The sequence below is a fragment of the Gemmatimonadota bacterium genome (assembly GCA_021295815.1).
Lineage (GTDB): Bacteria > Gemmatimonadota > Gemmatimonadetes > Longimicrobiales > Gaopeijiaceae > JAGWBQ01.
Genome location: JAGWBQ010000005.1, coordinates 1 through 57,671 on the forward strand (window position 1 = coordinate 1; position 57,671 = coordinate 57,671).

The 57,671-nt window shown below is 66.8% G+C and carries 42 protein-coding genes (1 of these 42 running past the window's edge); 35 read left to right on the plus strand and 7 right to left on the minus strand.

Annotated elements, in window-relative coordinates; genetic code table 11:
* The 4 genes from J4G12_02750 to J4G12_02765 all read left to right on the plus strand — a co-directional run.
* On the plus strand, nt 1–1,561 hold a 1,561-nt coding region (locus tag J4G12_02750), incomplete at its 5' end, for a hypothetical protein (protein ID MCE2454725.1).
* Between the two features lie 518 nt (nt 1,562–2,079).
* A complete protein-coding gene (locus tag J4G12_02755; protein ID MCE2454726.1) occupies nt 2,080–2,472 on the plus strand; it encodes a hypothetical protein in 393 nt (130 codons plus the stop codon).
* A gap of 460 nt (nt 2,473–2,932) precedes the next feature.
* Nucleotides 2,933–6,172 carry a SusC/RagA family TonB-linked outer membrane protein gene (locus J4G12_02760; protein ID MCE2454727.1) on the plus strand — a complete coding sequence of 1,080 codons (3,240 nt, stop codon included), beginning with the start codon at nt 2,933–2,935 and terminating at the stop codon, nt 6,170–6,172.
* Between the two features lie 15 nt (nt 6,173–6,187).
* On the plus strand, nt 6,188–7,834 hold the full coding sequence (locus J4G12_02765) for a hypothetical protein (protein ID MCE2454728.1): 1,647 nt from the start codon (nt 6,188–6,190) through the stop codon (nt 7,832–7,834).
* Between the two features lie 217 nt (nt 7,835–8,051).
* Here J4G12_02765 and J4G12_02770 read toward each other — a convergent pair whose 3' ends face one another.
* Entirely contained in the window at nt 8,052–9,425 is a 1,374-nt protein-coding gene (locus J4G12_02770) for an MATE family efflux transporter (GenBank protein MCE2454729.1), read from the minus strand.
* Between the two features lie 256 nt (nt 9,426–9,681).
* Between J4G12_02770 and secD the strand changes: the two genes are divergently transcribed.
* The 7 genes from secD to J4G12_02805 are packed head-to-tail and all read left to right on the plus strand — an operon-like array spanning nt 9,682 to nt 17,852.
* Nucleotides 9,682–11,328: a protein translocase subunit SecD gene (secD, locus tag J4G12_02775; protein ID MCE2454730.1), complete on the plus strand. Its 1,647-nt coding sequence runs from the start codon at nt 9,682–9,684 to the stop codon at nt 11,326–11,328.
* 4 nt (nt 11,329–11,332) lie between these two features.
* Entirely contained in the window at nt 11,333–12,310 is a 978-nt protein-coding gene (gene secF, locus J4G12_02780; protein ID MCE2454731.1) for a protein translocase subunit SecF, read from the plus strand.
* 4 nt (nt 12,311–12,314) lie between these two features.
* On the plus strand, nt 12,315–13,130 hold the full coding sequence (locus J4G12_02785) for a TatD family hydrolase (protein MCE2454732.1): 816 nt from the start codon (nt 12,315–12,317) through the stop codon (nt 13,128–13,130).
* Nucleotides 13,120–14,958, plus strand: coding sequence for a DNA mismatch repair endonuclease MutL (gene mutL / locus J4G12_02790; protein MCE2454733.1), 1,839 nt, complete (start codon nt 13,120–13,122; stop codon nt 14,956–14,958). Before J4G12_02785 ends, mutL begins: the two co-directional genes overlap by 11 nt.
* 19 nt (nt 14,959–14,977) lie before the next feature.
* Nucleotides 14,978–15,898: a tRNA (adenosine(37)-N6)-dimethylallyltransferase MiaA gene (gene miaA / locus J4G12_02795; GenBank protein ID MCE2454734.1), complete on the plus strand. Its 921-nt coding sequence runs from the start codon at nt 14,978–14,980 to the stop codon at nt 15,896–15,898.
* Nucleotides 15,895–17,046 carry an N-acetyl-alpha-D-glucosaminyl L-malate synthase BshA gene (gene bshA / locus J4G12_02800; protein ID MCE2454735.1) on the plus strand — a complete coding sequence of 384 codons (1,152 nt, stop codon included), beginning with the start codon at nt 15,895–15,897 and terminating at the stop codon, nt 17,044–17,046. The genes miaA and bshA overlap by 4 nt, the downstream gene beginning before the upstream one ends.
* A complete protein-coding gene (locus J4G12_02805) occupies nt 17,043–17,852 on the plus strand; it encodes an undecaprenyl-diphosphate phosphatase (GenBank protein ID MCE2454736.1) in 810 nt (269 codons plus the stop codon). Before bshA ends, J4G12_02805 begins: the two co-directional genes overlap by 4 nt.
* A 15-nt stretch (nt 17,853–17,867) precedes the next feature.
* On the opposite strand, the gene J4G12_02810 is transcribed toward J4G12_02805, so the two are convergent.
* From J4G12_02810 to J4G12_02835, 6 genes are all read right to left on the minus strand, one after another.
* Nucleotides 17,868–19,568, minus strand: a complete 1,701-nt coding sequence (locus J4G12_02810; protein ID MCE2454737.1) for a SulP family inorganic anion transporter — start codon at nt 19,566–19,568, stop codon at nt 17,868–17,870.
* 228 nt (nt 19,569–19,796) lie between these two features.
* A complete protein-coding gene (gene groL / locus J4G12_02815; protein MCE2454738.1) occupies nt 19,797–21,434 on the minus strand; it encodes a chaperonin GroEL in 1,638 nt (545 codons plus the stop codon).
* A 28-nt stretch (nt 21,435–21,462) separates the two neighbouring features.
* Nucleotides 21,463–21,753 carry a co-chaperone GroES gene (groES, locus tag J4G12_02820; protein ID MCE2454739.1) on the minus strand — a complete coding sequence of 97 codons (291 nt, stop codon included), beginning with the start codon at nt 21,751–21,753 and terminating at the stop codon, nt 21,463–21,465.
* Nucleotides 21,754–21,932: 179 nt separating this feature from the next.
* Nucleotides 21,933–22,715, minus strand: coding sequence for a type III pantothenate kinase (locus J4G12_02825; protein ID MCE2454740.1), 783 nt, complete (start codon nt 22,713–22,715; stop codon nt 21,933–21,935).
* The gene (locus tag J4G12_02830; protein MCE2454741.1) at nt 22,712–23,566 is read right to left on the minus strand and encodes a biotin--[acetyl-CoA-carboxylase] ligase; all 855 of its coding nucleotides are present in this window, start codon (nt 23,564–23,566) and stop codon (nt 22,712–22,714) included. The genes J4G12_02825 and J4G12_02830 overlap by 4 nt, the downstream gene beginning before the upstream one ends.
* A 2-nt stretch (nt 23,567–23,568) precedes the next feature.
* Nucleotides 23,569–24,102: an adenine phosphoribosyltransferase gene (locus J4G12_02835; protein MCE2454742.1), complete on the minus strand. Its 534-nt coding sequence runs from the start codon at nt 24,100–24,102 to the stop codon at nt 23,569–23,571.
* A gap of 196 nt (nt 24,103–24,298) precedes the next feature.
* On the opposite strand from J4G12_02835, the gene J4G12_02840 reads away from it, so the two are divergent.
* The 24 genes from J4G12_02840 to J4G12_02955 form a co-directional block, all read left to right on the plus strand.
* Nucleotides 24,299–27,499 carry a TonB-dependent receptor gene (locus J4G12_02840; GenBank protein MCE2454743.1) on the plus strand — a complete coding sequence of 1,067 codons (3,201 nt, stop codon included), beginning with the start codon at nt 24,299–24,301 and terminating at the stop codon, nt 27,497–27,499.
* A gap of 54 nt (nt 27,500–27,553) precedes the next feature.
* Nucleotides 27,554–30,154, plus strand: a complete 2,601-nt coding sequence (locus tag J4G12_02845; GenBank protein ID MCE2454744.1) for a DUF1592 domain-containing protein — start codon at nt 27,554–27,556, stop codon at nt 30,152–30,154.
* Nucleotides 30,142–31,533 carry a DUF1552 domain-containing protein gene (locus J4G12_02850; protein MCE2454745.1) on the plus strand — a complete coding sequence of 464 codons (1,392 nt, stop codon included), beginning with the start codon at nt 30,142–30,144 and terminating at the stop codon, nt 31,531–31,533. The genes J4G12_02845 and J4G12_02850 overlap by 13 nt, the downstream gene beginning before the upstream one ends.
* A complete protein-coding gene (locus J4G12_02855) occupies nt 31,530–33,395 on the plus strand; it encodes an ankyrin repeat domain-containing protein (GenBank protein MCE2454746.1) in 1,866 nt (621 codons plus the stop codon). The genes J4G12_02850 and J4G12_02855 overlap by 4 nt, the downstream gene beginning before the upstream one ends.
* A gap of 13 nt (nt 33,396–33,408) precedes the next feature.
* Nucleotides 33,409–36,594, plus strand: coding sequence for a glycosyl hydrolase (locus J4G12_02860; GenBank protein ID MCE2454747.1), 3,186 nt, complete (start codon nt 33,409–33,411; stop codon nt 36,592–36,594).
* Nucleotides 36,595–36,596: 2 nt separating this feature from the next.
* Nucleotides 36,597–36,797, plus strand: coding sequence for a hypothetical protein (locus J4G12_02865; protein ID MCE2454748.1), 201 nt, complete (start codon nt 36,597–36,599; stop codon nt 36,795–36,797).
* A 41-nt stretch (nt 36,798–36,838) separates the two neighbouring features.
* Nucleotides 36,839–38,755, plus strand: coding sequence for a threonine--tRNA ligase (thrS, locus tag J4G12_02870; GenBank protein ID MCE2454749.1), 1,917 nt, complete (start codon nt 36,839–36,841; stop codon nt 38,753–38,755).
* Between the two features lie 102 nt (nt 38,756–38,857).
* Nucleotides 38,858–39,442 (plus strand): translation initiation factor IF-3, encoded by a 585-nt coding sequence (infC, locus tag J4G12_02875; protein MCE2454750.1) that lies wholly within the window; start codon nt 38,858–38,860, stop codon nt 39,440–39,442.
* Between the two features lie 2 nt (nt 39,443–39,444).
* A complete protein-coding gene (gene rpmI, locus J4G12_02880) occupies nt 39,445–39,645 on the plus strand; it encodes a 50S ribosomal protein L35 (GenBank protein MCE2454751.1) in 201 nt (66 codons plus the stop codon).
* Between the two features lie 9 nt (nt 39,646–39,654).
* A complete protein-coding gene (gene rplT, locus J4G12_02885; protein MCE2454752.1) occupies nt 39,655–40,023 on the plus strand; it encodes a 50S ribosomal protein L20 in 369 nt (122 codons plus the stop codon).
* Between the two features lie 85 nt (nt 40,024–40,108).
* Nucleotides 40,109–41,200, plus strand: a complete 1,092-nt coding sequence (gene pheS / locus J4G12_02890) for a phenylalanine--tRNA ligase subunit alpha (protein MCE2454753.1) — start codon at nt 40,109–40,111, stop codon at nt 41,198–41,200.
* The gene (locus tag J4G12_02895) at nt 41,197–43,695 is read left to right on the plus strand and encodes a phenylalanine--tRNA ligase subunit beta (protein MCE2454754.1); all 2,499 of its coding nucleotides are present in this window, start codon (nt 41,197–41,199) and stop codon (nt 43,693–43,695) included. The genes pheS and J4G12_02895 overlap by 4 nt, the downstream gene beginning before the upstream one ends.
* Complete coding sequence (locus tag J4G12_02900; GenBank protein MCE2454755.1) at nt 43,679–43,990, plus strand: hypothetical protein; 312 nt, start codon at nt 43,679–43,681, stop codon at nt 43,988–43,990. The genes J4G12_02895 and J4G12_02900 overlap by 17 nt, the downstream gene beginning before the upstream one ends.
* Nucleotides 43,990–44,292: a cell division protein ZapA gene (locus J4G12_02905; GenBank protein MCE2454756.1), complete on the plus strand. Its 303-nt coding sequence runs from the start codon at nt 43,990–43,992 to the stop codon at nt 44,290–44,292. The genes J4G12_02900 and J4G12_02905 overlap by 1 nt, the downstream gene beginning before the upstream one ends.
* A gap of 75 nt (nt 44,293–44,367) precedes the next feature.
* Entirely contained in the window at nt 44,368–46,038 is a 1,671-nt protein-coding gene (rny, locus tag J4G12_02910) for a ribonuclease Y (GenBank protein ID MCE2454757.1), read from the plus strand.
* A 43-nt stretch (nt 46,039–46,081) separates the two neighbouring features.
* Nucleotides 46,082–46,984: a bifunctional 5,10-methylenetetrahydrofolate dehydrogenase/5,10-methenyltetrahydrofolate cyclohydrolase gene (locus tag J4G12_02915; protein ID MCE2454758.1), complete on the plus strand. Its 903-nt coding sequence runs from the start codon at nt 46,082–46,084 to the stop codon at nt 46,982–46,984.
* Complete coding sequence (gene xseA, locus J4G12_02920) at nt 46,974–48,185, plus strand: exodeoxyribonuclease VII large subunit (protein MCE2454759.1); 1,212 nt, start codon at nt 46,974–46,976, stop codon at nt 48,183–48,185. Before J4G12_02915 ends, xseA begins: the two co-directional genes overlap by 11 nt.
* Before the next feature lie 110 nt (nt 48,186–48,295).
* Nucleotides 48,296–48,481: an exodeoxyribonuclease VII small subunit gene (xseB, locus tag J4G12_02925; GenBank protein ID MCE2454760.1), complete on the plus strand. Its 186-nt coding sequence runs from the start codon at nt 48,296–48,298 to the stop codon at nt 48,479–48,481.
* 7 nt (nt 48,482–48,488) lie between these two features.
* The gene (locus J4G12_02930) at nt 48,489–49,424 is read left to right on the plus strand and encodes a polyprenyl synthetase family protein (protein ID MCE2454761.1); all 936 of its coding nucleotides are present in this window, start codon (nt 48,489–48,491) and stop codon (nt 49,422–49,424) included.
* Between the two features lie 53 nt (nt 49,425–49,477).
* Nucleotides 49,478–51,394 carry a 1-deoxy-D-xylulose-5-phosphate synthase gene (gene dxs / locus J4G12_02935; GenBank protein MCE2454762.1) on the plus strand — a complete coding sequence of 639 codons (1,917 nt, stop codon included), beginning with the start codon at nt 49,478–49,480 and terminating at the stop codon, nt 51,392–51,394.
* A 36-nt stretch (nt 51,395–51,430) separates the two neighbouring features.
* Nucleotides 51,431–52,345, plus strand: a complete 915-nt coding sequence (locus tag J4G12_02940) for an NAD(+)/NADH kinase (protein ID MCE2454763.1) — start codon at nt 51,431–51,433, stop codon at nt 52,343–52,345.
* Between the two features lies 1 nt (nt 52,346).
* A complete protein-coding gene (gene recN, locus J4G12_02945) occupies nt 52,347–54,026 on the plus strand; it encodes a DNA repair protein RecN (GenBank protein MCE2454764.1) in 1,680 nt (559 codons plus the stop codon).
* Nucleotides 54,027–54,304: 278 nt separating this feature from the next.
* On the plus strand, nt 54,305–57,421 hold the full coding sequence (locus J4G12_02950) for a hypothetical protein (protein ID MCE2454765.1): 3,117 nt from the start codon (nt 54,305–54,307) through the stop codon (nt 57,419–57,421).
* Nucleotides 57,421–57,671, plus strand: the 5' portion of a protein-coding gene (locus J4G12_02955; GenBank protein MCE2454766.1) for a proline dehydrogenase family protein. The gene runs 691 nt beyond the window's last position; only the first 251 of its 942 coding nucleotides appear in the window; it begins with the start codon at nt 57,421–57,423; its stop codon lies beyond the right edge, outside the window. The genes J4G12_02950 and J4G12_02955 overlap by 1 nt, the downstream gene beginning before the upstream one ends.

Here is a 57,671-nt window from a genome sequence, read left to right on the forward strand (position 1 = left end):
CGCTCAAGTGTCGTACACGACGGTCGACCTGATCATCCCGGCTCACCGCGAGCTCGACGAAACGGACGGATATTCCTCCGCGGACGTCGCAGCCAACAGCAGCGATATTACGATCACGGCAACCGATACAGCAGGCGGCAACCTTACGGTGGCGTTCAACGCAGGCGCCACTCCCGCCACCGGTCAAGGGCAGTGGAGAATCGACAACGCTCCCTCCGGCGGTGTCGTCATCAAGGCGGCGGGCACCGACGCGACCGAGGTGGTTTCGGCGGACTCGATCGCGCTAGACTACGGGCCGACAATACCTTGGACGACCGTGGACGGCGTTTCCGTAGCCTCAGCAAATACCTCGGCCAGCGCGTTCGCGTTCAAGAGGAGTGACGGGACAATCGAGGGCACGGTGGGAACCCGGGTTGACAGCCTGTACGTGAACTCCATCGAAGTTGTCCTCATGGACGGGGCTGGAACGGTGATCGCTGACACTACGGCCGACGACGGCAGCGACAATGGTCTGTACAAGTTCGAGGATCTGCTGGACGGCACCTACCCGATTGCGCTTCAGGTGGGAGCAGTCGGTGGTGTGAATTCCGTAACGGATGCAGACACGACGGGTGTTTGGATGGCTGTCGATGAGATCGTCTGCAACTCCGGGATGGACGACCACGAGGCCGGCACAACGTGGGAATACGGTGATGGTGGATGGGCTTCGGTTGACGCCTGCAACTCCAACGCCTATATGGCTACCCGGACGCTCGCGAATACAGCCCAGGCGGGGGGCGAGGCGGAAGCCAACTTCCGCATGCAGCGCATGAACACCCAGATCCACGGTGTCGTGGCCAACGATCGGACTCCTAAGCAAACGGATGATTTCGGTACGCCGCTGTCACAGGTGTTCGAAGGCTTGACCGTCAACCTCTACACCAGGGCCGATTCCGCGGCGGTTCCGGTGTCGGTGACCCAGACCGTCACTGATGCGGACGGCAGGTACTCCTTCGAGGGCCTGCCTGAAAGCGGTAACTATTGGGTGGGAGCCAACGCCGGCGGATACGATATCGTGCCGAGGTTCGCGCACGTGCCTACCGACGCTACGGCCGACGGCCACATGAACGGTGATCCGACATCCACGGACCTGCCGGCCTGGGACTACGCTACTAGTCAGATCGGTGGAGCTAACCTCGCGGACGGCGACTTGGCATTCCTTTCCAACGGTAACAGTTTGAGGGTGAGGACAGCTGAAAACGACACCAGCTTCATCTATGGTGCGGAAGTCCGACTGGTCAAGTGCACGATGTCCAACAGCAATCTCACTGCCGACCAGGCGACGGGTATCATTACGGGTGACAATCCCTGCACCGAATATGAGATGATGGGTACGCCCGCTGAGACCAGGGTCTGGATCCCTGTTGTTTCGGCAGACCAACGCACGAGCACCTTCTCCAATCTGACAGAGGGCGTTTACCAGGTCCGCACCTATCACCGAAACCACAGTTTCGACAATATTCAGATTATGATCAAGGGTCGCAACGCGCAGACGGTTTCGGTGATCCAGACTGAGAGTTAGGGGAGGTAGCGGTATAGCCTGAACCTTTCAACTCTCCTCAAAGAGGGGACGGTGAACGGAGGCCCTCGCCGGTATTGGCTAAAGGTGGGTGTGCTCGGCTGTCCGGCGGAGGGTTCGGGCGGGAGGGTCGTCTTGCCCACCACATTCCGCGAGGAGGTTGTCGTACTCGCTCCTGGTCCTTTCGGCGATCTTTTTTCATCGCCTTGATCACTTCGACCGAAACTTGGCGGAGCGTCCCGAAATCGATCGGGACGGCCACCCCGTCTCTCGCCCGAGGCAGACGTATCGGGCGCCGATGGAACAAGAGGTTGCCAACGTGCGGGTCCACGGGACGCTCGGGGAACGCATCGGCGACCGCTTCGTGCGAGAACGGCCGCTGTTCGGCCCCTTGGCCCCGCATCCATACCGGCCGGTCGTGCCGAAGAGGCCTGGGCTTTCGGAGGCGCCGGCCCCGTCGCGGACCGCCTGCGCGGCCCCGAGGGTCGAAGTCGAGCATCGCCCACTGGGGAACTACGCACTTGTCGCGGAGAGGTCACCGTGAAAAGGCCCCGTCGCGAAGGCGGCGCATCGTCGCCCAGCTGGCCGACCTGAAGATGCCGGGTGCGCTGGAGAGCCTCGACGAAGCGCTGGCCGGGGTGGACGGCGGCGAGTTCATGGCGGCCGCTCTCCTCGACCGGCTGCTCCACCGGTGCCATATCCGTCAACATCCGGGGCAACAGCTTCCGGATGCGGAGGCGCATGGAGCTGTCGAAGACCATCCACCCGACGGCGTCCGGGGCGGCGGACGCCGAGAGAGCCCGGGAGAGGGGCGAGTCGTGAACCGTCACCACCCGCAACCGGCCCCCGCTTCGGTCGCTACGCTCCCTCCGCAGGGGCCGGTCCGGAATGTGCCATTTTCGATGCCCATTTGACAGGGTGACCTGGTAGCGGTCGAGAAGCTGAAACGAACGACTTCTCCACAAGGAGATCCGGATCAAATTGGGGTTACGGCCGGCCGACGAGCGGATCGAGCGCGTGGAGATCGGCGGGAGATCTTGGTCGCGCTGGAGACCGGGATCGAGTCGGTTCGAACGAGTGCGACGGGACCGGCGGTGGCCGGTTCGTAACTCCGCCCTTGCGCTCTCCCGCTCTTCGCGTAATGTTTCGTGGGGACAGACGTACAGGACCCGTATCACCGTCAAGAGAGGTTGGATGCAGCCGATGCCGCGGAGGGTTGCCCCGGTTTCCCGGACATGCCGCCCTTGCGTTATTCGGCTCGTCTCTCCAAATTTGATCGATGCGAACCTCGCGGGGCGCGGCCTACCCCGGCCCGCCGCCGCACCGTGGCGTCGCGGATCCCCCGTGCGCCATCACTTCCCACCAGGAGGTAGTATGCAGAATTGGGGTAAGAACCTTGCGCCGCTCGCTACGAGTTTGGCGCTGCTCGCAGCGACGGCGGCGGGCGTCCAGGCCCAGACCGGAACGGTTACCGGAACGGTCATGGACGCGGTCAGCGAACAGACCCTCGAATCGGTCCACCTCTCGATTCCGGCCCTCCAGGACGACGGCTGGCTTTCGAACAACGACGGTCGGTTCGTCCTCGTCAACATCCCGGCGGGCACGCATGAGTTGCATGTGCGGCTCATCGGCTACCGGGATCACACTCAGGAGATCACCGTCATCGCCGGTGAGACGAACAACGTCGAGGTGCGGTTGGAGGAGGGAGTCCTGACTCTCCAGGAGATCATCGCCACAGGAGTGGCGGGCGAGACCCCCCGCATCAAGCTCTCGTTCACCGTCGAGAAGGTGGACTTCGAGGAAGCTCCGGTGCCGGCTCCGTCGGCGGACGGACTTCTTCAGGGCCGCGTGGCCGGAGTCAAGGTGCAGAGTTCGTCCGGCAGGCCCGGAGAGCAGTCATCCACCTTGTTACGTGCGCCCACCGGCCTCGCCACGACCAACGCTCCGCTCATGATCATCGACGGCGTGGTCTCGGACAACACCATGGCCGACATCGACGCTCTCGACGTCGAGTCGATCGAGCTCGTCAAGGGTGCGGCGGCGGCCTCGCTCTACGGATCGCGCGCCGCCAATGGCGTCATCGAAATCAGGACCCGCAGAGGCGCCGGTCTGACCATCGACCAGGCCCGGGTCTCGGTTCGCAACGAGTACGGCCAGAACCAGCTCGAGGGCAGCATCGAACTGACCTCGTACCATCCGTACAAGGTCGACGGGAACGGCTTGTTCGTCAACAACGACGGCACTCCCGTCGACTTCTTCGACCTCACCACCGGCAACCCGGTTCTCGACAACGAGTTCAATCCCGGCGAGGCAGGTACGCCGTTCACCTCGTTCCAGGACAACCCTTACCCGGGGACGCTTTACGACCAGGTGGATCGCTTCTTCGATCCCGGTAACACTTATACCCAGTATGTCGCCGCTGAGGGACGAACCGGCTCGACCAACTATCGGGTGTCCTTTTCCAACTCGCGTGACGGCGGCATCCTGCCGGGCAACGAGCTCTTCTACGGAAACGACGGCTTCGGACGTCGCACCTTCCGGGTCAACCTCGACTCTCAGCTCAGGGACAACCTGGACCTCTCGATCAGCACCTACTATGCGAGGTCGATTCAAGACGACGCCGAAGGCTCGTTCTTCAACCTCACCTTCATGGGGCCGAACGTGGATCTGGCAGCGCGCAACGCCGAAGACATGGAGTGCCGCTACGCCGAGGAATTCGGCGGTTGCCTTTACCTGAACCCCGACCCGCGGGCCGGACAGAACAACCCGCTCTATCCGCTCGAGAACCTGGAGTACGACGAGCGCAGGCAGCGCTTCATGGCCTCGGCCAACGCGCGACTCTCACTGACGGACTGGTTCGAGCTCGAGGGAAGCCTCGCCATCGAACGCAACGACTTCCACGCTTTCGATCGGACTCCTCAGGGGTATGTGAATTCGCATTCCTACCCCACGGCTTCCGACTACAATCGGAGCGTCGGGTCCCTCTACCGCTACAACTCGAAGGACGACGACGTCAACGCCTATCTGACGGCGTCCTTCAACCGCGCCTTCGGTGACCTCACCACGCGCACGAAGCTCCGGTACGTCCTCGAGGACGGCCATTTCGAGCAGTTCAGCGCCACGGGGTCGAACTTCACCGTAGCGGGTATTCCACAGTTCAACAACACCGATCCCGAGCAGCGCAGCGCCGCCTCGTTTATCTCCGACATCGTCGCCGAAGGCTACTTCTTCATCACCAACCTCGACTTCCAGGGCAAGTACCTGGGAGACTTCCTGGTGCGCCGCGACGGCTCTTCGCTCTTCGGGCCCGATGCCCGCTGGGCGACCTACTACCGGGCGTCCGGTGGTTGGAGGATGGCTGAGGAGGAGTGGTGGCCGATCGAGCAGCTCGACGAATTCAAGCTACGCTATTCCATCGGATCCGCCGGTGGCAGGCCCCGCTTCGCCTGGCAGTACGAGACCTACAGCGTCAGTGCCGTCAACGGAGCTATCCAGCCCGTGCAGCTGGGCAACAAGGCCTTGAAGCCGCAGCTCTCGGTCGAGCAGGAGATCGGACTCGAGATGCTCGTCATGGGCAAGGCTTTCGTACAGCTCGTCTACGCCGACAACTCCATCACCGACCAGCTCTTGAACGTGCCCCTGCCGGGGTACGCGGGCTTCACCGGTCAGTACCAGAACGCCGGCGCCCTGGAGAGCACCACCTACGAGGCGTCGATCGACTTCCCGATCATCGACCGCCCGGACATGACCTGGACGACCGCGCTCAACTACGATCGCTCGCGTCAGACCATCACCGAGCTCAACCGTCCGCCGTGGCGGAGCGGCCCGCGGTACATCCGAGAGGGCGAGTCCATCGGCACTTTCTACGGTGATCGCTGGGCCACGAGCTGCGCCGATCTTCCCACGGGGACCGACTGCTCGCAGTTCGCGACCAACTCCGACGGTTATTTCGTATATGTCGGTACCGGAAACTCGGCCACCGACGGAATCGCGAAGCAGCTCTGGGGCACGGCGTCGGACGACATGCCCGCCTGCGGAGGCGAGGGGGCGACCACGAGCTACGGCTGGGGTCGTCCGATCAAGGGGCTCGACGCCGAGAACAACTGTTCGCCCTTCCTGCGCATGGGCTACGGTCTTCCCGAATACAACCTGAACTGGAACAACTCGTTCAGGTGGAACAACCTCACGTTAAACGTCCTCCTCGACGGGGAGTTCGGCACCGAGCGGTACAACGGAACCAGGCAGTGGGCGATGCGCGAGTGGCGCGGCGGCGAAGCGGACCAGTCCGGTCTGGCCGACGGCGACAAGAAGCCCGTCGGCTACTACTCCGACGTCTACAACGTCAACTCCGACAACTCGCACTACGTCGAGGACGCGACCTTCGTCAAGGTCCGCGAGCTCGGTCTGCGCTATTCGCTGGATAGCGACATGCTCAGCAACCTTGCGGGTCTGGGCCTGGAATCGGCCGCCGTCTCCCTCACCGGGCGCAACCTCTTCACGTTCACCAACTACCGAGGCTACGACCCCGAGGTGGGCGGGATTCTGAGCGGCGAGGACAACTACGAGTACCCGAACTTCAGGTCGCTGACGGCGGTCCTGGAAGTGGTCTTTTAGAGGAGGAACACACACATGAAGAACTACATCAAGACGCTCGCGCTGGCGCTCGGCCTCGGCATGGCGGCGGCGTGCGGCGACCTTGCGGTCGAGAACCTCAACGCTCCCGACCGCACCAAGGCCATCACCACTCCCAACGACGTGGAGGCTCTCATTTCCGGCGGATTCGCCAACTGGCACCGGGCGGGCAACTACAGCGTCGTCGCACTCACGATGACGTGCCTGGCCGACGGGATGACCTCCTCGTGGGGCAACTTCGGCTGGCGGCACGCCTGCTCGGAGCCCCGCGTTGCCTGGAACAACGAGCCCTCCTGGGGCTACGCCTACCTCACCGACAACACCTGGACCTACTCGTACCGTGCTCTCGCGGGAATGCGCGACGGGCTGGTCGCTATCGAAGGCGGAGTAACGCTCGACGAACAGCACCGCGCCCAGACCTATGCGGCGTTCACGCAAGGTCTCGTGCTGACCCGTCTGGCCAACACCTTCGATCAGGCGTTCATCATCACCGAGGAGACCGACCTCTCCGACCCGAACAACCTGCCGACCCTGGCTTCGTACATGGAGGTCCACCAGGCGGGAATGGCCAGGCTCGATCAGGCCATCTCCATGGCGGGTCAGGGAAGCTTCTCGATCCCCCAGGCCTGGGTGGGATTCGAGGGCGACTGGGACAACGCTCGCTTGATGGGTCTGGCGAACGGATACAAGGCGCGCAACATGATTTCGGTCGCGCGCGACGAGGCGTCCAGAACCGCCACCGACTGGAACGCGGTGCTGGCGGCGGTGGCAGCCGCTCACACCGACGATTACGACCCCTACTACGACGGCGACAACTGGGTTTGGAGCCGGCTCAAGCACCGCTCCGGAGGAGGCGGGTATCCGGGCTGGAACCGTCTCGACATGAACTTCGTCGGCGTGACGGATCAGTCCGGCAACTACCAAGCCTGGCTCAATACTCCGCTAGAGCAGAGGCAGGCGTTCCAGATCGACACGGACGACCGCCGCATCACCGACGGGACTCCGACCGGGGAGGGCCTGTACGCGCGTTACTGGGCGTCGATTCCATTCCGTCCCGAACGCGGCACCTACCACTTCTCCCACTACGGAGACAACCGGTGGAGGCCGCTCTGGGAGAACGACTGGATCGGCAACTACACCGAGTTCCCGGTCAAGGAGCTCGACTTCATCAAGGCCGAGGCCCTTTACCGGACCGGCGACATGCAGGGAGCGCTGGAAATCGTCAACAAGTACCGGACCATGAACGGGCAACTCCCGCCGGCCACTCTCGACGGCGTTTCCGGCCCCCGATGCACGCCGCGACGGCAGTATTCGACCGGTGGCGAGTGCGCGGACTTCTGGGAGGTGCTCAAGTACGAAAAGGCTATGGAGATCTACAACTACGGCGCGGGTACGGCATTCTACGACGACCGCGGCTGGGGCGATCTCATCACGGGCAGCCCCATTCACTTCCCGGTACCCGGTAGCGAGCTCGACCTCCTGCTTCTCGACATATATACCTTCGGCGGAGGAGGACCGGGCTCCGCGCCCAGGATCTTCAACAATTCGACGGACGATGCCACCATCCGTTGGAAGAGGGAGGCGCTCGAGGCCTTCGACCAGGCCATGGCCGAGGAGCGACTGCACCCCGGCGCCATCCGCTAGCGAGGATCGGTACACCGGCATGAAGCCTTTCCAGGCTTCGTGATCGGAGGGGCCGTCGCGTCGAAAGGGCGCGGCGGCCCCGAATCGTATCGGGCAGTCTGCGGACGAAGCCTCCCGCAACCTTCGAGCGACTGACAGGGGCTGCGCAGCTCGAACAACTGATTTCATATCGGCAAGCTGCGAGGTCGCGGCGAACTGGCTCGAGGATCCCGGGGGACTAGCCCGCCTCGTCGATCACCAGCCTGCGCGGCGTCCGGGCGAACCGAAGCCGCATGCGGACCAGCAGGAGCAGCGCCACCACGGCTATCCCGACCGCGAGGCCCCACCAGATGCCCTCCGGACCGTGACCCCAGGTGAAGCCGAGCAGCCAGGAGACCGGGAGTCCGATAGCCCAGAAGGCCACAAGCGAGATCAGCATCGGGACCCGCGTGTCGGCTATCCCGCGCAAGGCTCCGGCAGCGACCACCTGAATCCCGTCGAATACCTGGAAGACTCCGGCGATGGGAATGAGCAGCGCGGTGATCGCCACGACCTCGGGGTCATTGGTGAAAATCTCGGAGACGGTCCGGGGGAAGACGATGAACAGCGCGGCCGTCAAGGTCATGAACCCGGCTCCGGCCAGAAGTCCGGCCCCTGCGGCGCGGCGCGTTCCCCGCGGATTCCGGGCGCCCACGGCCCTGCCCACCAGCACGACGGTAGCCTGCGCGATGCCCACAGGGACCATGAAGGTCTGAGCGGCGAGCATGAGCGCCACCTGATGCGCGGAGACGGTGACCGCTCCCAGACTGCCCATCATGAAGAGGGCGGCTGCGAAGACGCCGAACTCGAGCCCCTGGTGGACTCCGATGGGTGCACCGACCTCGACGATCCGACGTAGGGGCTTCAATCTCGAGACCTCCGGACGATATGCGGCGAGGAAGGGCCGAAGCTGTTTCCAGGCCAGAACCGTCAGGGTGACGAGCATGAACCAGCGCGATATGCTGGTTCCCCACGACGATCCGACGGCGCCGAGCGCGGGTGAGCCCAGGTTGCCGAACACGAGTATCCAGTTGAGGAAGACGTTCACGGCGTTGCCGAGGACGATGGTGATCACCACCGGGCGCACCAGGCCCATTCCCTGAAGGGACTGCCGCAAGACGATGAAGCCGTAGAATGCAAACATCCCCGGGATGAGCGCGCGGGCGTAGGCGCCGGCCAGGGGCACCACTTCAGGATCCTGACGAAGCAGGGGAATGCCGAGCAGGGCGTCGGCGGGGAAGAGCGCCAGCGAAGCCAGTATCGCAAGGGCGAGCGCGAGCACGATTCCTCTCTGGATGGCCCTGGCGATGCCCTCAGGGTCCCGGGCCCCGACAGCCTGGGATACGATGGGGTCGAGCGCGAAGAGCAACCCCATCCCAAAGACGGCGATGGTGAAAAAGTAGCCGTTCCCGAGCGCCACCGCGCCCAGATCGACCGCCGACACCCGCCCCACCATGGCGGTATCGACCAAACCCATCGCCATTATCCCGACCTGAATGAAAGCCACGGGCAGAGCGAGCCCGAGGAGCTCCTTCATTACCTCCCGAGTCGGGAAAAACGTGACGAGACTCATCGGCACCCGAACCCCCGCCGAACCCAGGAGTGCCGACGGCGCCGAGGCCGCCGGTAGGAGCGTTCGGTCCGCACTTCGGTCCCTAACCGGAAAGGAGACGCGGCGAGACCAGGGCTGTCCGACCCGGCCGGCGTCTTGCACCCGCCTCCTCGCACCGGCCGCTCACACCTTGACGATTCGGGGCGCTTGAAAGAGTTTTGGCCTTCCGCACCGGGTACGCACCCCGCGCAACAGGTGCGCACTTCAGCATCATTCCATGTTCAAGACACTGATCGGCCGTTCCATCTTCCTGGCCTTCGTGACCGGCCTGGCCGCGTGGACCCTATACGACAACGGCCTCAAGCTGGGCCTCGACCTCCAGGGCGGCATGCATATCGCGTTGGAGGTGGACGACCCCGAAGGCAACATGTCCGCGGAAGACAAGGCGGACGCCATCGACCAGGTGGACCGGGTGCTGCGCACGCGGATCGACGAATTCGGGGTGGAGGAGCCGCTGATCCAGCAGGTCGGTCCCGAGCGCCTCATCGTCGAGCTCGCCGGCATCGACGACGAGGACCGCGCCAAGTCCATCGTTCAGCGCAACGCCTACCTCGAGTTCAAGCTCGTACAGCCCGTGACCGAGATCGCTTCCGCCTTTCCGCGCATCGACCGCGCCATCGTGGCCGAACTCGGTGTGGACTCGATCCGAGCCTTGGGTCGAGGCGTGACCACGGTCGAGGAGACCACGTCCAGCCTGGAGGATCTTCTGACCACTGCACCCGCCGAGCCCGACTCGGGCGCCGGAGCGACCGAGGAAGATCAGGAGGGAGCGGAAGCCGACGACGAGGGTGACGAGGACGAGGGAACCGCGCCGCTCAACCCGTTCCAGGTTCTTCTTAACCAGGGTGACACGGAAGGCGCCTTCCTCGTCGCCGAAGCCGACGTGGCGACGGTCGACGCCTACCTCGCCATCGACGACGTGCGCCGAGCCGTTCCCCGCAACCTCGCGCTCCACTGGGGCGACGAGCCGGTGGTGCTGGCCGCTCAGACCTATCGCAGGCTCTACGTCCTCGACGAAGACCCGTTCCTCACCGGCGAAGGCCTCGAAAGCGCGGTGGCCGGGCGCGACCCCCAGACCAACCAGCCCGAGGTCCAGTTCAAACTGACCCGTGCCGGAGGGCGTTCCTTCGGCGCCGCCACGGGGGCCAACGTCGGCAGACTCCTGGCCGTGGTGCTCGACGACGAGGTCATGAGCGCGCCGATCATCCAAGACCGGATCAGCCGGAACGGGCGAATCGAGATGGGCGGCGGCGGGATGGCGGAGGCCGCGGACCTCGCCCTGGTGCTGCGCGCAGGTGCGCTTCCGGCCCGGATCAACATCGTGGAGGAGCGCACCGTCGGTCCCTCGCTGGGCCAGGACTCGGTGGATCAGGGGCGCGTCGCGGGCATCGTAGGCATCGCCTTCGTGATCGTCATCATGCTGGCCTACTACCGGGTGGCGGGGGCGCTGGCGATACTGGCGCTCGGCATCTACGTCCTACTTGTGCTAGGCGGACTCGCCGGATTCGAGGCCACCCTGACACTGCCGGGCATCGCCGGCCTCATCCTCTCCATCGGCATGGCGGTAGACGCCAACGTACTCATCTTCGAACGAATTCGCGAGGAGCTGGGGTCGGGCAGACCCGTTCACAAAGCGGTAGGCGAGGGATTCCGACAGGCCCTCTCCGCGATCGTCGACGCCAACATCACCACCCTGATCACCGCGCTCATTCTCTATCAGTTCGGTACAGGTCCGGTGCGAGGGTTCGCAGTCACGCTCTCGATCGGCATCATCGCCTCCTTCTTCTCGGCAATCTTCGTGAGCCGCACCTTCTTCATAGCCTACCTGAAGTATCGCAGGGCCGGCTCCTCGCTCGCGATCTGACACCATGAGAATATTCTCCAACGCCAGCTTCCGCTTCATCGAAGGGCGGCGCATCGCCTACGTCGTCTCCGGCGTCATTCTCACCGCCGGCATCACGGCCATGGTGGTGAACGCATTTTCCATCGGGAGTTGGCAGAACTACGGCGTCGACTTCACCGGCGGATCGCTGGTCCAGGTGGCTTTCGACGAGGCCGGCGAAGGCAGGGACGCGGGCGGCCTTAGGGCCGCGCTCGGCGGAGCCGGCGCACCGGACATCACCCGCTTCGGAAGCGAGCTCGAGTTCGTGATTCGCACCCCGGTGCCCGAAGGCGCTTCCATCGCCGATGTCGCGAACGAACTGGAGGCGGAGCTCGCGGCCACCTACGGGGAAGGCGCGCCCGAGGTGGTGCGAACGGAGGCGGTCACCGCCAAGGTGGGCAGCGAACTTCAGACCAAGGCCCTCTCCGCCATCCTCTTCTCCTTCCTCCTCACGCTCGTCTATCTCGCCTTTCGTTTCGAGGTGCGCTTCGGACTCGCCGCAGTCATCGCCACCGCGCACGACATCCTTATCACCCTCGGCTTCCTGGCCATCTTCCGGGTCGAGATCGCTCTGGCGACCGTGGCCGCGATCCTAACCATCGTCGGCTACTCGCTCAACGACACCATCGTCGTCTTCGACCGCGTCCGCGAAAATCTGAACAAGAAGGGGGGTGCGCGGCGCGATCCCGTCGAGCTGGTGAACGCCTCCATAAACGAGACCCTTCCAAGAACGGTGCTCACCTCGGGAACGACGCTGGTGGTGCTCCTCTCTCTCCTCCTTCTCGGCGGCAGCGTGATCCGCGACTTCACCCTCGTGCTCATTCTGGGTGTGATCGTAGGAACCTACTCTTCCATATTCGTCGCCTCTCCGGCTCTCATCGAGATCCGCAGACGTTTCGGGGCGGGCAGGACCGCAGGCGCGAATCCCCGAATCGAGCCGAGGACGGCGAGGGCGAGAGCGTAGCGCCGTGACCGACCGGCTGCCGGAGCTCTTCGACAGCCACTGTCACCTCACGGCTCCGGCATTCGCCCACGATCTCGAACACGTTCTGGAGCGGGCCCAGGCCGCAGGCGTCGGCCGCTGGGTGACGATCGGTTCGGATGTGGAGGACTCTCGGGCGGCGCTCGCCCTTGCGAGAAGGGCGGGCGGCTGGGCGACCGCCGGCTGCCATCCGCACGAGGCTGATAACTCCGACGCCTCCACCGTCGGCCGGATAAGGAAGTTGGCGACCGAGCCCGAGGTCGTGGCCGTCGGCGAGACCGGTCTCGACTATCATTACGGCCGTTCGTCCGGGAAAACGCAGCGCGAGCTCTTCACCAGGCATCTCGCGCTCGGCGCCGAACTCGGCCTTCCCGTCGTGGTACACGCGCGCGACGCGGACGCCGACGTCGCGGACGCCATTTCGAAGGCGCCGGTCCGGACGCTCGGCGTGCTGCACTGCTTCACCGGGGGAGCGCGCGCCTTCGAAGCGGCCATGGCGCGCGACTGGTATCTCTCGCTCTCGGGGATCGCCTCCTTCAAGAACTTCGCCGCCGCGGACCTGGTGCGAAAGGTCTCCCACGACCGTCTCCTGATCGAGACCGATTCGCCCTACCTGAGCCCGGTGCCGTTCAGGGGAAGGCGAAACGAGCCCGCGCATCTGCTCCATGTGGCCGAGGCGGTCGGCCGGCTGCTCGGGATGACGGTCGTCGAGGTCGCGCGCATGACGACCGGGAACGCTCTTCGTTTCTACGGTTTGAACGGCGATGCGGCCGGCGGAGGGATGGGGCCGTATGGCGGCTAGCGTCCGCCCGGGTGCGGTCCGGGTGCTCCCAGACTCGGTGGCGAACCAGATCGCCGCCGGAGAGGTGGTGGAAAGGCCGGCCTCGGTGGTTAAGGAACTGGTGGAAAACGCACTCGACGCCGGAGCCTCCAGGATCGATATCGATATCGAGGCGGGCGGTCGACGCCTGATCCGGGTCGCCGACGACGGATGCGGCATGGTGCGTAGAGACGCCATCCTGGCGCTGGAGCGCCACGCCACCAGCAAGATCGAACACGCCTCCGACCTGGCAGGGGTGGCCACGCTCGGCTTTCGGGGCGAGGCGCTGCCCTCGGTGGTCGCGGTCTCCCGGACGGTCATCGACACCCGAGCCGAGGACGAAGCTGTCGGCACCCGGGTCAAGGCGTCCGGCGGCGTGATAGCTTCGGTGGCGGACCACGCGCGCACCTGCGGCACCACGGTCGAGGTCCGTTCTCTCTTCTTCAACGCGCCTGCGCGGGCGAAGTTCATGAAGTCCGCAGCCGCCGAGGCGCGGGTGACGGCGGAGGTCGTGACCGGGCTGGCCGTGGCCAATCCCCCGATCGGCTTCGCGTTGCGCTCGGGCCGACGAGCGCTGCTCGACCTTGCTCCCGCCGAAAGCGCGCTCGAACGTGTGAAGGACCTCTGGGGCGAGAAGGCCGAGACCCTGATCGAGCTGGCGGCGGAGGCTGACGGCTACACCCTGCGCGGACTTGCGCAGCGCCCCGACGCCGCGCGTCCCGGCGGCAGACGCGCTTACCTGGTTGTGGGGGCGCGCCCGGTGCGCGAGCCCCGCCTGCTGCGCGCCGCCGAACGCGGATATCTCACGACCATCCCTGAAGGAGCCGTCCCCTGGGTCTTCCTCTACTTGGAGGCTCCTGCGGGATACGTGGATGTGAACGTGCATCCCGCGAAGGCCGAGGTTCGCTTCCGGGAGCTCCGACGAGTGGAGGAGCTTGTGGAGAGCGCGGTGCGCGATGCGATGAGGGGCGTGGCGAGCGGGGCCAGCTTCGCGGACGGCCGCACCGACGCCTACACCCCGGACGGCCGCCCGCGGACCGATCCGGGCGGCGTCGCCGAGGGCGGTGGACGGGGCTACCGCGGCGGCTTCGCGGAAGGCGGTCACGGGCGCCACCCGGACCCCGGAACCGGTGACCAGGCTGCGGCCGGGGAGCGGCGTCGGACGGACGCCGACCTCTTCGGCCCAGGTCGTCCGACCCACCTTACCGGCTCGCACCCGCCCGAGGCCGGACGCTCTCCTTCGCCGCGCATGTGGCAGGCGCTCAACACCTACATACTCGCCGAGGTCACCGAAGGGCTCCTGGTCGTGGATCAGCACTCCGCCCACGAAAGGGTCCTCTTCCACCGTCTTATGGCCCGGTTCCGGAGGGGTGGGGCCGAGTCGCAGCGTCTCCTCTTCCCGGTGACAGCGCGACTGAGCAGAGCCGAGTTCGCGCAGGTGCTCGAACTGTCCTCGGTCCTCGCCGCCGCCGGGTTCGAAACCGACGTCTTCGGCGTCGACACCGTGATTCTGCGCGGCGCTCCCAACCCGCATCCCTACTTCGACGCCGAGCGCGCCTTCCTCGAAATGGTCGGAGAGCTCGCCGCCGGGTCGGAGCTCGTCCGTTCAGCGCGGAACCAGTACGAGAAGATCGCCATGACCTTCGCCTGCAAGGGGGCGATCAAGGCCGGGCAACCTCTCGCCGAGGCCGAGATGCGGGAGCTCTTCGACCAGCTCTTCGCCACCGACCTTCCGTACCACGACGTGCACGGCCGGCCGACCATCGTGCGGCTTCAGGCGAGCGAGATCGCGCGGCGCTTCGGCAGGTGACCGAGGCTCTGGTCGGCAGGTGACCGAGGCTCTGGCCATAGTCGGAGCCACCGCGACCGGCAAGACGGCCCTGTCGCTGGCGCTCGCTGAAACGATTCCGGCCGAGGTGATCTCGATGGATTCGCGCCAGATCTATCGCGGCATGGACATCGGAACCGGAAAGGTCGAGCCGGCGGAGGCGACCGGCGTTCCCCACTGGGGCATCGACCTGGTCGAACCGACGGAGAGCTTTTCCGCCGGGGAGTTCGCCAGAGCGGCGCGCGGCTGGATCGGCGACATACGCGATCGCGGCCGGCTGCCGCTCCTCGTGGGCGGTACAGGGTTCTACCTGAGGGCGCTCGTTCATCCCGTCTTCCGAGAACCCGAGCTCGACCGCGAGAGGACCGCCCGACTGCGCAGCTATCTCGCGCAGGTGCCGCTCGAGCGGCTCGAAGACCTGGTGGGCGCGCTCGACCCGGTCCGCGCGGAGATGGCTGTCGCCGGCGGGCGGCAGAGAATGAGCCGCACGGTCGAGCTGGCGCTTCTGACCGGACGGCCGCTCTCCTGGTGGCACGCCTCCGCTCCGCCTGAAGCTCCGCCCGTCGCGGCTCGCACCGTCCACCTCATCCTGGATCGCGACGAGCTCCATCGGCGGATAGACGCCCGCGTGCGCTCCATGGTTGGGAAAGGCCTGGCCGACGAGGTGCGCGGGCTGCTCGACGCGGGCTGCTCGACCGAGTCGCCCGGGATGTCCGCAATGGGGTATCGGGAAATGGCCGAACACCTCGCCGGCAGGATTTCCCTGGAGGAGGCGATTGACCTGATGACCAGATCGACCCGACACTACGCCCGGCGCCAACTGACCTGGTTCCGAAATCAGTTGCCCGCCGACACGGTCCAGGTGAGCGCCGCCCTCGCCCTCGACGCGCAGGTGGGCGCGGCCCTGGAGGCGATCCGGTGAAGATCGGGATCACCTGCTATCCCACCTACGGCGGCTCGGGGGCCGTGGCGACCGAGCTCGGCATAGTCCTCGCGGAGCGGGGACACGACGTGCACTTCATCTCGTACGATCAGCCCTTCCGGCTCGATCGCTTCCGCGAGCGGGTCTACTTCCACGCCGTCGAGATGGAAGACTATCCGCTCTTCGAGCATCCTCCCTATGCGCTGGCGCTCGCTGTCGCACTCCACGACGTGGCGCTCAAGGCGGAGCTCGACCTGGTGCACGTGCACTACGCAATCCCACATGCCACTTCGGCGTGGATCGCCGCCGAGATGCTCGGTGAGACGCACGGCCTTCCCGTGGTTACCACGCTCCACGGCACCGACGTGACCCTGGTCGGCCTCCACCCCTCGTTCCACGCCATCACGCGTTTTTCCATCGTCCGCTCCGCAGGTATCACGGCGGTTTCCGATTTCCTGAAGCGACAGACGGTTTCCGACTTCGCGGTACCCGGCGAGCGCATCACCGTCGTCCCCAATTTCGTGGACACCGAGGTCTACCGACCCGACCGCGGCCGCCACCACCGCCAGGCCCTCGCGGAGGCCGACGAAAAGGTCGTCCTGCACGTCTCCAATTTCCGGCCGGTGAAGAGGGTGGTCGACGTGGTCGAGATCTTCGCGAATCTGCGGCGGGAGGTGGAGGCGAGGCTGGTTTTCGTCGGTGACGGTCCCGAGCGGGCGCGGGCGATCCTGCGGGCCGAGGAGCTGGGGGTGGGCGAACGGGTGATCTTTCTTGGAAAACACATGGCGGTCCACGAAATCCTGCCCAGCGCCGATCTCTTTCTGCTCCCCTCGGAGAGCGAGTCGTTCGGGCTGGCCGCGCTTGAGGCGATGGCCTGCGGCGTACCGGTCGTGGCGAGCGACGCGGGCGGCATTCCGGAGGTCGTCGAGCACGGAGAGACCGGCTACCTCTTCCCGCCCGGCGCGGTGGAGGCCATGACCGCAGGCGCGGTGGAGATCCTGGGGAAGCCCGGACGACGGGAGGAGTTCGGGCAGGCGGCGCGAGCGCTCGCGGCCGAGCGTTTTTCGAAGGAGAAGATCGCTCCGCGCTACGAAGCCTATTACCGTACCGTCATGAACGGCGAGGTTCCGTCCGGTCGGGAGCCGTGAGCCTCTGGGAAGCGGCGCTGCTGGGGCTCGTCCAGGGGGCGACCGAGTTTCTGCCCGTGTCGAGTTCCGGCCATCTCGTACTGACGCAGAGCGCACTCGGACTCGCTCTTCCGGGTGTGGTCTTCGAGGTCGCGCTCCACGTCGCCACCCTCATCTCGGTGGTCTGGGCCTACAACCGTCGGATCGCCTGGCTGATCCGCGGGATGTTTGCACTCGATGGCGCTGCGGTCCGGTACCTGGGCGCCCTCGTCCTGGCAACCCTGCCCGCCGCCCTCCTGGGCCTGCTCGCCGGCGACCGGCTGGCCGCGCTCTTCGAAGACGCCCAGGTCGCTGCCGGCTCCCTTCTCGTTACCGGCCTGGTACTCTGGTCGACCAGGCGAGCGAGGCGAGGCGAGGCCGACGGCGCGGACGTGCCCGGCTGGCGACAAGCCCTCCTGATCGGTCTGGCCCAGGCGCTCGCGCTCGTGCCCGGCATATCGCGCGCCGGGATGACGGTCGCGGCCGGACTCTTCCTGGGTTTGCGCGGCAGGGATTCGGCGCGCTTCTCCTTCCTGATGGCGATTCCGGCCATCGCGGGAGCCGCGGTCCTCAGTCTGCCGGAGGCGATCCGCGGGACGAGAGCGGCCGGCGGTGACATGGCGCTACCGCTCGCCGTCGGATTCCTCGTTGCGGCGGTTACCGGCGTCGTCGCCATTCGCGCGCTTGTCGGCGCGCTGACCCGCGGCGGTCTGCACTGGTTCGCGCCTTACTGCTGGCTCGTCGGCGGCATCGGGCTGCTATGGCTTGTCGCCGGCGGCTGGGGCTAGGCCGCGCCAGGGCCGCTACTCTCCCGAAAGCTCCATTGATCTGCCGCGTGCGTCCGCGAGCGCGCTTTCCGGGTCGGGATAGAAGCGGATGCCCTCCTTCTGAAGGATGCCCATCCGGGCCATCTCCTCGGCCACCTCGGGCTGCACGCCCCAGAAGTAACAGTGGGTGTCGGAGGCGAGAAGGTTCCTGGTCAGGTCCGCGAGCGCGATGCACGCGGTCGGATCGATATAGTAGACGTGCCTCATGCCGAAGACGCATCCCGCCAAACGCCTGTCTTTCAGCGACACGAGATCGGACACCGCGTTCACCGTCCCGTAGAAGAGGGCTCCCCGGAAACTGACGACCTCTACGTTGGGAGGGGGCTCCGACGGAAGCGGGCCGATCGGGACCAGAGGCTGGTAGTCGAGCATCGCCCGGTCTCCGCGCGTCACCTGGACGAAGTCGCGTATGCGCCGGACGAGAAGGAGCGCCGAGACCCCGATCCCAAGCGGCAATACCCAGCGTATGTCCCAGAAGAGAGTCGCACCGAGCGTCAGAAGCAGTACGAACCGCTCTCCCCAAGATGCCAGCCAGAACCGGCGGATGCGACCCACCTCGATCATCTGGAACGACACGAGCAGCAGCACGGCGGCCAGCGAGGTCAGCGGAACGTAGGAGAGCGCTCCCGCCAATGTGAGCACGAAAACGGCTACGATCACCGCATGGAAGATGCCGGCGAGCGACGAACGAGCGCCGCTGCCGAGGCAGACCGCGGTTCTGGCCACGCAACCTCCAACCGGCAATCCGCCCCAGATGGCGGTCGCGACGTTGCCGGCGCCTAGAGCCAGGAACTCGCGGTCCACGTTGACCGGGGTGCCGCGCTGCCTGCAAGCCATCAGAGACGAGAAGATCGACTCGGAGCTGGCGAGGAATGCGATGGCCACGGCGAAGAGCGAAAGGTCGCTCGCATGTTCCCAGCTCGGGAGCTCGGGGAAGGGCAGGGAGTTCGGGATGGCGCCGAATACGGTTCCGACGGTGGACACTTGCAGATCTAGAGCCCGGACGAGCACCGCCCCGACCAGGAGCGCAAGCGGATAGGCGGTCGCTTTCGGCAGAAAACGCCTGGCGAGGAAGATCGTGGCGAGCGTGGCGAGACCTACCGCGAAGGTGGTGGCATGGAAGCCGTCGAACCGATCCCACAGGCCTTCCATGATGAAGACGAAGTTGTGGGAGTGGGACGCCTCGCCGGGGCCGTGCTCATGGGCGCTGGCTCCGAGCCCCAGAAAGGGTACGATCTGGCCGGCGGCGATCACAAGCCCCATGCCGCTCACGAAACCGGTCACCACCGACTGCGGCATCGACTCCACCAGGAATCCGATGCGCATCGCGGCCACGATCAGCAGCAGCAGCCCGGCGGACAGGGTCGCCGTGAAAAGACCGCCAAGACCGAAGCCTTCGATCACGACAACCGAGATCAGTATGCAGGACTCGGTGGGACCACCGATCTGGAATCGCGAAGGGCTGAGAAGCGATATCACCGCGCCCCCGACGATGATGCCGACGAGCCCGGTCTGCGGCGGGGCTCCTGCCGCGATAGCCACGACCAGCCCGAGGGGGACCGCGATGACCGCGACCGCGAGTCCCGAGGAGAGGTCGGCGCCCAGATCCTTGCCGGAGTAGCCGCGCGGGACGACGCGACCGTACTCGGAGGCGAGCAAGGACATGAATCTTGGCATGGGGCCGAACCTACCCGGTCGGATCGACGCTTGTTCCTGACTCGCCGACGGCGCTCAAGACCGCGGCCTTCCGCCGAAGATCGGCTTCTCTACCGGTTAAGCGAGGGGCCGACCACCCCTGCAGGATGATCGGCCCCGGGCCGCCGCACGACTCGAAAATCCTACGCGGCCCGCCCCGTTCCGAGGCTCGCGCGGCTCGGCCGGGAACGGCCGTCCGCTTGTGGGCCCCTAGTACATCCCGCCCATGTCGCCGGCCCCCGGAGGACCGCCCGCAGAAGCCTTCTCCTCCTCGGGAATCTCCACGACCACCGCTTCGGTGGTGAGAAGCAGGCCGGCGATGGACGAGGCGTTTTGAAGCGCCGTGCGCACGACCTTGGTCGGGTCGATCACGCCGGCGGAGGTCAGGTTCTCGTACTCGCCGGTGAGGGCGTTGTAGCCGTAGGCTCCCTCGCCGCCGCGAATCCGGTCCACCACGATGCTCCCGTCGACGCCGGCGTTCTCGGCGATCTGCCTGACGGGATGCTCGAGCGCCCGAGAGAGGATGTTGACCCCGACCACCTCGTCCTCACTTTCGGGAGTGACGGAATCGAGCACGGACTGCACCCGGAGCAGCGCGACGCCGCCGCCGGGAACGATGCCCTCTTCGACGGCGGCACGGGTCGCGTGGAGCGCGTCCTCGACCAAAGCCTTCTTCTCCTTCATCTCGGTCTCGGTGGCCGCACCCACGTTGATCACCGCGACGCCGCCGGCGAGCTTCGCCAGACGTTCCTGAAGCTTCTCGCGGTCGTAGTCGGAGGTGGACTTGTCGATGGCGACGCGGATCTCGTCGATGCGACCCTTGATCCTGTCGCCGTCACCGCCACCGTCGATGATGGTGGTGTCGTCCTTGTCGATCACCACCCTCTTGGCGTGGCCCAGATCGGAGGCCACGGCGTTTTCGAGCTTGAAGCCGACCTCCTCGGAGATCACCTGACCGCCGGTCAGGATCGCGATGTCCTGGAGCATGGCCTTGCGCCGGTCGCCGAATCCGGGGGCCTTGACCGCCGCGACCTTCAACGTGCCGCGCAGCTTGTTCACGACGAGGGTCGCCAGCGCCTCGCCCTCGACGTCCTCCGCGACGATGAGCAGCGGACGCCCGGACTGCGCCACCTTCTCGAGGATGGGCAGCAGGTCCTTCATCGCACTGATCTTCTTGTCGTGGATGAGGATCATGGGCTCGTCGAGCACCGACTCCATCCGCTCCGGATCGGTGACGAAGTAGGGGGAGAGGTAGCCTCGGTCGAACTGCATGCCCTCGACGGTGTCGAGAGTGGTGTCGAGGCCGCGCGCCTCCTCCACTGTGATCACGCCGTCCTTGCCCACCTTCTCCATGGCGTCGGAGATGAGCTCGCCGATCTCGGCGTTGTTGTTGGCGGAGATGGCGCCTACCTGCGCGATCTCCCGCCTGCCCTTGGTCTCGACCGAGAGGCCCTGGAGCTCGGCCACCGCCCGCTCCACCGCCCTGTCGATGCCGCGCCGGATCCCCATGGGGTTGGTGCCGGCGGTGACGTTCTTGAGGCCCTCGCCGAATATGGCCTGCGCGAGGACGGTCGCGGTGGTGGTGCCGTCGCCGGCCACGTCCGAGGTCTTGGTGGCGACCTCCTTCACCATCTGGGCTCCCATGTTCTCGACGGGGTGCTCGAGCTCGACCTCCTTGGCCACGGACACGCCGTCCTTGGTGACGGTCGGGGAGCCGAACTTGCGATCCAGAACGACGTTACGACCCTTGGGGCCGAGCGTCACGCGGACCGCCTTCGCGAGCTTGTCGACGCCGGTCTTCAGGCGTGACCGCGCCTCGACATCAAACACCAGCTCTTTGGCTGCCATGCTTGTTTCTCCTTGTTTCTGTTGGGGGCTACGAGACGATGGCGAGGATGTCCGACTCGCGAAGAATCAGATAGTCCTGGCCGTCGAGGGTGACTTCGGTGCCGCTGTACTTGCCGTACAGGACGCGATCGCCTTCGGACACGTCCATGTCGAGGCGGGTACCGTCGTCGGAGAGTCGGCCGGGGCCGACCGCGGTGACTTCGCCCTGCGAGGGCTTCTCCTTGGCGGTGTCGGGGATGTAGAGGCCTCCCCGCATCTGCTCGGCCTCGTCGAGCGGCTTCACGACCACTCGGTCGGCCAAGGGCCTGACGTTGCTCATGCGCGTTCCTCCCGTTATGGGACAGTTGTTGGTGGGTGCGTACGCCGCGAGCGAGCGTGCGTCGCGGGTTGTTGGCACTCGCAGGCATCGAGTGCTAACAGGGGGAAGATAACCAAGAACTCGAGGACGGGTCAAGTCCCCACCGGCCGTCGCGGATGACGACGACCGGCGTCGAGAGGTCAACCGGTCAGCATCCCCCCCGCCGCCGCCAGGCCGTGGAGAGTGAGGTCGGGTTCGACCTGATCGACGCAGGTCAGGCTCGGGGCCACCACTCCCGCGAGACCGCCGGTGGCCACCACGAACGGATCCCGCCGCCACTCGTCCTTGATCTGTCGCACGATCGTCTCCACCCCGGCGATCGCCGTCCAGAAGACGCCGCTCCGCATGCACTCCTCGGTGCGGGTCCCAATGATCTTCTTCGGCAGGCTCATCTCGATCACCGGCAGCTTGGCGGTCCTTTCGGCCAGCCACTCGAGTCCGGCGTTGAGGCCGGGTGCGATCACTCCGCCCACGAAGGTGCCGTCGCCCTCGATGCAGTCGAAGGTGGTCGCCGTCCCCAGGTCCACCACGATAGTGTCCTTGCGGTAGAGGACCTTGGCCGCCACGGTGTTCGCGACCCGGTCGGCTCCAACGGAGAGAGGCTCGTCCACCGCCAGCCTGATGGGCAGGGCGGATGCGGGACCGACCGCCAGCACCTCGCCCGCCACGAGCGACCTCAGAGTGTGCATCCAGACCTGATTCGCGGACGGCACCACGGAGCCGACGACTCCGAGCTCGACCCGACCTCTTCCCACGCCGGCGCGGTCCAGGAAGGTGCCCACCAGCGCGGTCATCTCGTCGGCCGTCCTGCGGACAGAGGAGCTCACCCTCCAAGAAGCGGCGATCTTCCCCGGGCCGGTGGCCCATCCCACCACGGTCTCGGTATTGCCGACGTCGACAACCAGGCTCTCACGGAATTTCATCGGTCGCCTCCCGACACTGCGTGCACGCTTCCGCCCGCCACCAGTCTTCGCTGGCCGTCGGCCAGTTCGACTTCCAGCGAGCCTTGCTTGGAGATGCCCACGGCCCAACAGCCGCCCAGCGCCTCCGTCTCGACCTCGCAACCCCTTAAGATATCGATTCCCGCGATCTCGCGGTGGAGAGCCTCGGGCAGTTCGGTGCCCGCGAAGCCGACCAGCGTGCGCAGTTCGGAGACCAGAGCCTCCACCACGACCGGTTCGTCCACCCGTACCCGCCCCATTCCGCCCCGCACCTCCTCCACGGTGGTCGCCGTCGTCTCGATCTCGCTGGGGAAACCTGCGGTCGGTCTGCGTAAATTGATGCCGACACCTACCGCGACTAGTGCGGGGTCGAAGGCTCCGGGGACGACTTCGCACAGGATGCCGCCGACCTTGCGCCCGCCGAGGAAGAGGTCGTTCGGCCACTTGAGTCCCACCGAACCCACGCCTTCCGCGACCGCCTCGATGGCGCGGGCCGCCGCAATCCCGGCGAGGAGCGGCAGCGTGGTGGCCCCGACGACGGTCTCCACGAGCGCCGAGAAGCTTATGCCCGCCCCGGGAGGAGAGTGCCAGCGCCGGCCTCTCCGTCCTCTGCCGGCGGTCTGCTCGTCGGCAATGACCACGCTTCCCGGAGGCGCACCCCGACCTGCGAGAGCGAGCAGACGCGAGTTGGTCGAGCCGATGCTGGCGTAGGTCTCCAGATAGGGGAGCCCCCAGGTTCGCCGCCACTTCTCGCGGGCGACGCCGTGCCAGCTTTCGAGGCGGACGGCTCCGACGCCGCCTTGGCCCGAATTGAGACTCTCGCCTCGTTCCAACGTCAGAACTCGGTCAGGGCGGCGATCTCGACTCCGAGCCCGATGAGCCTTTCCGCACCCTCGAGGAAAGGCAGGTTCACGACGAACGAAGCGGCCTTCACCGACGCCCCCACCATGGCGATCAGTTCGATCGCGGCCTCCGCCGTTCCCCCGGTCGCCAGCACGTCGTCGATCAGCAGCACGCCGGATCCCGGAGCGACCACGTCCCTGCTGACCTCCAGCGCGTCGGTACCGTACTCCAGCTCGTAGCTCACCCGCTCGACAGGCGGCGGCAGCCGTCCCCGCTTGCGCAAAGGCACAAAGCCCACACCCAGTCGGACCGCGACCGGCGCGGCGAAGACGAATCCGCGCGCCTCGATGCCGGCCACGAAGTCGGGAGGACGGTTCCGCCACGGCGCGACGAGCTCTCCGACGACGCTTCGGAAGGCGTCGCCCTCCGCCATAAGGGGCGCCAGGTCCCGAAAGGCGACCCCCGGGGTCGGGAAGTCGGGTACGACCGGGATGAGGGATTTCCAATCCGGGCGGAACTGGCTCATTGCGGGCTGTGGGCTGGGCGTTGGGACAGGCTGTCAACTCCGGGTCGACCAAACTTACACGGTCGGCCCGTCATGCGGGGTCGGCTTGCCGAACTCCCAGAGAACGTGTTGTTTATCAAAGTGCCTGCCGGCCAAGTCGCTTCGCCATGAAGCACCGGGACCGACCATTCCGGTAACGACTACGGAGACCAAACCCATGATCCGCTTCCATCCGGCGAAGACCCCGGTCCTTGCAGTTCTCGCCGCTGGGGCGGTCCTGTCGGCGCCGACCCTGGCGGCCCAGACCGGCGCGATCGACGGCAGAGTCGTTCACCAGGCGAGCGGCAGATCGCTCGAGGCCGTCCAGATCGAGATCGCCGCTCTTGGCATCGGCAGGATTTCCAACACTCAGGGGCGCTTCTCATTCCAGTCGGTCCCCGTCGGCGTCCATGAGCTGCGGGCGAGGCTGATCGGCTACGAAGAGGTCGCCGTCGAGGTCGAGGTACGAGCCGGGGTCGCCACCGACGTCAGCCTGAATCTGAGCCTGAACGTGATCAACCTGGACGGCTTCACGGTCACGGGCACCGCGTTCGAGGAGCCGCCCATCACCCTGCCGACCGCGGTCGCGGTCTCGACCCGCGAGGTGCTGATCGAACAGGGCTCCCCGCGGATCACCGACTTCCTCAAGCGCCTGCCGGTGAGCCACGGGGTCGTCGGCGAGCTGAACAGTTGGTACAACTCCACCGGCAGCCTGGTCTCGGAATCCGCCGCGAACATCAATCTCCGGGGACTCGGAGCCTCCCGGACCCTGGTGCTCGTCAACGGTCGCAGACAGAGCTACCTTCCCTCCCGCCTCATCGGCGGGCGCTGGGTCGACGTGAACACCTTGCCGTCGATAGCGATCGAGCGGATCGAGGTGCTCAAGGAAGGCGCTTCGGCGGTCTACGGGTCCGATGCCGTCGCGGGCGTGGCCAACTTCGTGACCCGGGGCGACCTCAGCGGCATGGAGCTCTCCGCCTCGTACGATCGGTATGGGGGCGGCGGCGACACGGATCTGGGGGTGATCGTCGGCGGCAGGCTGGGCGACGACCTTCATGGCGTTCTCTCCGCCGAGTGGGCGCATCGGCTCGAGCTCGGCGCCCCCGAACGCTCGTGGACCTTGCGCGACTTCATCACCGGCGGAGGAGGCTGGTCGGGCACCGGCAATCCCGGAGTCTTCCTCAGACCCACCCTCGCCGGAACCGAGAAGGTCGACGAGTTCGTGGCCGCCCTTCTGGACTCTCACTGGGGAACCGACCCGAGCTGGCACCACGATCCGTCCTGCGCGGAATTCGGCGGATACGTGGAGAGCTGGACCTGCCGCTTCCGGTACGCTCCGTGGGACAACATCATCGACGATACCGACTTCTATCGCGCCTTGGGAGAGCTGAGCGGTTCGCTGGACGAAAACACCGATTTCCGCCTGGAGGGACTCTTCGCGCGCGCGGAAATACCGAATTGGCTGACGACGCCCTCCTTTCCACCGGTCTCGCCGTACGACGGCACCCAGCTGGTCACGCCGGAACATCCCGGACGCCGGGCCTTCTGCGCCGATCAGGCCGGATCGATAGGTCTCGGCGGCCCCGGATGTCTGGAGGACGACTGGTACTTCTTCGGGCGTCTGGTCGGGAACGCGGGCCCCGGCAGGCGGCTGCCCAGGTCCAACGACACCTACCGGTTGGCGGCCGAGCTGGAACGCGAGATCGAGCTCTTCGGGAACGACGCGCACCTGGATCTGGCGTTCTCCTACTCGGGCGCCAGGGGCAACGTGAACCAGCCGGCGGAGTACCATTACCGGAAATTCCTGGCCTACCGAGGCTTCGGCGGACCGAACTGCGGAGTCGGTGTGGTCGCCGATCCGACCTCGCCTTCGGGAATGCGACTCGGGCCGCTGAACGGAGCCCAGCCCGGCCAAGGCGACTGCATGTACTACAATCCGTTCAGCAACGCGATCGACTACTCGGCTCAGCCGGGATCGCAGTTCGAAGATTCGCCCAACCCGTTCTTCAGGCCAGAACTGGCCAACGCCTCCGAGCTCATCGACTGGATCAACGAGGAGGTCGATCTGGTGAGCGACGCGCAGCTTGTCGTCGCCGACGCCTCCGTGCACGGGTCGGTCATGGACGGCGCCCTCAACTACGCGCTCGGATACCAGTTCCGACGTTTCGGGGTGAACTCCGTACCGAACGCTCCAGGCGACGTGACCCGGAATCCGTGCCCGGTACCGGGAGACCGGTCCTGCCGGTACCGAACCGGACCTTTCACCTTCATCACCGGTTTCACGCCCTACGACGACGTGCAGACCGTGCACCGGCTCTTCGGGGAAATCCCCTTCCGGTTCGGCTCGCGGATAGAGGCCCAGATCGCCGCCAACTACGAGTACCATTCCCTGGCCAGCAGCTTCGATCCCAAGATCGCCGCCAGAGTGCGCGTGGCCGCTTCGGACTCTTACGTCCTCTCGCTGCGGGGCTCGCTCCAGACCACCTTCCGCACACCTTCGGTGGACGATCTGAACGAAGACGTGGTCGTTTCGCTCCAGTACGTGCCGGAGTCCGACACCTACAAGGCGATAGACAGCTACGGAAGCGCCGCCCTGATGCCGGAACGGGCCTTCACCTACAACGCCGGCGCCATCTTGCTTCTGAACCGGGCCAGGTTCACGGTCGACTACTGGTCCTACGACTTCAACGACGTCATCAACTCCATGCCGTTCACGAGCATCACGGCCCTCTACGCGGAGGGAGGCGCTTCGCGGGACGCGGTGAAGGAGCTGGTCACCTGCCCGGGCGGGCGGACCGACGGAAGTTGCGACGTGACCCAGGTCGAGCGGATCGAGGTGCGGCTCGTCAACTGGCCCGGAATGGAGACCTCGGGGATCGATCTCCACGGCGAATCCCGCTTTCCGCTGGGAGGCGGCGAATTCCACATCGGCGTGACCGGAACCTACACCGTCAAGTACGACGTTGCAGGCCTGGAGTACAATGGATTCGAGGTCCAGTCGGCGATCGAAGGCGCGGGTGCGCTCAACTTCGGTCACCCTCTCGCCTGGCCTCTTCCCCGGATCAAGGGACGCTTCAATCTGGGCTACGAATGGGGCGAGACCGCGATCGGCGCGTACGTCAACAGCATCGGCTCCTATGTGGATCGGCGTTACGAGGGCGCCCCGGCTCCCTTCGACCGGTTCCGCGACATCGACAGCTTCACAACGCTCGATCTCAACCTGAGTCGTGAACTGGGCGGGATCCGAGCCGTGCTCACCGGCGTGAACCTCCTCGACACGCGGGCGCCGGCCGTCAACTGGGAGACGGGATACGACGGCTTCACTCACGATCCCAAGGGAAGACGAATCAAGTTGGCGCTGGCCTGGAGCGGCGGATAAGACCCCGGCGGGCTCGGCTTGCCCTGATGGCCCGCTGAGCCTATCTTCAAGGGCATGAAAGGTCCACTGCTCCTCCTCGTCGTGGCGACCGGCACGGCCTTGACGGCGCTCGGAGGCGAGTCGGGGTCCGAAGAGACGGTTTGGGGAGGCGACCACTCCTCCCGGGCGGAGATCCCGGTCACACCGCCGCTCGACTGGCCGCCGCCGACTTCGGCGCGTGCCGTGAACGAAATGCGCGGACCTGCATCGAAGTCGTCGTCCTCCTCCGGACCGGTCGGAGCGAGGTCGGCCGTCGAGCCTTCCGGGGCGGGCGCGGGCGTCGACGTCGAACACGGCGACGAGTCGGATCCCGAGGCCGCGAACCGACTGATCGGGCGCTACTGCGTCCGGTGCCACAACGGCGTCAGATTGCTCGGCAACATGTCGCTGGAGGAGTTCGATGCGGCGACCGTCGCCGACCGGGCCGAGCTCGGCGAGAAGATGGTGCGCAAGCTCCGTGCCGGCATGATGCCCCCTCCCAGACAGCGTCGGCCCGGCGGAGACTCGCTGGCGTGGCTGGCCGCCGTGCTGGAAGGGGAACTGGACGCCCTGGCCGCGGCCGACCCCAACCCGGGTCATCGCACCTTCCAACGCCTGAACCGCTCCGAGTACGAGCGGGCCGTCTTCGACATGCTCGGCCTTCGCGTCGACGCCTCCGCCTTCCTCCCGCCCGAGACGATGAGCGGCGGGTTCGACAACGTGGCCGACGCCCAACGCATCTCGGCCACCCTTCTGGAAGGTTACCTGACGGCTGCGGCGGCTGTCGCGCGCATGGCGGTCGGCGATCCGAACGCCACCCCGAGCGAGACCACCTACCGGGTTCCTCGCTACGCCGAACAGCGAACCCGCGTGGAAGGCGCGCCGTTCGGCACTCGGGGCGGTATCAGCCTGGTACACAACTTCCCGGCGGACGGCTACTACCGATTCCGGCTGGGGCTCCAGCACGAGTCCACCGGCAACTTCTTCGGGCAGACGTCGCCCTTCGACGAAAAGGCGGAGCTTTCGGTCGACGGAGAGCGTCGCGCGCTCGTCCATCTCGACCGCTGGATTCACGTGCAGGATCCGGATGGTCCGAACGTGCGCACCGAACCGATCTTCATAACGGCCGGGCCCCATCGCGTCACCGCCGCCTTCCTCGAGACCATGCAGGGACCGGTGGAGGACCTGGTGTCGCCGCACGCATGGTCGCTCGCCGACAAGAAGATCGGCTACTCCTACGGCATCACCTCGGTCGCGCACCTGCGGGACTTCGCGATCACCGGACCTTTCGAGGCCGACGGGGTTTCGGATTTCGCGGTCAGAGAGAAGATACTCACCTGTGCCGACGATGCGACGCCCGGTAGCGACGCCTGCGCCCGACATATCGTCGAAGGGCTCGCGAGTCGGGGCTTCAGACGTCCCGTAGGCGAAGCCGACGTCGAACCCCTCTTGGTTCTCTATCGGGAAGGGCGTGCGCGAGGGGGCTTCGAGGTCGGGGTAAGAACCGCGCTCCAAGCGGTTCTGGCGAGCCCGGAGTTCATCTTCCGCTTCGAGGAGCCGACGCTTGCGGAGGGTCCTTTCCCGCTGGCGCCGATCAGGCTCGCCACCCGCCTCGCCTTCTTCCTCTGGGCGACCGGCCCCGACGAGGAATTGCTGCAGGCGGCGGGCGAAGGCGAACTGGAATCTTCGGAAGGACTGGCGGCGCAGGTCGAACGCATGCTCGCCGATCCACGCTCCGAGGCGCTCGCCACGCGTTTCGCGTCCCAGTGGCTCCGGCTCCAGGATCTCGACAAGGTTCATCCCGACGCTCTTCGCTTCCCGGATTTCCACCAGCAGCTCGCCGACGCTATGAAGCGGGAAACCGAGCTCTTTTTCGCCCACCTGGTTCGGGAAGACCTGCCGCTATTCGAGGTCTTGACTGCGGATTACACCTTCCTCAACGAGAGGCTTGCTCGCCACTACGGGATCCCGGGCGTCGCCGGCGACCACTTCCGCAAGGTCGCCTACCCCGACGACGGGCGCAGGGGAGTTCTCTCGCACGGCAGCATCCTGACCAGCACCTCTCACGCCAACCGCACTTCTCCCGTCTTGCGCGGAAAATGGGTTATGGAGGTGCTGTTGGGCACGCCGCCGCCCCCCCCGCCCGCTGACGTTCCCGACCTCGAGGCGACCGAGGCCGTCCGGGAAGGGCGCAACCTCACCGTGCGCGAGCGGCTCGAGATGCACAGGGCATCGCCGCAGTGTACCTCCTGTCACCGTTTCATCGATCCCATCGGCCTCGCCCTGGAAGGCTTCGACGTGACCGGTGCGGTGAGAATCAAGGACGAGGGAGCCCCGATCGACCTGGAGGGAGAGCTCTACGACGGTACCCCGCTCACGAGTCCGAAGGACCTGACCGAGGCCCTGCTCAAGCGCCGGAGCTCCCTCGCCCGGACCTTCATCGAGAACCTGATGGCCTACGCGATCGGCCGCAGGATCGAGTACTTCGACATGCCGGCGGTGCGCGAGATAGAGAGGACCGCGGCCGTCGAGGACTACCGGCTTGCCGCGTTCATCCAGGCGGTGGTGGCCAGCGACGCTTTTCGCATGGGGCGGATCGCCTCGGAAACCGATGGAGGATTCCAATGCATTTCGTAACCGGAACCGCATTGCCGCGCCGGACATTCCTAAGAGGGGTCGGAGCCACCGTGGCCCTGCCCCTGCTCGACGCCATGAGGCCTGCGGGCAGACTGCTGGGCGCGACCGGAGCTGCGGACACGCCCACGAGGCTCGTATGCATCGAGATGGTTCACGGAGCGGCGGGATCGAGCGAGTTCGGACGCCGGATGAACTTCTGGTCGCCAGCCGCCGCCGGGCGCGACTTCGACCTCGCCCCCACGGCCCTCGCTCCGCTGGAGCCCTACCGCGACTGTCTCACCATCGTGAGCGACACGGACGTGGAGAACGCGGAGGCGAAGACTCCCAAGGAGATCGGCGGGGATCACTTCCGCTCGAGCGCCGTCTTCCTCACCCAGGCGCATCCGCACCAGACCGAGGGCTCGGACATCCGCGTCGGCGAGTCGATGGACCAGATCTACGCCAGGCGTTTCGGGCAGGACACGCCCATTCCCTCCATGCAGCTCTGCATCGAGAACGTGGACCAGGCGGGCGGGTGCGCCTACGGCTATGCCTGCGTCTATACCGACACCATAAGCTGGAGCTCGCCCACCGAACCGCTGCCGATGGTGCGCGACCCGCGGGTAGCCTTCGATCAGCTCTTCGGGGCGGGCGGCACGGCCGCCGAGCGCGCCCTGAGAAGGAGCGAGAACCGGAGCATACTCGACTACGTTTCGGGTAGGGTGGCCGAGCTCAGACGCGAGCTGGGGCCCGCCGACAACCGACGACTCGACCGCTACCTGGAGAACGTGCGCGAGATAGAGCGACGCATACAGCGCACCGAGGAGCAGAACCGGAGCGGTGAGGCCAGAGCTCTTCCCGAGGCCCCGGCGGGAGTTCCGGACTCGTTCGAGGATCACGCGCGCCTCATGTTCGATCTCCAGGCTCTGGCTTTCGCCTCGGACGTCACCCGCGTCTTCTCGTTCAAGATGGGGCGCGACTCGTCGGCGCGGGTCTTCCCCGAAAGCGGCATCGACAAGCCCTTCCACCCCGCCTCGCACCACGGAGGCAATGAAAACAATATCACGGACTTCGCCGCGATCAACCGCTATCACGTGGGCCAGCTCCCCTACTTCCTGGATCGACTGAAGAGCATCGCCGAGGGCGACGACAACCTGCTCGACAAGACCATGATCGTTTACGGCTCCCCCATGGGCGACCCCAACGTCCACAACCACAAGCGCTGCCCTCTTTTCCTTCTCGGCGGCGCGAACGGGGCCCTGGCGAAGGGCGGCCTGCACTTGCGGGCGGACCCCGGAACGCCGATGGCCAACGTCATGCTCTCCATGCTGCACGGACTCGGTGTCGAAGACGTGGACAGCCTGGGCAACTCGAACGGCGACTTCAGTTTGAACGGATGACCGCCGTCCGCAGGCTTTTTCCACAGGCTGCCGGCCCGACCCGGCGCTTCGCCCCGGCCGCGTTTCCGGCGCTGGCGTTCCTGGCGGCCCTCCCGGGTGTCGGCGCACCGCTCGCCGCGCTCCAGGACGTGTCCGTGTCCGAAGCCGCAAGCCGGGGCGATCTCGCTAGCGTCGAGGAGCTGATCGCCGAGGGAGCCGACGTGGACGCGCCTCTGGGGGACGGCATGACCGCCCTGCACTGGGCCGCGCTCGCCGGCGACGGGGCCATGGCGGCGACTCTTCTCGACGCGGGGGCCGGAACCGATCCCGTCACCCGCAACGGCAGCTACGCGCCGCTCCACCTCGCAGCGAGATCCGGCCACGGAGCGATGGTCCGTCTGCTGCTCGAGCGCGGAGCGTCGGCGGAGGCCCGAACCTCGGACGAGACCGGCGGCGCCGACGCCCTCCACTTCGCGGCGGCATCCGGAAACGAGGCTGCGGTCGGCGCGCTTCTCGACGCCGGAGCCGATCCCGACGCCCGCGAGGAGGCTTGGGGGCAGACCCCGCTCATGTTCGCGGCCGCTTCCGGGAGGGTCGGCGCGGTCCGCCTTCTGCTCAAACGCGGAGCGTCTGTCGCTCGCACGAGCAAGGTGATGGACGTGACCGCCCGCTACCTGGCCGATCAGGAGGACCGCCGTCGGCGGAACGCCCGGATGGGCCTGCGCGCCGACGCCTACGACGGCACGCCGGCTGTCGCTGTCGAGACGGTGGCCGAACGGGTGCTGCCCGGGTTTCTCGACCCGGGCGAGCGGCTGAGCGGCCTTACGGTCGAGGTCCCGAGCGAATTTTCCGACGCCGACTCCCTTAGAAGACCGGTGGAGGAACCGGAGCCGCTCAGCTACGCCGAGCTGGTGGGCGGGCACGGGGGGCTCACCGCGCTGCTCCATGCGGTGCGCGAAGGACATGGGGAGACGGCGTTCGCGCTGGTCGAGGGCGGCGCGGACATCGACCAGGCGAGTGCGGGAGACCGAACCACGCCGCTCCTGATGGCCATGGTCAACGGCCACTTCGACCTCGGTCTGGAGCTGCTCGAACTCGGGGCCGACCCGACGTTGGCGAGCGACGCCGGCACCACGCCCCTCTATGCCGCCATCAACACCCACTGGGCGCCCAAGTCGCGTTATCCGCAACAGCACGCCTACCGCAACCAGGTCGCCTCGTACCTCGATGTCGCCGAAGCGCTCCTCGATGCCGGAGCCGACCCTGGCGCCCGCCTCTCGAAGCACCTCTGGTACATGTCCTTCAACTTCGATCTTCTGCGCGTGGATACCCGGGGCGCGACACCATTCTGGCGGGCGGCCTACGCTCTCGACGTCGAGGCCATGGAGCTCCTGCGCAGCCGAGGGGCCGACCCGACGGTTCCCACCATGGTGGTTCCGAGCCGCCGCGGAGGCGAGAGCGACCGGAGCCCCGATCCCTCGGGACTCCCGCCGGTCCCGGTCGACGGACCGGCGGTCCATCCCATCCACGCGGCGGCCGGGGTCGGCTACGGCGAGGGTTTCGCCGCCAACTCCCACCGCCACGTTCCGGACGGCTGGCTTCCTGCGGTCAGGTATCTGGTGGAAGAGGTCGGGGCCGACGTGGACGCCCGCGACCACAACGGCTACTCCGCGCTCCATCACGCCGCGGCCCGGGGCGACACGGAGCTCATACTGTACCTGGTGGAGCACGGGGCCGACGTCACGTTCGTCAGCCGCCGGGGACAGACCACGGCCGACATGGCCAACGGTCCCTATCAGCGCACCCAGCCTTATCCCAAGGCGGTCGCGCTCCTCGAGAGCCTGGGCTCCAGGAACAACCGCAACTGCGTGAGCTGCCAGTAGGATGATGCCAACGATGATACGCCTTTCCCCACTCCTCCTCGCGGTTTCGGCGTCGCTCGCCGCACCGCTTTCGGCCCAACTCGGCCAGGAGGCCTTCGACCGAGCCACCCGAACCCTCTCCTTCCGCGAAATCGGCCCGACCATCATGAGCGGCCGCGTAACCGACCTGGCGGTTGTCGAGAGCGATCCGCGCATATTCTATGTCGGCACGGCTTCGGCGGGCGTCTGGCGCACACGCAACGGCGGCATTTCCTTCGAGGCTCTCTTCACTGCGGAGTCGACCGCGTCGGTCGGCGACGTGACCCTCGCTCCCTCGAATTCCAACGTGATCTGGGTGGGCACCGGGGAGCCGCAGAACAGGCAGAGCTCTCCCTTCGGCAACGGCGTCTACCGCTCGCTCGACGGCGGCGATACCTGGACGCCGCTGGGGCTCGAGGCCACCCATCACATCTCCAGGATCGCGGTGCATCCCGCCGATCCGGATATCGCCTACGTGGCCGCGGTCGGAGAGCTCTGGGGGCCGAACCCCGAGCGCGGGGTCTACAAGACTGCGGATGGCGGTCTGACCTGGGAACACGTGCTGTCTGTGGACGACGACACCGGAGCCATCGACCTCGCGATGGATCCGACCGACCCCAACACCCTCTTCGCCGCCATGTATCAGAGGCGCAGGCGGGCCTGGGGCTTCAACGGGGGCGGACCGGGCAGCGGCATCTATCGCAGCTTCGACGGCGGCGCGAACTGGACCGAACTCACCGAGGGCCTGCCGGAGGGCGACAGGGGACGCATCGGACTCTCCATTTACCGTCGCGACTCCGACTTCGTGTGCGCGCTGGTCGAGGCCGACGCCCGAGGCCCCGGCCGGGGCTTCGGGGGCGGGGGCGGCCGCGCACAGGAGAACGGCGTCTACTGTTCCACCGACCGCGGAGACACCTGGGAGCACCGGAGCACGACGAACAACCGCCCCATGTACTACTCGCAGATCCGCATCGACCCCAACGATCCGGAGCGCATCTATCTGGGCGGATCGAGCATGTACCGTTCCTCCGACGGAGGCCGCAACTTCACGGCCGACGCCGCGGAAGGGGTGCATCTCGATCACCATGCCATCTGGATAAACCCCGCCGACTCCGACCACCTCCTTCTCGGGAGCGACGGGGGCGTCTCGGTAAGCTGGGATCGTTCCGACAACTGGTACCAGTTCCGAAATCTCCCCATCTCGCAGTTCTACGAGATCGGCGTCGACATGCGCAGACCCTACCACGTCTGCGGCGGGCTTCAGGACAACGGCTCCTGGTGCGCGCCCTCCGACACGCGCTCCAACCAGGGCATCCGCGCGCGAGACTGGTACAACGTCGGCGGCGGCGACGGCTTCTTCACCGTCATGCATCCCACCGACACGGGCGTCATGTTCGCCGAGTCGCAGGGAGGAAATCTGATGCGGGTGAACCTGCGCACCATGGAGCGCTCCCGCATCCGGCCGAGCCTGCGCCCGGACGCCGACGCCCCCGACACCGCCCAGGGACCTTCGCTGCGCTGGAACTGGGATACGCCGATCCTGCTCTCGACGCACGACTCGGACGTGGTCTACACGGGCGCCAACATGGTATTCCGCTCGCCCGACCTGGGGCAGAGCTGGGAGGCGGTGAGCCCCGATCTCACCTACCAGGTGGACCGCGACACCCTCACGTTGATGGGCGTGCCGGGTTCCGAAGCGCAGATGTCGAGAAACGACGGTCAGTCGACCTACGGCAACCTGACCGCGCTGGCCGAGTCGCCCTTGGACGCCGACGTCCTGTGGGCGGGCGCCGACGACGGCGCCTTGAGCGTGACCCAGGACGGGGGCGAGAGCTGGACCGAACTCTCCGATCGCATCTCCGGCCTGCCGCCGTTCACATATGTCACCCGCATAGTGGCCTCCCACGACGCGCCCGGGAGCGCCTTCGTGGCCTTCGACGGTCACCGTTCGGCCGATTTCGCCGCGTATCTCTACCGGACCGAGGATTTCGGCGAGAGCTGGAACGAGATCACCGACGGACTGCCCCGGAGTCCGCTGAACGCGCTCGAGCAGCACCCGTCGCGGGCGGACCTGCTCTTCGTCGGCAACGAAGTGGGCGTGTGGACGAGCATCGACCGCGGCGAATCCTGGGTCGAACTCAAAGGCGGTCTGCCCACCGTTCCCGTCGACGACATCGTGGTCCACCCGCGAGACAACGATCTCGTCATCGGGACTCACGGGCGCGGCATCTGGATCATGGACGACATCGGTCCGCTCCAGGAGCTGACTCCGGTGGTGGCGGCGGCCCCTGCGCATCTCGTACCGGTTCGGGAGGCCGAATCCTACAACCCGTACCGGCCCCAGGGTTGGACGCCCGGCATATTCGTCGCCGACAATCCCGAGTACGGCGCGCGCATCCGCTACCTGATCGGCGAACCCGAGGAGAGCGACGGCGACAACGGACCAGCGGACGAGACCGACATCGGCGACGAGGCCTCAGCCGACACCTCGACCGAAGCCTCCGCCGAGATCACGATCCGCGACCTGCGCGGCAACACGGTGCGCACGCTCACCGGCTCGTCCGAACCGGGTCTGAACGAGGTCGTATGGGATCTCGCCATGCGCAGCGACGACGAGCTCCCGACCGGTCCTCGCGTCCGGCCCGGGGCCTACCTGGTCGAGCTGGCTTGGGGCGACCAGGTCATCGAAGGTGAAATGCGCGTACGGGGTGACGACCGGGTGACGATGTCCGCCCGGGTCGCGAACGAGCGCTGGAGCGCGATGATGGATTCCTACCGTCTGAACGCTCCGGTTCGGGATGCGCAGAGAGCGCTGGGCGAGGTCGGGGAATTCCTGGACGGAATCGGCGAGATGCTCGAAGGCGCCGGCAGGGCGGACGACGAGACGGAGGGCTCTCTCGCTGCGGAGCTTCAGGCGGCGAGAGACGGTCTCGACGGCGTTCGACGCCACCTCCAGCGGGCTTCCGGAGGCAGCGGAATCTGGCGCTCCATCGAGTCCATGAGCTCACCTCCAACCGCCGACAATCTCTGGGCCGTGGATCGCTCATGGGAGGCGCTGCCAGCCGCGATCGAGGCGGTGAACGCGTTCGTGGCGGGACCGGTGACTGCACTCCTCGGTCGGGCCTACAACGACGAGACCCGTCCCGAGCCGCCGGAGCCGGTGGCCATGCCCGCGAGGTAGACGTGGCTCGCTTCGTCGAGCCGGGACGTCTGCTCCCGTTCATCGCCTACTTCGCCTGCGCCGTCGCTACATTGCTTCTCGCGCGTTGGGGAATCGACGCGGCCGGCTGGGGCCGAAGGGCGACCACCTGGCTGGTCGTGGCATGGTTCCTGCTGGTGCCGAGCGGCGCGGCGTGGATGTGGGTGCGAAGGCGCCCGCGCTAGCGCGCCCGAGAATCGCACTCATCCGACAACTGCGAGGCGGCGTGAACAAGGCAAGCGTGAATATCGTCCTCCCGAACGGGGATACGCTCCAGATCGAAGCTCCCACCAACGCTCGCGAAGTGGCTCGGGCCATCGGTCCCGGACTCGCCAAGGCCGCGCTGGCGGCCCGGGTCGACGGCGAGATCGTCGGACTAGGCGAGCCCATCACCGACGACGCCCGGATCGAGATACTGACCGAGAGGAACGCCGACGCGCTCCCGGTCCTGCGTCACTCCGCGGCGCACGTGCTCGCCACTGCCGTCCGGGAACTCCGACCCGAGGCCGGCATCGGTTTCGGCCCGGCCATCGACGACGGCTTTTACTACGACTTCGAGGTGGATGAACCCTTCACCCCCGACGATCTCGCCGCCTTCGAGGCGAAGATGGCGGAGGTGGTCGCCGCCGACCAGCCTTTCGAACGGCGAAGGGTGACCAGGGAGGAGGCGCGCGAGCTCTTCGCCGACGATCCGCTCAAGCTCGAACGGCTCGCGGAGATGGACGCCGACGAGGTCATCACCGTCTACGAGAACGGGACCTTTCTCGATCTCTGCAAAGGCCCTCACGTTCCCAGCACCGGGGCGCTTGCGCACTTCAAGCTTCTCTCGGCCGCAGGCGCCTACTGGAGAGGCGACGAGCGCCGGCAGATGCTCCAGCGCATCTACGGCACCGCCTTCTTCAGGAAGAAGGAGCTCAAGCGCCACGTACGGCGGCTCGAAGAGGCCCGGAAGCGCGATCATCGCAGGCTGGGCAAGGAGCTCGATCTCTATTCGATTCAAGACGTGGTGGGCCAGGGGTTCGTCCTCTGGCACCCGAAAGGCGCAATTCTGCGCCACACGATCGAGGAGTTTCTGAAGGGCGAACTGCTCGCCAACGGATACGACCTGGTCTACTCGCCTCACTTAGCCAACGAGGAACTCTATCGCCTCAGCGGCCACCTGGAGGTCTTCAGCGACGACATGTTCCCGGCGATGGAGGGGGACGGGCAGCGCTTCCGCATGAAGCCGATGAACTGCCCTCACCACTTCCAGATCTATCGTACCCGGACTCGCTCCTACCGGGACCTGCCGCTGCGCTTCGCCGAGCTCGGCACCTGTTACCGCCACGAGCGTTCCGGCGCCCTGCACGGCATGCTGCGCGTGCGCTGCTTCACCCAGGACGACGCGCACATCTTCCTGCGCGCCGATCAGATAGCCGATGAGTACGACAAACTGCTCGAACTCGCCGACCGGATGCTTCGCGTCTTCGGCTACAAGTACTCCTTCGCGCTCTCGACCCGACCCGAAAAGGCCATCGGAGATCCGGCCCGTTACGACGACGCCACCGAGGTGCTGCGCGGGGTCCTCGAGCGCAGGGGAGCGGATTACGAGCTCGATGAAGGCGGAGGCGCCTTCTACGGACCGAAGATCGACGTGAACGTGGTCGACGCGCTGGGCCGCAAGTGGCAGGGCGGCACTTTCCAGCTCGACTTTCTCATGCCCGAACGCTTCGGCCTGGAATACGTGGGCGCGGACAACGCCCGCCACAAGGCGGTGGTGATCCACCGCACCCTCCTCGGTTCCATGGAACGCTTCGTCGGCGGGCTTATCGAGCATTACGGCGGAGCCTTCCCGACCTGGCTGGCGCCGGAGCAAGTGCGCGTGCTGCCGGTCAGCGAGCCCTCGGCGAGCACTGCGCGCTCGTTCGCCGCCGAGCTCGGGGGCCGCGGAATACGGAGTTCGCTCGAGGAGCGCGAGACGCTGGGCTACCGGATCCGCGAGGCGGAGAAGATTAAGGTGCCGTTCATGGCCGTCGTCGGAGAGCGCGAAGCCGAGGACGGAACCGTGGCGGTGCGCAGGCGGGGCAAGGGCCGAAAGCAGGAGATCATGAGCCGGGCGGAGTTTTTCGAGCTGGTGGAGAAGGAGATCGAGGAGCGGGTGTGAAACGAAGATGCCGCGACGAGGAGGCGGACTCGGCGTTGACGCGACTGCTCGCCGGGAACCCGGCTCGCACCTTGACGCCGGCCCGGCCTGCTACGACCTTTGGTGGCACTCGCGAGGCCCCAGGGTCTTCCCTTTCGCCCCACCGGAGAAAAGAGCCAAATCAAGAAGGATAGCGTCCGCGTCAACGATCAAATCAGGATCAGCCCAGTGCGCCTGATTCGGGATGACGGACACCAGATCGGGATCGTCTCCATCGACGAAGCCCGGGAAAGAGCGAGTGAGAGGGGGATGGACTTGGTCGAGGTTGCGCCGATGGCGCGGCCTCCCGTCGTCAGGATGATGGACTACGGCAAGCACATCTACGAACGTCAGCGCGCGGCTCGCGGAGCCCGCAAGAAACAGCACACGATCAGGGTCAAGGAGGTAAAGTTCCGCCCCGGAATCGAGGATCACGACTACGAATTCAAGGTCGGCCACGTCCGACGCTTCCTCGAAGAGGGAAACAAGGTCAAGCTCACCATGATGTTCCGAGGCCGGCAGATAGCTCACGCCGATATCGGACGGGAGGTTCTGGAGAGAGTGGTCAACGACGTCGGCGAACTCGCCAAGGTCGAGACCAACCCGGAATCGGCCGGACGGCTCATCTCCATGGTCCTGGCGCCCCAGAAGGCGGAACCCAAAGGTTAGACATGCCCAAGATGAAGACGCACCGAGGCCTGGCGAAGCGGGTCAAGCTCACCGGCACCGGCAAATACAAGAGGATGAAGGCCTACAAGAGCCACATCCTTACCAAGAAGGACCGGAAGCGGAAGCGCCGCCTCCGCCACTCGGATCTGATAGCGCCCGCCGACACCAAGCAGGTGTCCCGGATGCTTCCTTACGGTTCGTAGGAGAGCGAGATGCCAAGGGCAACCGCCGCTGGAGCGCGCAAACGACGCAAGGCCAAGGTCCTACGCGCCGCCAAGGGATATTTCGGCGGGCGCAAGAATCTTTACCGCACCGCCAAGGACGCCGTCGAGAAAGGCTGGGAACACGCCTATCGCGACCGGCGCAAGAAGAAGCGCAACTTCAGGCGTCTGTGGATCGCGCGCATCAACGCCGCCTCCCGCGAGCACGGACTGTCGTACTCCAGGTTCATGAACGGCCTCAAGGAGGCGGGTGTGAAGCTCGACCGCAAGGCCCTCGCGGACCTGGCCGTCCGCAGCCCGGACGCGTTCGCCGCGGTGGTGTCGAGAGCGAAGACCGCGCTCGAAGCACGGACCCGCTAACAGTAGGAGGGGTGGCGGTCAGGGCGGTGAGCCTAGGCGGCCCCCGCACGCCGTGAGCGACGGCGCACGGCATGATGGCGGTCGGGTGCCGACCGATGGGGCCGAGCTGCTCGAGCTCGAACGCGAGGCGCTGGAGCGGATCGGCAAAGCGTCGGACGAAACCGAGCTTGAGAGTCTCCGCGTCGGATATCTGGGAAGGAAGAGCGGAAGGGTCACGCGCGCCATGCGCGGGCTGGGCGGCATGGCTCCGGAAGCCCGGGCGGCATTCGGCAAGGCGGCGAACCAGGTCAAGCGCAGCGTAAGAGAGGCCATTGGAAAACGGGGCAGGGAGCTGACCGCGGTCGGCGCGCTCGCCCTCGCGGACGGCGTCGGGATTTCCGGCGCGCCCTCGCTAGCGCCGGCGTCCGACCGGACTCCCTCTCCTGCGGACCTCTCCCTTCCTCCACGCCACCCGTGGCGGGGGGGTCTCCACCCGGTCACGAGAACGGTACGGGAAATCTGCGCCATCTTCCGCGATCTCGGATTCACTCGCGCCCGAGGGCCGGAAGCCGACACGGAGTGGTACAATTTCGAGGCCCTCAACACCCCCCTCGACCATCCGGCGGCCGACGAGCAGGACACCCTTTACCTGGAAGGGGGACACCTCCTCCGCTCCCACACCTCGCCGGTGCAGATGCGCATCCTGGAGAAGCACGAACCTCCGGTCCGCATCGTGGCGCCGGGCTGGGTCTACCGGCGCGACACCTACGACGCCACCCACACCCCCGCCTTCATGCAGATCGAGGGGCTGGCGGTCGACGAGGGCATCACTTTCGTCGACTTCAAGGCGACCCTGGCCGAGTTCGCGCGTCGCTACTGGGGCCCCGACACGCGTATCCGCTTCCGCCCCTCCTATTTCCCGTTCACCGAACCCAGCGCGGAGGTGGACGTCAAGCGAATCGTCAGGAGGAAGGACGGCTCCGAACGCGCGACGGACTGGATTGAGGTCATGGGGGCCGGCATGGTCGATCCGGCCGTGATCGCCAACGCGGGGCTCGACCCCGAGCGCTTCACGGGCTTCGCGTTCGGGATGGGACCGGGGCGGATCGCCATGCTCAAGCACGGCGTCGACGACCTGCGCCGCTTCTTCGAGTGCGATGTCCGGTTTCTGGAGTCGCTCGTCGGGAGGCCGTGGTGAAGGTTTCCTACCGCTGGCTTCTCGACCTCCTGCCCGGCGCGGCGCTCGATCCGGACGAATTGGCCCGCAGACTCGCGCTCCGGGGAGCGCCCGTGGATGGCGTGTCGGAGCCCTGGGGAGCTCTCAAGGAGATAGTTGTCGGCCGGGTGACGGAGACCCGACCTCATCCTCGCGCGGACCGGCTCACGCTCTGCACGGTCGACGCCGGCTCCGGCGAGCCCCTGTCCGTGGTGTGCGGCGCCCCCAACGTGGAAGTCGACGCCTTCTTCCCGTTCGCTCCGGTGGGCTCGATTCTCCCCGGAGGCGTCAAGCTCAAGCGCGCCCGCATCCGAGGAGAGAGTTCGCACGGCATGCTCTGCTCCCGAAGGGAGCTTGGGCTTGGCGACGACCACTCGGGCATCCTGCGCATGGAGGGCGAACACGAGCCCGGCGCCGGCTTCATCGAGGCGGCGGGGCTCGACGACCTGACTCTCGACGTCGAGATCACGGCCAACCGGGGCGACCTCCTCTCCCATCTGGGCATAGCCCGCGAGCTCGCCACCGACACTTCCGGGCCTCCCGAGCTCCCGCCTCTTTCCGGGGCCGGCGACCTCTCGTTGGAATGGAAACGCTCGCCGTCCGAGCCGTCGACTCGGCCGCGCCCGACGGAGGTGTCCGCCGCCGGCGTCAGCATCAGCGTCGAGGAGCCCGAGCTCTGCCCCCGGTACGTGGGCGCGGTGGTCCGCGGCGTCGAGGTCGGACCCTCCCCCGGCTGGCTGCGTCGCAGACTCGCTGCGGCGGGTTCGCGCCCTGTCAACAACGTGGTCGACGCGACCAACTACGTTCTTCTGGAGCTCGGCCACCCCCTCCACGCCTTCGACCTGGGCAAGCTGCGCGGCTCGGCCGTACGCGTACGCACTCCCCGGATCGACACGGGCGCGGGCGCCGGAATCCCGGCCACCCGGGCGGGCGAGAGTCGCTTCACCACTCTCGATGGGGAGGAGCGGTCTCTCGACGACTCCATGCTCATGATCTGCGACGCCGAGGGACCGGTGGCGGTGGCCGGCGTCATCGGGGGGCGAGACTCCGCGGTCGGCGACGACACCACCGAGATTCTGCTGGAGTGCGCTCTCTTCGACCCCAGGTCGGTGCGCAGGACGCGCCGGGCGCTCGGTCTCTCCACCGACGCCTCCTACCGGTTCGAGCGCGGAGTCGATCCCACCGGTGTCCGGGACGCGGTCGAACGCGCCCTCTCCCTGATACTGGCCGTCGCAGGGGGAGAGGTCACCGGGCCGGTCCTCGACTGTGCGCCGGTCCCCTTCGAGCCCACCTCCATCGAACTCAGGCCGGCGCGGATCGAGCGCTTGCTCGGTGTCCCGTTCGCGACGAACAAGGTCAGGAAGCTCCTCCATCCGCTCGGCTTCACGGTCGGCGAGGAGCGGAGCGGCCGGGTGGCGGTCGAGGTCCCGGGCTTCCGGAGCCACGATGTGACCCGCGAAGTGGACCTGATCGAGGAGATCGCCCGCACCTGGGGTTTCGACCGCTTTCCCGACGACCTGGGCAGCTTCCGTCCGAGCACGGTCCCCGACGATCCGTTCTTCCGGTTCGAAGACGAAATCCGCGACGAGCTCGACGCCCGCGGTCTCCTGGAAATCCAAACCCCCGCCTTCGTTTCCGAAGCCGAGGGCGAGGTTCGGCTGCAGAATCCGCTCACGGCCCCGGAGCCCGTGGTCAGAAGGGACATCCTGCCGTCGGTCTTGCGAACGGTCGAGCGCAACTTCGCGCTCGGCAATCGCGATCTGAGGCTCTTCGAGCTCGCGACCTCGTTCTCGGCGCCGCCGCAGGAGGGCGCTCCGCCTCGCGAGGAGACCCGCCTGGCCGCGGTCGTCACCGGTCGAAAGTGTCCCACCCATTGGTCGACGAGTTCGGCCCTCGACTTCGACTGCTGGGATCTCAAAGGGCTGCTCTTCGACTTGGCGCGCATGGTCTGGGGTGCGGAGGCAAGGGTCGAACCGGAAAACCGGCTCCCGCCGAGCGGCTTCGCGGACCGTTTCGCTCCGGATCGGACCTTCGCGGTCCGGAGCGCGACCGACGTCAAGGACGTTCTCGGCGCAGGCGGACTCGTAACCGGACTCGATGCGCCCGCCAAGGCCGGAGAGGTCTGGGCGTTCGAGCTTGCTCTTCCCGAGCGTCCCGTCCGTTCCGGAACGCCCGTCGCCGCCGAAATCTCGCCGTACCCGGCCAGCGAACGCGATCTGGCGCTCACGGTACCTGATGAGATAGACTTCGCCGCGGTCGAAGAGAGCATCTTGGGCTACGCCGGCGATCTCTTGGAGAGCCTGGTGCTCTTTGACCGTTACAAGGGTAGCAGTCTGACAGGGTCCGATCGCTCCTCGCTCGCATTCCGCCTGCGATTCCGCTCACCGAAGCGTACGCTGAAGGATCGGGAGGTGGATCGGTACGTCGCGCGAGTCCTCAAGGCACTGGAGAGATTGGACGTTGAGCAGCGAAGCTGAATTGGGGGGAGGATCCGCATCCGCGAACGAGGCGCTGGCGAACCTCGAGGACGCCGTAGCGTCGCTCGCGGACGCCCATACCGACCTCGTGGACCGTCTGGCCGCGGAGTTGAAGAACGCTTCCCGATTGAACCGCCTCCTGGAATCGCAAGTGGGAACCGAGGAGCCGGGTTCCGTGCTCCGGAACCTCGAGGAGCTGCAACGGGAGAACGGGGAACTTCGGGCCAGACTCGACGCGGGCAGAGCGGCCATCGAACGAACTCTGGCTCGTCTGCGTTTTCTGGAGGAGATCTGATGGCCTCGACACAGGCGGAAGTCACCGTACGCATGGGCGGACAGGATCACGTCATTCGAGCGGAGGGCGAACAGGCTCAGCTCGACGCCTGCCTCAAGGAGTTCACGGACCGGTTGGAGACCTTCAAGTCGCAATCGCCCGGAATCGCCGAGCGTCGCGCGGTCATCCTGGCCGTACTCGCCATCGCCGACGATCTTCTCGCCGCCCGGCGCGAACAGCAAGTGCGCGAGGAGAAGCTGCGCCGCTGGGCCGAGAGTCTGCGCGCGCGCATCGAGTCCACACTCGATACCGACCCTGCCTGAACGGCCCATGGAGAGAACTCCCACGGCATTGGCACGGCACCGCATCCACTCCGGACCGCCGTCCGCGGAACACTAGTGCTCTCCTCCGCTCTCTTTGCGACGGCGGGCCTGCTGCTGGGCCTGATCGCCGGGATTCTCGTCGCCCGCAGGCGGGAACGGGCCGGAACGCTCGCCGTCCAGGTGGCCAGGGAGGAGGCCGACACCCTCCTCGCGCGGGCGACGCTGGAGGCGGAGAGCCTGAGGCGGGAGGGCGAGCTGGCCGGTCGCGAGGCGAGCTACCGGCTCCGCGAGGAGTGGGAGCACGAGGAGGGCCGGCGTCGCAAGGAGGTCGAGCGACTGGAACGCAGACAGGTGAACAGCGCCTCCGCCCTGAGCGATCGTGCCGAGCGGGCCGACCGCCGGGCCGAGCGGCTCCGCGAGCGGGAGTCGAGCCTCGACGGGCGCGCGCGATCGCTGGACGCACGCGAGAGCCAGGCGAATCGCACCGAGAGCGAACTCCGGGAACGCACCGCCGAACTGGATCGGAAGCAGGTCGACCTCGACCGGCTCGTCATGGAGCACTTCGAACGTGGCACGCGACTCGAAGAACGCGAGGGGCGGGTGCGCAAGGCTCTCGAAGAGATCGCCGAGCTGAGCGCCGAGGAGGCCAAGCAGACCCTCGTCGAGATGATGCGCGAGGAGGCTCGTCTCGATGCGGAGCAGAGCCTGCGCGAGATCGTGGAGCAGGCCCGCGCCGACGGCGAGGACGAGGCCCGCAAGATCATTACCGCCGCCATCCAGAGAATGGCGGCCGAGTGCACCGCGGAGAGCACGGTCTCGGTCGTCGAGCTTCCGTCGGACGAGATGAAGGGACGGATCATCGGTCGCGAGGGCAGGAACATCCGCTCGTTCGAAAAGGAGACGGGCGTGAACGTGATCATCGACGACACCCCCGGTGCGGTCGTGCTCTCGTGTTTCGAACCACGTCGCCGAGAGGTGGCCCGGATCGCGCTCGAGCGTCTGGTCGAGGACGGCCGCATCCATCCGTCGCGCATCGAAGACCAGACCCGTCGTGCGCGGGTCGAGATCGAGAAGACCATGCGGGAGGCGGCGAGCGAGGTCATGCGCGATCTCGGGATCACCGGCGTCCCGCACGAGATCCACCGGCGCCTGGGGATGCTGCACTTCCGCACTTCGTTCGGACAGAACCAACTCCAGCACAGCATGGAGGTCGCCTGGCTCGCGGGGACCATGGCCGCGGAGCTCGGTCTCAACGTCGAACTCGCCAAGCGGGCGGGGCTCCTGCACGACATCGGCAAGGGCTTCCCCCACCACAAGGAAGGAACGCACGTGGAGCTGGGCTATCGGCTCTGCAAACGCCAGAACGAGCACCCCATAGTGCTGAACGCCATCAAGGCCCACCACGATGAGGAAGACCACCTCTTCCCCGAAACCTTCCTCGTCACTGCGGCTGACGCCATCAGCGGCTCCCGGCCGGGTGCGCGGCGCGAGATGGCGGAGGACTACGTCAAGAGGATCGAGAAGCTGGAGGAGATCGCCATGACCCATGATGGGGTGGAACGGGCCTTCGCTCTCCACGCGGGACGTGAGATCAGGGTAATGGTTCAGCCTGATGCCGTGGGCGACGACGATATCGGACCGCTCTCGAAGAAGATAGCCAAGCGCCTGGAGGATGGGCTTCGCTTCCCCGGCAAGATCAAGGTCCTGATCGTCCGCGAGACCAAGGCCGAGGAATACGCCCAATGACTCCTGCGGAATCGCCGTCCCGGGACCGACCTAGGAGAGCCTTATGAGCGCCGAGATCATCTCGGGGAAGTCGATCGCCCAGGAGTTGCGATCGGAAATCGAAGACGGCATCGCCAGGTTGAAGGACGCGGGCGGGCCGACGCCGGGGCTCGCGACCGTGCTGGTGGGAGAAGATCCCGCCTCGCAGATGTACGTGGACATGAAGAACCGGACCGCCGCTGCGCTGGGCATATCGTCGCGCCAGATCACGCTCGACGCCGATGCGACCCAGGACGAGCTTCTAGGTCTGGTGGCCGGCCTGAACGCCGATCCGGACGTCCACGGCATCCTGGTCCAGCTACCTCTGCCCCACGGAATCGACGAGGCTGCGGTGCTGGAGGCGGTCTCTCCTTCCAAGGACGTGGACGGCTTCCACCCGGTGAACGTCGGACGACTCTCCACGGGCTCCGGCTTCTTCTTCGCGCCGTGTACGCCGGTCGGGGTGATCGAGATGCTGGTACGCAGCGGCAACGACCCCTCGGGGAAGCACGTGGTGGTGGTGGGTCGCTCGAACATCGTCGGACGGCCGCTGGTGAACCTCCTCTCCCGCAAGGGACGGGGCGGAAACGCGACCGTCACCGTATGCCACTCGCGAACTCCCGATCTGAGCCTCCACACCCGTCAGGCCGACATCCTGGCGGTTGCGATCGGCAGACCGGAGATGATAACCGGCGAGATGGTAAAGCCGGGCGCGGTCGTCATCGACGTGGGCACCAATCGGGTGAAGGCTCCGGGGCGGTCCAAGGGATACAGGGTATGTGGGGACGTGCTCTTCGACGAGGTGAGCGAGGTCGCTTCTGCGATCTCCCCGGTGCCGGGCGGCGTAGGCCCGATGACGATCACCATGCTGCTGGCCAACACGCTGCGCTCGGCGGAGATCGAGTTCGAGGCGAAACTTGGCGGTTAGGGTCCCCGGTCCCAAAGCCGTCTGGTCGGTCTGGAGGATCAACCAGGCCGCGAAACGGCTTCTCGAGAGCCAGACGCGCCTGCTCTGGGTGGCCGGCGAGGTCGGCAGTTGGACGAGGTCCCGGTCCGGCCACCGCTACTTCACTCTGATCGACGAGCGGGCGGAACTGCGTTGCGTGCTCTTCGCCGACGATGCCTGGCGGCTGCCCATGGAACCGGAAAGAGGCGCGAGCGTTCGCGTTTTCGGACAGCTCACCATCTACGAGGCCCGAGGCAGTTTCCAGCTCCGGGCGAAGAGGATCGAGGCCGAAGGCGGGGAAGGGCTCTGGCAGATAGCCTTCGACCGTCTACGCTCGCTCCTCGATTCCGAGGGGCTGCTCGACCCGGCCCGTAAGCGCCGGCTTCCCGCGCATCCGCAGACCGTCGCGGTGGTCACCTCCCCGGCGGGGGCGGCTGTCCACGACGTGCTGTCGGTGGTCGGGCGCAGGGCGCCTTGGGTGCGAGTGGTGGTGAGTCCCACCGTCGTCCAGGGCGAAGCCGCCGCCGAACAGATAGCCCGGGCCATGAAGAGGGCGACGGAACACGACCCGGCCGTTATCCTCCTGTGCAGGGGCGGCGGAGGACCCGAGGATCTCTTCGCCTTCAATCAGGAGCCGGTCGCGCGAGCCATAGTCGAGTCGCCGGTGCCGGTTCTCACCGGGATCGGTCACGAGGTCGATCGGACCATCGCCGACCTCGTCGCCGACCGCGCGGCCCCGACGCCCTCCGCCGCCGCGGAGCTCGCGGTCTCCCACGCCGGCGACACGCTTTCCCAGCTGACGGCAACCGGGACCGTGCTGCGAGAGTGCCTGCGGGACGTGGCGCGGTCGCGTCGCCAGCTCTTCCGGGAGCGCTCGCTGGAGCTGGAGAGGGCGGGAACGAAGATGATCGACCGGTTGCGCGGTCGCGTGGCGGGAACTCGCTCCGAAATGGAGAACGCCGTGCACGGCGTCACGGCCCGCCGAAGGCGGGAACTCTCCGAATCGGCCGCTCTTCTCGACTCCATATCCCCTCTTGCCACACTGGCCCGCGGCTACTCGGTCGCTCGCGATGCCCACGGCCGCGTTCTCAGCCGTCGCGCCGACTTCCCGACGGACTTCCGCTTTTCGCTGAGGGTGACGGACGGGGAAGTGGCGTGCCGCGCGTCCGGGGACGCCCTGTGAGTCCGGAAGAGTCCGTGAACGTTCGGCAGAGCTCGCCGGCGGATCGGTCGGAAGGGGATGCGCGGAACGTCGAAAGCCACCTCGCCCGGCTCGCCGAGATCGTTTCCGAGATGCAGTCCGGGCGCTTGGGGCTCGACGAGACGCTCGCCCTCTTCGAGGAAGGTATCGAACACGTCAGGATCACCGAGCAGGTGCTCACCCGCGCCGAGCGCAAGGTCGAGGAGATCATCGAGGGTGGACGTACGCGACCGTTCGCCGAAGAGCGCACCGGCGACCGGGGCCCGAGCTCGAAGTAGGGCAGCAATGGCTCCGCCCGAAGACGCCGCCGGCATCGAGCTGGCCCACTACCTCCGTGAGGGGAGGGGCAAGGTGGACCGCGCTCTCGACCGCGCAGGGAGCTGGCTCGCGGAGGGGCTGGGGAATCTCGTCGCGGACAAGATCAATTCCGCCAGCGCCTACGCCGTCTCGGGCGGCGGCAAACGCATACGACCGCTTCTCTGCGCGGCGGCCTACCGGGCCTGCGGCGGGCAGGCTTCCGACGATGCCCTCTTCGACTTCGCCGCCTCCATCGAGCTCGTGCACGCATCCTCCCTCATGCACGACGACCTGCCCTGCATGGACGACGCCGAGCTCCGGCGGGGGACACCGGTGCCGCATCTCGTCTACGGAGAACGCGCCACCATGCTCGCGGGTGCCATCCTGATTCCCGCCGCCGTTCTTCTGGCCTTCGAGTCCTCGGCGGCCCTCGAATGCGGAACCGACGGCGGCCGGAAGGCGGCCATCGCTCTGGCACGGGCCTCCGGCGCACCCGGCATGGTCGGGGGGCAATGGCTCGACCTCATGGCCGAGAACCGGGTCCTGAGCATCGAGGAGCTCGACGACCTCCATCGCCGCAAGACGGGCGCCCTGCTCGCGGTCTCTCCGGAGATGGGGGCACGGGCCGCCGCCGCCTCGGCGGAGAGGATCGAGGCGCTTCACCGCTACGGAGCCTCTCTCGGACTGGCCTTCCAGATCGTGGACGACATCCTCGACGCGACCGGTGATGCGGCCACCTTGGGCAAGGAACCGAGCGATGCGGAACTCGGTAAGTCGACCTATGTTTCGCACTGGGGCGTGGAAGCGGCCAGGGCCAGGGCACGCGAGGAGGCCGAGCGAGCTCTCGCCGCCCTCGACGGGGCAGGCCTCGGCACGCCCGTCCTAAGCGCTCTCGCCGAGCTGGTCGTAAGCCGTCGGCGCTAACCGGCTTGCTCGCGAGACCAGCATGGCAAACCTAATGCCAGGAGGCATGCACCATGTCAATACTTGATCGCATAAACTCGCCGGAAGATCTGAGACGTCTCCCGGCGGAGAAGCTGGAAGAGGTCGTGTCGGCGGTTCGCGACCGCCATATCGACGTCGTGGCCAGCAAGGGCGGTCACTTCGGCGCCTCCTTGGGCGTGGCCGAGATCACCGTGGCGCTCCACTATGCCTTCGACACGCCTCGCGACCAGCTCGTGTGGGACACCGGGCACCAGGCCTACATCCACAAAGTGCTCACAGGCCGCAACGAGAAGTTGCCGACCATAAGGACCTTCAAGGGTTTGGCGCCATTCCTGAGACGCGACGAGTCCGAGTACGACACTTTCGGCGCGGGCCATGCGGCCACCTCGATATCGGCGGCCTGGGGCATGGCGGTGGGGCGCGACCTCGGCGACGAGGACTTCGACGTGGTCGCGATCATCGGGGACGGAGCCATGGGCTGCGGTCTGGCCTACGAGGCCCTCAACAACGCGGGCCATACCGACCGGGATTTCGTGGTCGTCCTGAACGACAACGACATGTCCATCGCCCCAGCCGTCGGCGCACTCAACAAGTACCTCACCGGCGTCATGACCAGCCGGATCTACGACCGCGTGCGCGGGATCGTCGGAAGCGTGCTCAGACGCACTCCCACCTCCCTGGGCGACACCCTCGAGGAGGTGGCGGGCAAGATCGAGGACGGCGTCAAGCACGTATTCGGCCCCGGCATGCTCTTCGAGGAGCTGGGTTTCCGCTACGTCGGCCCCGTGGACGGCCACAACGTCGACGAGCTCGTGCGCACCTTCGAAAACGTCCGTCGAATGAAAGGGCCGATACTGGTGCACGCGCTCACGACGAAGGGGAAGGGCTACTCCCTCGCCGAGGGCGACCCATGGACCTGGCACGCGTCCGGCCCCTTCGACCGCACCACGGGGGAGGGAAGCGCCTCGGGGCCGTCCTCCCGTCCGCGCTACCAGAAGATCTTCGGCAGAGGGCTCATCGAGCTGGCCGACCGAGACGAGCGCGTGGTGGGCATCACAGCGGCAATGCCGGACGGCACCTCCACCGACATCTTCCAGAAGGCGCACCCGGACCGCTATTTCGATGTGGGGATAGCGGAGGGCCACGGCGTCACCTTCGCCGCCGGTCTGGCTACCAGGGGTGTCAAGCCGGTGGTGGCCATTTACTCCACCTTCCTACAACGCGCCTTCGACTCGATCGTCCACGACGTCGCTCTCCAGCGACTGCCCGTGGTTTTCGGCATGGACCGGGCGGGGATCGCCGGAGCCGACGGACCCACTCACCACGGCGCACTGGACATCGCATACATGCTCGCCGTCCCGGGGATGACGGTCACGGCGCCGAGGAGCGGCTCCGAGATGCTCGCCCTGCTTCGTCTGGCGCTCGATTCGAACGAGGGGCCGTGGAGCGTGCGCTGGCCGCGTGATCGGACCCCCGATGACGTACCGCCGCTCGCCAGGATCCCGAAGGTCGAGCCTTTCACATGGGAGATTCTGCGGGAGGGTTCGCGGTGCGCCATGCTCTGCGTCGGCACCATGGTCGAGACCGCCCTGGAGGTGGCCGGACGCCTCGACGAACGGGAGGTCGACGTCACGGTGGTCAACTGTCGTTTCCTCAAGCCCTACGACCGCGAGAAGTTCACCCGCCTCGCGCAAGGCCACGAACTCCTGGTCACGATGGAGGAGGGTACGGTGACCAACGGCTTCGGGGCGTTCATGGCCAGGGAGTTGGCGGATCTCTCGTTGAGCCGCCCGCCGCGCACGATCTCGCTCGGCATGCCGGACGACTTCGTCGAGCACGGCTCACGGGAGGAGCTGCTCGCGGACATCGGGTTGGACGCGGGCAGCGTGGCGGACAAGGTGCTGGCGGCGCTGCAAGCCCCAATGAAGATGACCGTTGCCGCCGGGTAAGCGGCACCGAACGGCTACCGCGCTCGACGCCGGGACGTGAGCAGGGTAGGCGGGTTCGGACCGGAGGTGCGCACCGCAGGCGTGGTGCTGCGGAAGAGACTCCCGGAGACTCCCGTCATCGGCCGTCTGGTCTCGTTCGCCGCCGAGCGCGACATCGCCCTCTCCTTCGAGCCGGACGAGGAACGGGCGCCGGAGCCGGACGGGCTGCTCGGAACTTCGATCCTTCGTCTGGGATCCGGCCCGAGTCCGGACCTGATCGTCTCCCTCGGAGGCGACGGGACCATGCTCAGGGCGGCGAGGCGAGCCATGGACCTGGGCGTGCCCGTGCTGGGCGTGAATCTGGGCCGGCTGGGCTTCCTCACCTCCGCTTCGGAGGCCGAGATGGAGGAGGGGCTGGGCATGGTGCTCGCCGGGAAGGCAAGACTCGACAGACGGTTCACCCTCACTGCGGAGATCGACGGCGACGGCGGGGAGCTCGTGGAAGCGCTCAACGACATCGTCGTCCACACCGTGGGCGCGGCTCGCGTGGCCGCCTTCGAGCTTGCGATGGCCGACGAGGGCGACGACCAGCTCATAGGCGACTTCACCGCCGACGGCGTAATCGTCACCACTCCCACCGGATCGACGGCATATTCGCTCTCGGCCGGAGGGCCCATCATCTCGCCGGGCGTGGAGTGCCTGGTCGTGACGGCCATCTGCCCCCACTCCCTGACCGTGCGCCCGCTCGTGATCCCGGCCGACGCCGCGCTGCGGATTAGGACGCCCGACGCCGGCGAGGAACTGAACCTGACCGCCGACGGACGTTTCTCGGGCAAGCTTTCAGCCAACCGCGAGGTGCGCATCCGCAGAGGGAAACGCAGTTGCGAGCTCGTCCGCCTTCCGGGCCATACCTTCTTCCGCACAATGCGCAGGAAACTGAATTGGGCGGCTCGTCCTCCAGAGAGAGGATGAGGTGCTGATCGAGATCCGGGTCAGGAACTACGCCGTCATCTCGGAACTCATCGTCGAACTCCACCGAGGACTCAACGTTCTCACGGGAGAAACCGGTGCCGGCAAGTCGGTCATAGTCGGCGCGTTGGCGTTGATAATGGGTGCGCGCGGCTCCGTCGACGTGATTCGGGTCGGGGCGGAAAAGGCGATCGTCGAGGCGGTATTCGACGTGCACGGGAACGCCGAGATCGAACAGGCGCTGGAGACGGGGGGCTTCGAAATCGAAGAAGGTCTTCTCATTCTCCGTCGCGAGATCGCGGCCGCAGGACGCAACAGAGCCTGGGTGAACGGCTCGCCGGCCACGGTTTCCGTCTTAGCTTCCCTCGGTTCTCACCTGGTCGACATACACGGACAGCACGAACATCAGTCGCTTTCAAGGCCGGGTGCGAGGGCCGATCTCCTCGACGCCTTCGCCGGGGCCGGGCCGGCGGCGGCGCGCGTGCGTGATCTCCACCGCGAAAACCTGCTCGCCCGCGACGCTCTCACATCGCTGGAGAAGGGCCTGAAGGAGACGGCACAGAGAGCCGGCTACCTCCGCTTCAAGCTGAGCGAGATCGAGAATGTGAATCCGACGCGAGACGAGGACGACGAGCTGCGCCGCCGCGCGAGCACGCTCGAACATTCCGAGGACCTGGCCCGAGGCGCCGCGCAAGCCTACGAGCTGCTCTACGAACAGGACGGCTCGCTCACCGAGCAGGTGGACGTCGTCCGCTCCGCGCTTGAAGGGCTCAGCCGCTTCGACCCGGCTCTGGCCGAAGAGGCGGCCCGCGTCGGAGAGGCCGGCATGGCCCTGGAGGAGGTCGGACGTGCGCTGGGCGACTACGCTTCCCGTATCGATCACGATCCCGCCGAGCTGGCAAGGTTGCGCTCGCGGTTGGACGAACTTCAGAGGATCGGACGCAAGTACGGGCCCGACCTCGACGACGTGCTCGCCGCAGCCTCGGAAGCTCGCCGCGAACTCGAGGCGCTCGACTGCTCCGCGAGGGATCTCGCAGCTCTCACGGCGAGGTGCGAAGAGGCTTCGGCCGGTCTGGAGCGCGCTGCCGCAGGCTTGACCGAGCTCCGCGACGCCGGGAGCGCCCGCCTGGCGGAGGCGGTGGCGGGCATCCTGCCGGCGCTGGGCATGGAAGGGGCGCGCTTCGTGGTCGAACTCGCCGCTAGGGACGAAATTACCGACGACGGAGCCGAGCGCATCGACTTCCTGGCCACGGCGAACCCCGGCTTCGACCCGGCGCCCCTGAGCCAGGTGACGAGCGGAGGAGAGCTTTCGCGCATCATGCTGGCCCTACGGGCCGCATTGGCGTCGGCTCACGGCACTCCGGTCCTGGTCTTCGACGAGGTGGACGCGGGCGTGGGCGGAGCGGTGGCGAACAGCTTGGGAACCAAGCTTGCCGAAGTGGCGTCCGAACACCAGGTGATCGTGGTCACCCATCTCGCCCAGGTCGCCTCCAAGGCCCGGACTCACCTCGTCGTGGAGAAGGCGGTCGCCGCCGACACCGTCACCGTGTCGATCAGGCGGATCCGGGGGCGCGAACGGGTCGGAGAGATCGCCAGAATGCTGGGTGGCGATCCTCGGTCCGCAGCCTCTCGCCGGCACGCCCGCGAACTGCTGGGTAGGGGAAGGCGCGGCGATCGAGCCTGAAGGAGTCTCGCCCTCGCTGGCTCGACTTCACGCATGTCGGCAGGTCACGGTTCCGCTCGCCGAGCGTACTGGAGCTTTGGCGGCCCGGGATCTTCCGGACCCGTTCGATCCGCGCTGACCGGTCGCGGCGACTGCGGCCTGCCCAGGTCGCACCGATCACGGCCTGGCGGGTATCCGGAAAACGGTCCCTCGCGGCCGGCGCCTCGGCCTCCGGCGCCTCCGGAATATCGACTTCGCGTTCGTACATGGAGCCCCCGTTGACGTATATGGAGCCCCCGTTGAAGAGTCCTCACCCTCGCCCGCCCGCGCACCGCGCGGCCCCCGCTGCCCGAGCCCTGCTCGCTGGGCCGGTCCTGCTCGCCGCACTCGCGCTTACCGGAGTCCCGCTCCCGCTGACCGGTCGGCAGGAGCCCGACCTCTTCTCCGCTCTCGAAGCCCGCCATATCGGACCTGCGGGCATGAGCGGACGGGTTTCGGACATCGAGGTCGTCCTGTCCGATCGGGACATCGTCTACGTGGGATCCGCCACCGGCGGCGTCTTCAAGTCGGTCGACGGCGGAATCACCTGGAACCCCGTCTTCGACGGGCAAAATGCGCTTTCCATCGGCGCGGTGGCGGTCTTCCAGCCCAATCCCGACGTGGTCTGGGTGGGAACCGGCGAAGGCAACCCGCGCAACAGTGCAGGTGTGGGTCGCGGTCTCTATCGCTCGCTCGACGGAGGCGAAACCTGGGAGAGTCTGGGGCTCGAAAACTCCGAGCGCATTCACCGGATCGTCACCCATCCCGTCGATCCCGACATCGCGTACGTCGCGGCCATGGGGCCTGCCTGGTCCGACGGCAGAGAGCGCGGCCTCTACCGCACTCGGGACGGAGGACGAACCTGGGACAACGTGCTGCGGCGGGGCGAGCGTACCGGGGTGGGCGACGCGGTCATGGATCCGTCGAATCCCGATCGTCTCCTGGTCACTCTGTGGGAGTTCCGTAGAGAGCCCTGGTTTTTCGACTCGGGCGGTCCGGGTTCGGGGGTCTTCCTGACTGCGGACGGCGGCGACTCCTGGCGCGAACTGACCGCCGCCGACGGCATGCCCGAAGGCGACCTGGGCCGAAGCGGGGTGGCCTTCTCCGCCTCCGACCCCGACGTGGCCTATGCGCTCGTGGAAGCGGAGAAGTCGGCGCTACTGCGCTCCGACGACGGCGGAAGGAGCTGGCGAACGGTCTCGGACGCTCCGGGCATCAATCCGCGTCCGTTCTACTACGCGGACATCCGCATCGACCCCAAGAACGAAAACCGCATCTACCGTCTCGCCTCGACGGTAGATGTGAGCGAGGACGGAGGTCGTTCCTGGAGGACCGTGGTGCCCAGCGCCATCGTTCACGGCGACATCCACGAGCTCTGGATCGATCCCGACGACCCGGAGAGAATGATCCTGGGCGAAGACGGCGGAATCGCGTTCACCTACGACCGCGGCGACAACTGGCGCTTCGTTGAGAATCTGCCTCTCGCGCAGTTCTACCGCATCGAGACCGACGACGCCGTGCCCTTCAACGTCTACGGCGGACTCCAGGACAACGGCTCCTGGTACGGTCCGAGCACGGTCTGGGAGAACAAGGGCGTCCTCAACGCACACTGGCGCAGGGTAGGCAGCGGCGACGGCTTCACCGTCATGCCGGATCGCTCCGACCCCGACCGCTACGGGTACTCGATGTCGCAGGGCGGCAACCTCCAGCACTTCGACAAGCTGACCGGGGCTCGACGCTCCATCCGTCCGGCTCACCCCGACGGCATCGACCTCCGCTTCAACTGGAACGCCGGTCTCGCCTGGGATCCGCACGACCCCGAGACCATCTATCTGGGCAGCCAGTTCCTGCACCGAAGCCGCGACCGGGGGCGCACCTGGGAGATCATCTCGCCCGATCTCACCACCGACGACCCCCTCAAGCAGCGGGCCTGGGAGAGCGGCGGCCTCACCACCGACGCCTCCGGAGCAGAACTGCACACGACGATTCTCTCGGTTGCTGTGAGCCCTCTGGAGCCTGGCGTCATCTGGGTGGGGACCGACGACGGCAACGTCCAGCTCACCATGGACGGCGGTGCGAGCTGGACCAACGTCGCTCCAGCCGTGCCCGGGCTTCCCACCGGCATCTGGATTCCCGACGTCCAGCCCTCCCGGCACTTCCCGGGACGCGCATACCTGGTGGCGGAAGACCATCGACGGGGCGACTGGACCACCTACTTGTACGCGACCGAGGATTACGGGGTGACCTGGCGCCCGCTCGCCGGCGCCGACGTGGACGGCTTCGCTCACGCCATCGAGGAGGATCCGGTGGAGGAAAACCTCCTCTTCCTGGGGACCGAGTTCGGGCTCGAAGCGAGTCTCGACCGTGGCTCCAGTTGGGAACCCTTCAGGGCGGGCGTACCGGTCGTTCCGGTCCGTGACCTGCGCGTCCATCCTCGCGACGGGGACCTCGTGCTCGGCACGCACGGCAGGGCGGCGATCGTGATCGACGACGTGCGACCTCTCCGCGAACTTGCCGCCGCCCCCGAGATCGTCGGAGGTGGGATACACGTCTTCAAACCGCCACCTGCCCGACGCGTCACGGTCGCCGAGGCCATCGGATATCGTTCCACGGGACATGCCATGCAGCAGGGCGAGACCCGGCCGGTTGGAGCTCTGATCTCGTTCTGGACGCCCGAGGAAGGCGAGGTGGTGATCGAGATCGCCGACACCAGCGGCGCCCTCGTCTACTCCACGTCGGTCGAGACCGGGGCGGGCGTCAACCGAGAGGTTTGGAACCTTCGTCCCGGAGGCGATGCCGACGAGACCGTCTTTCCCTCGCAGCTCGCGGTCCTGCCCGGCAGCTATGCGGTTCGAGCGCTCGCCGGCGACGAGGTGTCCGAGGCGACTCTGGAGGTGGTCGCGGACCTGCGGACGGGTGTCGGCCCCGCCGAATTGATCGCCCAAAGGGAGGCCCTCAACGAGGCCAACGCAGCGGTCAGGGAGGTCGACGAGGCCAGGGAGCGGTTGACCGCCGTCGTCGAGGGCGTGGAGACGGTCCTGAACACGCTTCCTCAGGATTCGGTCGGCCTCGTCGAGATGGGTGAAGAGCTGCTCGGCGACCTCCGGGACACCGTGCGCCGGCTCTTCACGGGGCCGGAGTGTCAAGGCCTGTGCGGTCGCCGTACCGTCGCGCGCCTGGTGGGCGCGCCTGTCGGTCGGATCACCGGCGAGGAGGGATCGCCGTCGGCTAACACCCGGGTCATGATGAGGCAGGCCCGAGCGGCGGCCGATGAGATAGTCGAGACCGTCGAGACGATCATGGAGGGGCCGGTCGCCGCATACCGGGAGCGCCTGCGAGCGGCGGGCTACGTGCCCTTCCATGAAAGCGAGGTCTGATGTTCCGTTCCGTTCTGCTCTGGGCTTCCACGAATCACTTTCTTGCCAGTCGTCTCCCGCAATTCGGCCCGGTCAAGAGGGCGACCAAGCGGTTCATGCCTGGCGAGCGACTGGAGGACGCTCTCTGGGCGGCCGGTGTTCTGGCCGGGGAAGGCATCCGTACCACCATCACGCAGCTCGGCGAAAACCTCGACTCGCCCGACGACGCCGACGCGGTGCTGGAGCACTATCTTAAGGCCGTCGAGCTCAT

Excerpts from the sequence above, each read along its gene's own strand:
- J4G12_02760 (MCE2454727.1), top strand. The coding sequence starts at position 2,933 with ATGCAGAATTGGGGTAAGAACCTTGCGCCGCTCGCTACGAGTTTGGCG.
- J4G12_02765 (MCE2454728.1), top strand. The coding sequence starts at position 6,188 with ATGAAGAACTACATCAAGACGCTCGCGCTGGCGCTCGGCCTCGGCATG.
- J4G12_02770 (MCE2454729.1), bottom strand. The coding sequence starts at position 9,425 with ATGAGTCTCGTCACGTTTTTCCCGACTCGGGAGGTAATGAAGGAGCTC.
- secD (MCE2454730.1), top strand. The coding sequence starts at position 9,682 with ATGTTCAAGACACTGATCGGCCGTTCCATCTTCCTGGCCTTCGTGACC.
- secF (MCE2454731.1), top strand. The coding sequence starts at position 11,333 with ATGAGAATATTCTCCAACGCCAGCTTCCGCTTCATCGAAGGGCGGCGC.
- mutL (MCE2454733.1), top strand. The coding sequence starts at position 13,120 with ATGGCGGCTAGCGTCCGCCCGGGTGCGGTCCGGGTGCTCCCAGACTCG.
- J4G12_02810 (MCE2454737.1), bottom strand. The coding sequence starts at position 19,568 with ATGCCAAGATTCATGTCCTTGCTCGCCTCCGAGTACGGTCGCGTCGTC.
- groL (MCE2454738.1), bottom strand. The coding sequence starts at position 21,434 with ATGGCAGCCAAAGAGCTGGTGTTTGATGTCGAGGCGCGGTCACGCCTG.
- groES (MCE2454739.1), bottom strand. The coding sequence starts at position 21,753 with ATGAGCAACGTCAGGCCCTTGGCCGACCGAGTGGTCGTGAAGCCGCTC.
- J4G12_02825 (MCE2454740.1), bottom strand. The coding sequence starts at position 22,715 with ATGAAATTCCGTGAGAGCCTGGTTGTCGACGTCGGCAATACCGAGACC.
- J4G12_02835 (MCE2454742.1), bottom strand. The coding sequence starts at position 24,102 with ATGAGCCAGTTCCGCCCGGATTGGAAATCCCTCATCCCGGTCGTACCC.
- J4G12_02840 (MCE2454743.1), top strand. The coding sequence starts at position 24,299 with ATGATCCGCTTCCATCCGGCGAAGACCCCGGTCCTTGCAGTTCTCGCC.
- J4G12_02845 (MCE2454744.1), top strand. The coding sequence starts at position 27,554 with ATGAAAGGTCCACTGCTCCTCCTCGTCGTGGCGACCGGCACGGCCTTG.
- J4G12_02850 (MCE2454745.1), top strand. The coding sequence starts at position 30,142 with ATGCATTTCGTAACCGGAACCGCATTGCCGCGCCGGACATTCCTAAGA.
- J4G12_02855 (MCE2454746.1), top strand. The coding sequence starts at position 31,530 with ATGACCGCCGTCCGCAGGCTTTTTCCACAGGCTGCCGGCCCGACCCGG.
- J4G12_02860 (MCE2454747.1), top strand. The coding sequence starts at position 33,409 with ATGATACGCCTTTCCCCACTCCTCCTCGCGGTTTCGGCGTCGCTCGCC.
- rpmI (MCE2454751.1), top strand. The coding sequence starts at position 39,445 with ATGCCCAAGATGAAGACGCACCGAGGCCTGGCGAAGCGGGTCAAGCTC.
- rplT (MCE2454752.1), top strand. The coding sequence starts at position 39,655 with ATGCCAAGGGCAACCGCCGCTGGAGCGCGCAAACGACGCAAGGCCAAG.
- J4G12_02905 (MCE2454756.1), top strand. The coding sequence starts at position 43,990 with ATGGCCTCGACACAGGCGGAAGTCACCGTACGCATGGGCGGACAGGAT.
- J4G12_02915 (MCE2454758.1), top strand. The coding sequence starts at position 46,082 with ATGAGCGCCGAGATCATCTCGGGGAAGTCGATCGCCCAGGAGTTGCGA.
- xseB (MCE2454760.1), top strand. The coding sequence starts at position 48,296 with ATGCAGTCCGGGCGCTTGGGGCTCGACGAGACGCTCGCCCTCTTCGAG.
- J4G12_02930 (MCE2454761.1), top strand. The coding sequence starts at position 48,489 with ATGGCTCCGCCCGAAGACGCCGCCGGCATCGAGCTGGCCCACTACCTC.
- dxs (MCE2454762.1), top strand. The coding sequence starts at position 49,478 with ATGTCAATACTTGATCGCATAAACTCGCCGGAAGATCTGAGACGTCTC.